Here is a 57,671-nt window from a genome sequence, read left to right as displayed (position 1 = left end):
GTCGGCACTGCGGGCGATGCTGTAGTGGCGGGCCGCCTCGGGCGCGGCGCGCGGCCCCGGGCCCTGGGCCCGGACCTGCCGCAGGGCCCGTACGAACGAGTCCGCGCCGCCCTGGACGCGCCGGGCGAACGGGGCGGCGCCCGGTGGCAGGTCGTCGACGGCCGGGCAGGAGACGTAGAGCACGGGCAGACCCGCCGCGAGGGCCTCCACGACGGCGAGCCCGAAGGCCTCCTCGGCGCAGGGCGAGGCGAGCGCGTCCATGGCTCCTATCAGGGAGGGCAGATCGGGACCCGAACCGCCTTGTGAGGCATCGGTGTTGGGGCGCTCGCCGGTGAACAGCACCCGGTCGGCGACCCCCGCGGCCTGCGCCGTACGCCGCAGCACGTTCTCCTCCGGACCGCCGCCGACCAGCAACAGCCAGACGTCGTCGGGGAGTTCGGCCAGGGATCGGACGAGCACCTCGAAGCGCTTGGTGGCCGTCAGACGTCCGACACCCCCGACGACGTACGCGCCCTGCGGCAGCCCGAGCCGCCGCCGGGTGCTCTCGCGCCGGGCCGCGTCGAAGCGGAAGCGCGCCACGTCGATGCCGTTCGGTACGACCTCGATGCGCGGCCCGGGGACGCCCCAGCGGCGCAGGCGCTCGGCGACCGTGGGCGAGACGGCGACCGTCGCGTGCCCCAGGCGCTCGCTGGCCAGGTAGAGCCCGCGGACGCCCGCGGTGAGCCGCCTGCCCTCCATCTGCGAGTCGCCCAGCGAGTGCTCGGTGGCCACGACGGCCCGTACACCCGCGAGGCGCGCGGCGATCCTGCCGTACACGCAGGCGCGGTATAGATGCGTGTGGACGACGTCGTACCGGCCGCCGCGGATCTCGCGGACGAGACGCGGCAGCGCCGACAGGTCCCGGTTGCCGTGCATGCCGAGGTGCATGACGCGTACGCCGTCCGCGGTGAGGTCCTCGGCGACCGCGCCCGGGTTGGTGAGGGTCACCACGTCGCAGTCGACCGGCAGGTGGCGGACCAGGAGGCGCAGTTGCTGCTCGGCCCCGCCCACCCCGAGACCGGTGATGACGTGCAGGGCCTTCACGGGGTCTCCTTCACCGGGGACTCCGGTGACGCGGGGGACGGCAGGGACACGGAGGCGGAGAGGGGCTCCGGAGGCGCGAGAGGAACCGGCCGACGGCGGAGCCGGTTGAGGCGGTACTTCAGCAGCAGCCGCCAGGAGGTGTCGTTCTCGCCGATGTGGACCCGGGGGAGGGCGAACGGTCCGGTCAGCGGGCCGGGGTCGATCGCGCACGCGTACTCGTAACCGGCCGCGCGCACCACGTCGGCGACCCGCTGGTCGACGGTCCCGTACGGGTAGCAGAAGCCGAGGACCTCGCGGCCCGTCAGCTCGGAGAGCAGGGCCCTGCTGCCGCCGACCTCCGCGCCGAGCAGGGCGTCGTCCGCCTTGGTGAGGTCGAGATGGGTGAGGCCGTGCGAGGCGATCTCCAGGCCCTCGGTGTCCGCGAGCCGGCGGATGCCGTCGGCGGTGAGGAGCGGCTTGCGCGGGCCCAGCGGGTCCCATTCGTTCGTGCCGCCCAGCCTGCCGGGGAGTACGAAGACGGTGGCGCCGCAGTCCCAGCGCCGCAGCACCGGAAGGGCGTTGTCGGTGAAGTCCGCGTACCCGTCGTCGAAGGTCAGCCCCACCAGGTCCTTCCCCTCGCCCCGGGCGCGGGCCGCGAGCAGCTCGGCCATGCTCACCCCGCGCAGGCCTCGGCGGCGCAGCCAGCCGAGCTGCCGGTCCAGCCGGTCGGGCGAGACCGTGATGCGGTACGGGTCGTCCGAGCAGTCGCCGACCGAGTGGTACATCGCCACCCACAGGGGTGCGGCCGGGCGCGGTTCGGTACGGGTCAGGTCGGGGGTGTCAGCGGAAACGGACATGCGGCAGCCTTCGTGTGACGGAGCGGAGGGCGGTACGGAAGGCGGGCGCGACGGCCTTGACGCCGAGCACCCGGAGCAGCAGGACGTAGACGACGGTCACGGTCAGACCGCCGGCGGCCAGGGCGAGTTCGGGGGAGTCCACGCGGCTCGCGCAGAAGGCCCCCGCGACGGCCGCGCACACGGCGGCCCGGACCGGCTTGGACAGTTCGTGGACGACCCGGCGGGTGCGGATCGGTACGCTGCGCCGCTCGCCCATGCCGGACAGCAGCAGGGCCGCGGTGACGGTGATCCCGATCGCGTTGGCGGCGGCGATCCCGCGCACCCCCCAGGCCTCGACGGTTCCCGCGCCGATCCAGGAGGTGGCGACGATGCCCGCCGCCATCGCGGCCAGCGGGTACCAGGTGGGCCGGCCGGCCGAGAAGTACGTCCGCACCAGCGCGCCCACCAGCGTGTGCCCGAGCAGTCCGACGGAGTAGACCCGCATGACGGTGGCTGTCGCCGCCGTGTCCTGGGCGGTGAACGCGCCTCGCTGGAACAGGAGGTCGATGATCTGCGGCGCGCACGCGAACACCGCGGCGGCGCCCAGCAGCACCATGCACGAGGCGACCGCCACATCGCGCTCCACCCGGGAGCGGGCCCGCTCGGTGTCGCCCTCGGCGAGCGCCTGCGCCAGCACCGGGAAGGTGACGGTGCACAGCATCAGCGAGAGCGTCATCGGGATCTGGGCCACCTTCTGCGCGTAGTTCAGATGCGAGATGGCTCCGGAGGGGAGGGTCGAGGCGAGGAAGCGCTCGATGAGGACCTGGGACTGACGGCACAGGGCGAACATCAGCACGGGCGCGATGAGGGCGAGTTCGACCGAGTGCTTCACCGAGGGGACCGGGCCGTCGGTGGCATCGGTGACTTGAGGGGCCTTGGTGGCCTTGGCGACCTCGGGGCCTTCGAGGGGCGACGGGCCCTGTGCGGCGGCTGCTTCGGCCTCCGGGGCGGACCGGCGGCGGCCGAAGAGCTGCCGGGCGAGGGAGGGGGCCTGCGCCGCCACCATCAGACAGCCGCCCAGCGCGACGCCGACGGCCGCCGACCGTACGCCCCAGCGGCCGCCGAGGACGAACATCGCCGTGATGATGCCGGTGTTGTAGGCGACGTAGATGGCCGCGGGCGCCAGGAAGCGGCGGTGCGCGCGCAGGGCCGCGCTGCAGTATCCGGCGAGCCCGAAGCTCAGGACGCAGGTCGCGGTCAGCCGCGTGCAGTCGACGGCGAGACCGGGGTCGGGCAGCCCCGGTGCGAGGGCCGCGACCAGGTAGGGCGCCCCGGCCATCAGCAGCGCCGCGACCGCCACGAAGGCCAGCGCGAGGCGCGGCAGCGTCGAGGCGACGAGCGCGCGTACGGGGTCGGCGCCGGTGCCGGTCCCGCGCGCCCGCCGGGCCACCGCCAGGCTGAACGCCGGGACCAGCACGAACGCCATCCCGTCCTCGATCAGCAGCGTCGCCGCGACCTCCGGCACCGTCCACGCCACCAGGAAGGCGTCCGTCTCGGTCCCGGCCCCGAAGAGATGCGCGAGCGCCTGGTCCCGGCCGAGACCGAGCAGGGCACCGGCGATGGAGAGAACGGCGGTGACGAGCGTGGCCTTGGCGAGGAACCCGCGGGTGAGCTGGGCGACCTCGGTGGGCGGCGCGGAGTCGGCGGGCGACGCGGTGTCGGCGGAGGGCTCGGCAGCTGCGCCGGACGCGACCCGGGCCGCGGGCAAGGCGACCGGGGTCTTGGAGACCGGGCTTTCGACGACCGCGTCCCTGCCGCGCCCGGCGGCATCGAGGGCGTGCCGCCGGACCGCGTCCGGGTCATGCCGTCCGGCCGCGAGCCCCGCGCCAGGGCGGCCCTCGACTCCTGCCGCCGGTCGCTGCTCGGCCGCGGACGCGGGGCCGCGCCTCTCGACGGTGGTCCACGGGCGGCGCCTCCCGGTCGTGCTCGCCGGGGCGTGCTTCGCGGACGGAGCCCCCTCACCGGGGTGCCCCACGGGCGTGGACGTGGGGGCCGACCCGGGTGCAGGGTTCGCACCGCGCCCCTCGACCCCAGCTTCCGTCCCCGTTCCGGAACCACGCCGGCCCTCGGCCTCCGGCTTGGAACCACGCCGGCCCTCGGCCTCCTGCCCCGAGCCACGACGGCTGTCGGCTTCCGGGCCCGAACCAAGCAGGCCCTCGGCCTCCGGCTCCGAACCAACACGGCCCCCGACCCCCGGCCCCGACCCACCACGACCCCCGGCCCGGACCACCGCGTCCTCCCCCTCCGCCCGGGAAGGCGTCACCGTCATCGGTCCCCGGCCTCCTCGGAGGCCAGCGCCCACCAGGCGCCGAGGCCGAAGAGGACCGCGGTCAGTGCGGTCGAGGGGCCGCCGATGTCGGCGTACGCGAAGTCGACGAGCTGCCAGGTCAGCAGCCCGCACGCGACCAGTGCGCAGTCGAGGCCGCGCGGCGCCTGCCGCCGTTCGTGTACGAGTCGCCGGGCGCGAATGAGCCTGCGCAGCCCGCACACCAGCAGGGCCAGCCAGCTCCCGGCCAGCGCGAGCAGCCCCAGCAGCCCCTGCTCGCTGAGGATCAGGAGGTACATGTTGTGCGGCGACAGGAGCGGCTGGCGCTTGAAGCCGGCGCCCGCGCCCTCCGTGTCGCTGCCCGACGACAGGGCGAGCGAGGCGTGCCCGTCGCGATGGTCGGGGAAGCCCTTCAGCCCGACCCCGGTCAGCGGCTGGCCGCGCCACATGTCGACCGCGGCCGCCCACATCGTGTAACGGTCCGTCACCGACTGGTCCGGCGCGTCCGCGACCTGCGTGATGCTGCTGATCCGCTCCTGGAGCATCGCGGTGCCGACCCCGAACCCGCCCACGAGAACCACCGACGCGGCCGCCACCGCCGCGAACACCTTCACCGCCCGCCGCATCCCGGCGAGGACCAGCTGGACCCCGCATGTCACGGCCGTCGCGATCCACGCCCCCCGGCTGAACGACAGAGCGAGCGGCAGCAGCAGGGCCAGCGAGCACAGCGCAGCCGCGGTCCGCTGCCGGCCCGGCCCCGCGCCGAGCGCCAGCCCGAGCGAGCACACCACGCCGAAGGACACCACGGTCGCCATCCCCATGACGTCCGCCGCCCCGAACGTGCCGACCGCCCGGATCTCCTCGCCCATGTACGAGGCCCCGGTCCCGGTCGCGTACTGATGGACCCCGATCGCCCCCTGCCACAGCGCGAGTCCGACGAGCGACCAGGCGACCAGTCGCGCGTCCCGCCGGTCGCGGATCAGCAGCATGACCGCCACGGGGACGAGCACGAAGATCTGCAGATAGCGCACCAGCCCGGTGATCCCCGCCCCCGGCGAGACCGCCCCCGCCGCGGCGAGCGCGATCCCGACGACGGGCAGGGCGAGCACGACGGCGGCGGTATGGGACAGGGGGCGCCGGCGGTCGCGTACGAGGCGGACCGCGCAGTACAGCACGACCAGTCCGGACACGGCGTCGGCGACGGTGCCGCCTCCTCCGTCGCCGCCCCCGGAGACCGGCAGCGCCATCATGGCGACGAGGGCCACCACGGGCAGCACGGGAAGGAACCGGCGCGGCGCCGACGCGGCGGTCGTGGGAGGAGGAGCGGTCAGCAGCTGGGTCACGCGGTCAGCTCCCCGTCGGGCGCACGAGCGCGGCGGCGGTGCGCAGCAGGATGCACACGTCCTGCCAGAGCGACCAGTTGTCGATGTACGCGTTGTCGAACCGGCAGCGGTCCTCGATCGAGGTGTCACCGCGCAGCCCGTGGATCTGCGCGAGCCCGGTGATCCCGGTCCGCATCCGGTGGCGGGCCGCGTAACCGGGGTACGTCTGGCTGAACTGGCCCACGAAGAACGGTCGTTCGGGGCGCGGACCGACCAGACTCATGTCGCCCCAGAAGACGTTCCACAGCTGGAGCAGCTCGTCCAGCGAGGACCGGCGCAGGAAGCGGCAGAACCAGCCCATCTCGTGCTCGTTCGCCACGCTCCACCGCGTCGCCGCCTCGTGCGCGTCGACCGGCCGGTGCGTACGGAACTTCAGCAGGGTGAACGGCCGCCCGTCCTTGCCGATCCGCTCCTGCCGGAAGACCACCCCGGGCCCGTCGACGATCCGCAGCACGACCGCGCACACCAGCAGCACCGGACTGACCATCAGCAGCAGCACCCCGGACACCAGCACGTCGAGCAGCCGCTTGCCTGCGCTTCCGTACCGCCGCCCCACCGGCAGCCGCCGGCAGGCGAACCCCGCGAGCCGGTCCGTCCTCTCGTACGCAGGGGAGTCCGCGTCCACCTCCCACACCGCGCAGCCCGACTCGCCCAGCGCCCGCAGCAGCGGCCCCTGTTCGGTGCGCGCGGCGGGGCCCACGACGAGCACGTCCTGCACGCCGTTCTGGATGAGCGCCCGCTGGACCTCCTCGCCCGTGGTGAGGACGGGCAGCCCCTCGCCGCCGGACGTCTCGTCGGAGACGACGCCCACCGGCCGCACCCCGCAGCCCGGGTGACGCAGGAAGGCGGCCGCCACGCGCTGTGCCGTCGCGGACCGGCCGACCACCAGGGCCGCGCGCGGCCGGCGCAGCAGCGCCCGGCGCCGCCGCCCGTGCACAGCGCCGCGGCCCAGGCAGCTCGCCGCCGACTGCAGCGCGCAGCCGAGGAGGAGGGTGCGGGCGGACAGCGCGTGGTCCGGGGAGTACGCCGCGAGCAGGGCCGCGAGCGCGCACCAGGCCACCGCGACCCGGCCGCAGACGGCGGGCAGTTCGTCCAGCACCGCGGGGACGGGCGCGGCGCGGTACAGCGACCCGTGGGCGTTCAGCCACAGCACCGCGAGCACCAGCGAGGCGAGCGGAAGCGGATGCGTCCAGGGCAGTACCAGGCCGCCGCCGAGCAGCGCCGCGCAGACGTCCACGGCCGGCAGCGGCAGCCGCGAGGCCCGCCGAACGAACGGCCGTCCGCCGCTGGGGAATCTGAAGCCGCCGGCGGCCTCGCGCGGCGGGATGACCGAGACGGGCGAGAATCCGTGGTCCGTCGCCCGCGGCCGGCCACCGGGGGAGGGAACGGTACTTTCCGCAGTCACGTGTGGATGGACTCCCTGCACTCGGTGGCTTCCACGCCCGTGTTCCGCCCTCTCGGCCGCGTCGACCGCGTCGGCCGGGTGCCGATCAGCTCGCGGTACACCTGGGCGACGGCCTCGGCCGTGCGCCCGATGTCGTGCGTGGTCGTTACGTACCGGCGCCCCTGATGGCCGAGCGACTCGCGCAGCAGCGGGTCGAGCAGCAACTCGGCGACGGCCGCGGCCAGTTCGTCCGGCCGGTCCGGCGGCACCAGACAGCGCGGTCCCTGGCCCGGCGGCAGACTCTCGCGCGCCCCGTCCACGTCGGTGATCACGACGGGCCGCCCGCACGCCATGGCCTCCAGCGGCGCCAGCGCCATGCCCTCCCAACGGGACGGCAGGACCACCAGATCGGCGGCCTGGTACCAGGGCACGGCATCGGTGACGGCTCCGGCGAACAGCACGGACGCGGGAGCGGCGGCCCGCAGCGCCGACGCGTCCGGCCCGTCGCCCACCAGCACGAGCCGCGCCTGAGGCGCCCGCCGGGACACCTCGCGCCAGGCGTCGAGCAGGACGTCCTGCCCCTTCTGCCGGCACAGCCGCCCGACGCAGACCACGAGGGGCGCCGCCGGATCGATCCCGTCGAGCAGCTCGATTCCGGCCCGTACGGTCCCGACCGACGCCGGGTGGAAACGCTCCGGATCGACCCCGTTGGGGATCACGGTGAACCGCCCGGCGATCCCCGACCGCCGCCCGGTCCGCCGCTCCGCCTCGCTGACGCACACCACCCGGGAGGCCCAACGCGCTCCCAGTCGCTCCCAGTTGAGGGCGAGCAGCCCGGTGATCCCGCCGGCCGCCTCGAATGACCAGGCGTGCGGCTGGAACACGGTCGGCACCCGCCCGCGCACGGCGAGCCGCGCCGCGAGTCCCGCCTTGGCGCTGTGCGCGTGCACCAGGTCGGGGTCCACCTCCCGCACGACCTGACGCAGACTCCGTACCTCCTGCGCGAGCCACGGCCCGGGCGAACGGGTCGCGTGCCAGGTCCGTACGCCGCAGCCCAGGGCCTCGGCCGCCGCGGCGAGCGAGCCGCCCGCCGGACAGGCGACGGTGACCTCGGTCCCGGCGGCCAGCTGGGCCCGTACGAGATCCGTGATCACGCGGGCCACTCCGCCGTCGACGGGCTGGGAGACGTGCAGGACCCGCGGCCGAAGGCCGGGCGGTGACAGTTGCATGCGTGCGTTCCTCGCTCACGGGGCTCACGGATGGCGCTCGGAGGGGCTCAGGGGAGGTCACTGGGGAACTCACGGGAAAGGGGAAGGTGTCAGCGCTTCGCGTCGACGGCGACGAACAGGGCCCCGGTCCAGGCCGTGTCGCGCGGGGACACCAGGCGGAAGTCCAGCCGGTCACCGCCGTGCCGCAGCCCCTTGTCGAGCTCGAAGACGTCGGAGTCGTACCCGAGCGTGTTCGGATACGCGGGTGTGCGTCCCGGGGCCGTCCGGCCGGGCTCGCTGATGGTCGAGTTCAGTACGTCGTCACGGGGGTTCACGCCGTTGGCCAGACGGGTCGTCAGGCCGCCCGCCGACAGGGTGAGTGAGCCGCCGCTCCGCCCGCGGTCACCGTCGTAGGCGACGAGTCCCGCACGCCCTTCGGCCCCCTTGGGGAACTTCATGCCGGGCAGCCGGACCGTCCGGTCGCCGCCCGCGCCCAGCGGGTCGAAGCCGTCCCACATCGCCAGGTGCCGCAGCGGCTCCGACTCCTTCTCGTACGCCACCATCAGCGTCCAGCCGCCCCACGCCCCGGCTGCCGAGTGGCCCATCGCCACGTTGACCTGCGCCACGGTGTAGGCGCCCGCGCCGCTGGAGCGCACCAGACGGGTGACGTCCGCCGAGGCCTGGAACGCGTCCGCGCCGTGCGCGACCCGGTGCCCGACGACGGTGTCCGCGAGCACCTCCTTGTACTGGCCGCCCGGTTCGGCGATCAGCACCCGCCCGTTGTCCTTGGGCGGCTTCTGCTCACCGACCCGGAGGTTGCCGCCCCAGTACAGCCGCGCGTACGAGACCCGGGCGCCGGCCGGCGGGCGGACCTCGGCGCGGCTGGAGTTGTAGGTGTTCGGGTCGTTGTCGACGTCGATGTAGAACATCTCGAAGTCGTCGTTGTCGTCGTTCGCGGCCGCCCGGCCCTCGCGTGCGGCGGGACAGGACGCCGCCGACCGCTCGACGGGCCGTCGGCAGGTGATGGACGAGTTGGCGGCCCGGACGATGCCGCCGTGCTGGAGCGCGCGGTACCGCTGGGTGAAGGCGAGACTCTCGGCCTCGGCGGCCGGCGCGGTCGAGGGTGTCGAAGCCGCCGACGCTGTAGACGTCGTCGATGTGGTTGACGTCGTGGGCATGGCAGGCGCGGCCGCCGCCGGTCCGCCCGGTGCCCAGAGCGAGGCGAGGGAAAAGGCACCCACCATTCCACGGCGCAGCAGAAGACCCAGGGAATTGCGCATGACCGGCATTGCCCTTTCGGGGGGAATTTCGGGGGAAGAGGTTCTGACCCTGCGGACGGACAGCTGCGGACATCACCTGAGTGCCGCCATGACTCCCCGTCTGTTTCAAGCGGCCTGAGGAGGAACGCAACTGTAGCCGCTATCCGTATTTATCGGTGAAACCCGTCAAGTGTGTCGTAATAATGCTGCATACACTGGTTTACGCCGTGCCGGGCGGAGGCTCCGTCGTGGGCCCGGCCTCCGCCCGGTACTTGGACCGGGACTTCACCCATTTGGTGGCACAACCCGCGCCTTTGCCGCGCGTTGATCCAGAGCCGGGCACCCCGCCCGGGTTGTTGTGTCAATCCCAAGGAGCACCTCTCCATGTCGCGTATCGCGAAGGGCCTGGTCCTTACCTCCGTTGCCGCCGCCGCCATGGCGGGCACCGGTGGCGTCGCCGCCGCCGACAGTGACGCGCACGGCTTTGCCGCCCACTCCCCGGGCGTCCTGTCGGGCAACCTGATCCAGGTCCCCGTCCACGTGCCGGTCAACGTCTGCGGCAACACCGTGAACGTCATCGCGCTGCTGAACCCGGCGTTCGGCAACGAGTGCGCCAACGACTGACGTCGCTGCGCAGCCCTTGACCGGCCGTCCTCCCGCAGGGAGGGCGGCCGGTCCGCGTTGCCCCGAATGGACGGAGAGGCGCCAACCGCCCTGGGAATGCCCGGGCATGGCGCCTCACCAGGGACAACGGACGCGGCGGCGGGCCCGGGCCGCTACGGAGCGAGGTTGTTCGGTTGCAGGAGGTGCTCACCGATTCCACGGTGAGCACAAGATCCGTACGCACCACCGAAAGGACCCCTCCATGCGTGCTCTGCCCGCACGGCGTATCGCGGCCCCCGCACTCTGCGCCACGCTTCTGCTCGGGATCGCCGGACCGGCCGCCGTGGCCGCCGACCACGACTCGACCCGCGACGCCCGTTCCATAGCGGCCCAGGCGCCGGTGCCCGGAGCGGACGCTCTGCTGGCGCAGGTCAAGAGCCTCGGCGACGTCGGCGGAGTGCTCACGCCGGTCACCGACCTGCTCAACGCCGTGCTCAAGGCCGACGGCGGCCAGCTCCCCGCCGCCGACGCGGCCAAGCTCGCCGACGCGGTGAAGGCCGCCATCGCCAAGGCCTCCGCGGCCGCCCCGGCCGCAGGCGCGTTGACCCCGCCGGTCAAGGCCGAGCGGGAGCAGGCCGCGCCGACGGCACCGGCAGCGCCGACCGCACCGCCCACTCCGACGGCACCGGCCAAGCCGGCGGTTCCGGCCATGCCCGCCGTTCCGTCGGCACCGGCCAAGCCCACGACGCCCGACGCCGCGACGTCGCCGGTCGAGCCGGCCGCCCCGGCCACCCCCACGACCCCCGCCAAGCCCGCCGCTCCGGCCACGCCGGTCACCCCCGTCACGCCGGTCGCCCCGCCGGCCGCGCTGCCGGAGGTGCCGAAGCTTCCGGCGGCCCCCGTGCTGCCGATGCCGAAGGACGCCGAGCGTGCGGTCGCCGAGGCCCCGCTCGACCTCAAGGCCGACGCCCTCAAGGCCCTGCAGGCCGCGGTCGACTCCCTGATCAAGGCCGCCACCAGCGGTGACGTCGCCGGTGTCGCGGCGGCCGCGCTGGCCGTCGTGACCGGCCTCGTCAACGTCGTCGTCGCCACGGTGCTCGGCGGCGGCCTGCCCGCGGCGAACCTGCCGGGCCTGCCCAAGCTGCCCCTGCCCACGGGCGCGCTGCCGCTGCCCACCGGCGGTCTGCTGCCGTCCTGAGCCGCGTCCCGGCCGTTGGGCCGGCCCGTCACCCGGGCCGGCCCAACGGCTGTTTTCATATGAGGGATCCCATTTGAGGATTTGACACACCCTTCAATTGGGTGGCTTCCAGAAATTTTCGGCAAACGGAGTTTCCGCCCGGAACGGGGATCGTTGGGCAGGGCGCAGTTCAGCGAAATTTCCCTCCGGTGACGCGAGTTGCCGACGAAAGGAACACGATGAAGTCCCTGAAGGCCGCCGCAGCCGTCGCCGGGTCCCTGGTCATCGCTGCTGCCGCAGCGCCCGCCTTTGCCGCCGACCTCACGCCCTCCAGTCTCAACGGCGGCCTCGACTCGGCGCTCGGCGCGCTCACCACCGAGCCGGTGGACGCCGCGGACGCCATGCCCCTGCAGTCGCAGTCGAACGCGCTCGACACGTCGAACAAGGACTCCGTGCTGAACACCGTCGACGGCGCGACGAAGGCCCTCAACTCGGCGGAGGGTCCCACGGGGCTCCTGGGCGGACTTCCCCTCCAGAAGTGACTTCGGACGTAACTCCGGGCGCGGGATCGGACGCAACTTCCGGAAGTGACGAAGGGCCGGTTCCGCATCACGCGGAACCGGCCCTTCGGTCTGTTCTCCGATTATCCGCGCCGTTCCGATTGTTCTTTCCGGCCGTTCGACACCGTCCCCCGTTCGTGTGGAGACCCGGCCGGAAATCCCCCGGGCGAGTGAGAAACGGAGCGGACGCATTCCGGCGCGTCGATACGGTTCCGCGGTGACCTCAACATCAAGCGAAACGCGTCCTTTCCGTGCCGCCGACCTCGGCACGCTCGTCGTCATGGCGTGGAGCGGCGAACACCCCGACGGCGACATGCCCTTCCTGCTGGCCTACTCGCTCGGTGACGGCGAGGGCGGCCCCGAGGGCTCCACGGCCGCCGTCGAGCAACTGCTGCACCGCAGTGGCCTGCCCATCGGCGACGAGATCGTCGACGGCACCCGGCAGCCCAGCTTCCCCGTCGGTCTCCTCGTCGAGGCCGGCCAGGCCGTCGTCACCATGGCCCACCTCAACGCCCAGTGCACCGTGCCGCCGGAGTGGCTCGCCGCGGTCGGCGAACGCGGCTACGCCTACTTCCTGTTCACCACCCGCCCCTGGCCCGAGGCCGAGCCGGGCAAGCCCGTCGCGCCGGAGGCGCTGGCCGCCTTCGCGGGCGACGAGAAGACCCTGAACAGCGCGGCGCACGCCCTCCTCCCGGCCCGCAGCCTGCGCGGCTGACGATGCGCACAGCGGGCGCCGGCCGCGCGTTCGCCCTGCTGCTGGTGATCACGGGCGCGGCCGGACTGCTGGCCTCCTGGGTCATCACCATCGACAAGTTCAAGCTGCTGGAGGACCCGGACTTCACCCCGGGCTGCAGCCTGAACCCGGTCGTCTCCTGCGGCAACATCATGAAGAGCGACCAGGCCTCCGCCTTCGGGTTCCCCAACCCGATGCTCGGTCTGGTCGCCTACGGCATCGTGATCTGCGTCGGCGCGAGCCTGCTGGCCGGTGCGGTGTTCCCGCGCTGGTACTGGCTGACGCTCGACGCGGGCACGCTGTTCGGCGTCGGATTCGTGACGTGGCTCCAGTACGAGTCGCTGTACAGCATCAACGCGCTGTGCCTGTGGTGCTGCCTTGCCTGGATCGCCACCGTCGTCATGTTCTGGTACGTCACGTCGTTCAACGTACGAAATGAATTCCTGCCCGCGCCGGGCTGGGTGAAGGGATTCCTCGCCGAATTCACGTGGGTGCCGCCGGTCCTGCATCTGGGGATCATCGGAATGCTCGTGTTGACGCGTTGGTGGGACTTCTGGACGAGCTGACAATTGCATCCACCGGGGGAATTTTGACCTGATGTCGTTCGCCGTGTCGTTACGCGTTTCGGACGCAGCTCCCGAATCCCGAAAGGCCCGTACCTGAGATGAAGTCGACCACCCGAGGAACTCTTGCCGCCGTCGTGACCTGTGTGGCGGCCGCTGTCGCGACGCCCGCCGTCGCGGCCGACGGGCTCCCGGTCGCCGTACCGCTGGACGGTGTGGAGAACTCGCTGAACATGGAGATGCCCAGGATCGGCGGCACCCTGCCGCTGCCCACGCCGGGCAACCCCGACGGGCCGCGGTACGTCGAGGGCCGGCTGCTGCCGGACCGGGCCGTCCCGCAGCTGCCGGTCACCAGCGACCTGCCGTCCCTCGACCTGCGTACGCCGGTGCCGCGCGTTCTCGGGGACACCTTCGACCACGTCGCCGCCAGTACGCCCACGTCCGACCTGCGCGCCCTGACGCCCGGTGCCTCGCTGGACGCCCCGCTGACCGCGCCGCAGGCGGACAAGCTCGGTCTTCCGGCCCCGAAGCTGCCCGAGGTCGGTCTCCTCGCGCCGGTTCTGCAGGCGGCACCGGGGGCGAACCTGGGCCTCGCGCCCGGGCTGTAGACACAACAGCCCGACCCGGCCAACAGGCCGTTCGGGCCGGACAGTTCATGGAGGAGTGCGGGTGGGAGTGGTGAACGGTACGCGGCGGGACGTCCTGAGAGGGCTGCTCGTCGCGGCCGTCGCCGCCGCCCTGACTCCGCTCGTCGCGGCCTCGCGACCGTCCCGTCCGTCGCGCGCCGAGCCGCCCGCGTCCGGCGAACCGGCCGAGTCCGAGGCCGAGTTCGACGAGATGTATCGCGGACGGTGGATCCGTGGGTTCAAGGACGCCGCAGGCGCTGAAGACGCCGCGGTCGTCGAGGACACGGACAGTGGTGTCAGGCGCGCCGGTGCCGTCGGCTCCGCGTCGGCCGGGCAGTGGCGGGTCACCGTGGACGACCGGCCGCTGCACCTCATGCGGCGGGCCGACGGCGGCTATCTGACCATGATCGACCACTACCAGTCGTATCCGACGCCGCTCGCCGCCGCCCGCGGGGCCGTCGACGAACTGGGCGGCACACTGCGGCTGCGCGCGGCCGCTGTGGAGGCGGACCCGGGGGAGGGGCACGGGCATGGCGTACACGCGTAAGAACGTGAGCGCGCTGACACGGGCCGAGCGGCGCAGGCTCGTCGGCGCGTTCCTGGAGATCAAACGCACCGGCGAGTACGACGAGTTCGTCCGCATGCACATCGACCACTACGTGTCGGACGGTGACGGCGGGCTGCGTACGGCCCATATGGCGCCCTCCTTCCTGCCCTGGCACCGGCGGTTCCTGCTGGAACTGGAGCGGGCGCTGCGGCGGGTCGACTCCGGGGTGTCCGTGCCGTACTGGGACTGGACGAAGGACCGGACGCCCGCCGCCTCGCTGTGGGGGGAGGACCTGCTCGGGGGCAACGGGCGGCGCTCCGACCGGCAGGTGACGACCGGGCCGTTCGCCTACCGGCACAAGAAGTGGGTCGTCAAGGAGTCGATGACCGACGGCGAGTACCTCATGCGCGACCTAGGCCGGCCCCACGATCCGCTGGCTCTCCCGACCGCGGACGAGCTCGCGCGGGCCCTCAAGGACCCCGTGTACGACACGGCGCCCTGGGACTCCACCTCCTCCCGCGGCTTCCGGAACAAGCTCGAAGGGTGGGGGGCCGGGCGGGGCAACGACGCCTGGCGCAACCACAATCGCGTGCACCGCTGGGTCGGCGGGCACATGCTCGGCGGGGCCTCGGTCAACGACCCCGTCTTCTGGCTGCACCACTCCTTCGTGGACTTGCTCTGGACCCGCTGGCAGAAGCGGCACAAGGGGGCCCGGTATCTGCCAGCGTCGCCGCCGGAGCTCGGGGACCGGCAGCGGGGGCGGGTGGTCGCGCGGCACGAGGAGATGCCGCCGTGGGGCATGACGCCGGACGAGTTGGAGGACTACAGCCGGATCTACCGGTACGTCTGATGCGCCGGTGGCGGGTGACGTGTGACCGCTGATGGGTTACGGGTGTTCGGTGACGCGTGACAGGTGGACAGGGAAAGCCCCCGGTGGTGTGTACCGCCGGGGGCCTTCGCGTGAGTGCGGTGACTCAGTGGCCGTAGCCCTTGGGGCCGTGTCCCTTGGGGCCGTGGTGACCCTTGGGGCCGTGGTGACCCTTCGGGCCGTCGTCGAGGTTCGCGCACTTGTTGCCGAACGTCGGGTTCAGCAGGGCGATGATGTTCACGGTGTTGCCGCAGACGTTGACCGGCACGTGGACCGGGACCTGGATGACGTTGCCCGACAGGACGCCGGGCGAGCCGACGGCCTTGCCCTCGGCGCCCGCGTCCGCCATGGCCAGACCGGCTCCACTGATCACAACGGCACCCGTGCCGAGGGCCACACCGGCCGCCTTCGCGATGCGAGACTTCACGTTCACTCCTTCGATTTCGGTGAGCGCGGCTGCTCCTACGCGACCGCACTGTCCGTTCAACGCGAGGGCCCACAGAGGGTAACGGTGCTCATCGGGGCATCATCCACCAAGATGCTTCATATGGGGTGATAAAGCATATGAGTGTCCTCCTCGTTCGGTTCCCTGTGGCGGTCCGGCCCCGGCTCGCGGAACAGGCGGCCGGGCCACCAGAACCAGCGGCCCAGGTCGAGGGCGAGGGCCGGCACCAGGACCGTACGGACGAGGAAGGTGTCCAGGAGGACGCCGATGCCGACGATGACGCCCATCTGGGCCATCGTCACCAGGGGCAGCCCGGCGAACACCGCGAAGGTGGCGGCCAGGACGACGCCCGCGGAGGTGATCACGCCTCCCGTGCTGGTCAGGCCCTCCAGGACGCCGCGGGTGTGACCGAGGCGGGCGGCCTCCTCCTTCACCCGGTGCATGAGGAAGATGTTGTAGTCGATGCCGAGGGCGACCAGGAAGACGAAGCCCATGAGCGGGATCGACCAGTCGACGCCCGCGAAGTCCAGGACGTGCTCGAAGAGCAGGTTCGAGGCGCCGAGTGCCGCGAAGTACGACAGTACGACGGTGGCCAGGAGCAGCAGCGGGGCGACGAGGGCGCGCAGCAGCCAGACGAGTACGGCGAGGACGACCAGCAGCACGACCGGGATGACCGTGGTGAGGTCGCGGTCGGCGGCCCGCTGGGTGTCCAGTGCCTCCGCGGTGGTGCCGCCCACCAGGGCGTCCTGCCGGTGCACCGCGTCGCGCAGGGCGTCGACGGTGTCCTTGGCGGCCCGGCTGTCGGGGGCGTCCTTCAGCACCACGTCCAGCGTGGCGAGCCGGCCGTCCGGCGTACGGTCTCCGGTCCCGACGCGGGCGACACCGGGCACCGACCGCGCGGACTCCCGCACCCCGGCGGCCCGGTCCGAGTCGGTGACGATCGTCGCCGGGTCCGAGGCGCCCGACGGGTAGTGGGCGGAGATCCTCTCCTGCGCGACGACCGACTCGGGCTTGTCCTGGAACATCTCGGCCTGGGTCAGGCCCAGGTTGATCCCGGCGCGCTGAGGGCAAGTACGCCCGTGACGACGACCGGCCCGGGCTGGTCCATGACCGGCTCGGGGCGCACGTGGGCCCGCACCACGGCGCAACAGGTGTCACGACCTGCCGTGGCGTTCGGGATGTGTGTCGGGGATGTCGTTCCGCTTCGGTACGGCCGGGAGTTGGCGCTCCCGGCCGTACGCGGGGTGGTTCGGTGGTTCGGTCCAGCGGTGCTTCGGCTCAGCAGTGGTGCGGTGGCAAGGCCCTTGGCGTCGCCCGTTACTCGATCTCGCGCATCATCTTCTCCATCGAGTTGACCGACAGGCGCGTCTGCGTCAGCTCGTCGAGGGTCTGCCGCTGCTCCTCGACCGTACGGCGCTGCAACTCCACGGTGTCCTCCAGGAGTTGGGCGTACTTCGAGGCCAACTCCTTGTACTGCTGCTCGCGGGCGGCCAGCATGCGGGCGCGCCAGGTGGCGGCGACCTGCCAGACGATCACGATCAGCAGGGAGAAGAGCCCGGCCGCGCCGACGGCGCCGACCAGAACCCCCAGGTCGTCGGCGCTCGCGGCGGTCGTCACCAGTTGCTCCTTCACTTGGCTTCCTCTTTCGCGGTCTTCACGGTCTTCGTGGTCCTCGCGGGCTGATCCGCCTTGTCCGCCTTATCCGCCTTGCCTGTCGTCGGCTCGGTGATCGTCGTGGCCGCCCCCGCGATGACGTGCGGCGTCAGGCGGTAGCAGAACGGGGCGACTTCGAAGTACTTCATCGCCTTGCCGTCCTCCGAGAGTTCGAGCGTGCCGACGATCAGTCCGGCTGCTTCCAGCCGTTGCAGGTGCATGTGCAGCAGCGGGCGGCCCATACCGATCTCGCGAGCCAGCGCGCTGACGTAGTTCCGGCGCTCCAGGAGGGCCGCGACGATCCGCAGGCGGTGCGGATTGCCCAGCGCGGAGAACACCTTCAGCAGCTCGTCGCCGGTTGGAGGGATCGGGGTGAGGTCGGGGTGAGATGGGGGGCATCTCAGGGTCGCGTCAGGGTTGCGTCGGGATCGGGACCGGCTCACTGGCGCGTCGGGACCCGGCTCACTGGCGTGTGCAGCGGCCCTTCGGGCTGTCGGCCGGGGGGCTGCACTGGAGGCTGTAGTCCGCCGACGCCGTGCTCAGGTAGCGGCCGACGCAGGTGGTCGACGTGGTCCTGCCGCGCTCGGCGCAGAAGCTCAGGGCGGCGCGGCCGTCGGTGAACGGGCCCGGGGCGTAGATGACCCAGAAGCCCGGGCGGAGTGAGGCGTAGTCGTCGCTGCGGACGTAGACCGCCTCGGGGACGGTCTTGCGGATGGTAGCGAGCCGTTGGTCCCGCGTGGCGGTGCCGGAGCTGACCGGTTCGGAGAACAGCTGGGCGATCCAGCGGCCTTCGGAGGCGGGCGGGGCGGTCGCCTCCTTGGACGGGGAGGCGGCCGGCTGCGAGGCCTCCTTCGACGGCGCGGGTGTCGATTCGGGCGTGGGCGTCTGCTTCGCGGACGGGGAGGTCGCGGCGCCGGACGCCGAAACGCCGCCGCCCTTGGCCTTGCTGTCGTCGCCGTCCGAGTCGCGCAGGTTCAGGACGAGCGCGGTCGCGGCCGTCGCGAGGGCGGCCACGACGACGGCGACGGTGGCGATGAGGGCCGGGCGCCCCCTGCGCCCCCGCGGAGGCACGTTCTGGACGCGCGTCGGATGTTCGCCGACCGGCTCGGCGGGAACGGGACCGCCGGGAACCGTGCTGCCGGGCCCGGAGCTGCCGGAAACCGTGCTGCCGGGCCCGGAGCCGCCGGGAATCGTGCTGCCGGGCCCGGGCCTGCCGGGAACCGTGCCGCCGGACGCGGGCGGTACGGACACGACGTGCGTCGGAGCCGTCGTAGGGCCGGGCGGCAGCGGGGCCGTCGCCGTCGGGAGCGCCCAGTCCGGAGTCGTACCCGACTCGACCTGCGCCAGCATCGCGTCCAGCCGCGCCGCGTCGGGGCGGGCCGCCGGATCCCGTACGAGCAGGGCCTGGAGCACGGGCGAGAGCGGGCCGGAGCGCACCGGCGGCGGCACGGCCTCGTCGAGGACGGCGGCGAGGGTGCCCAGGGTGGTGCCGCGGCGCAGCGGGCTGATGCCCTCCACGCAGACGTACAGGACGAGCCCCAGGGACCAGAGGTCGGACGCCGGGTCGTCGTCGTTGCCGCGGATCCGCTCGGGGGCGATGTACTCGGGGGAGCCGATGAGTTCGCCGGTGGCCGTCAGTGCGGTCGACCCCTGGAGCGCCGCGATGCCGAAGTCGGTGAGCACGGCGGAGCCGTCGGCGCGCAGCAGGATGTTGGCGGGTTTGACGTCCCGGTGCTGGATGCCCGCCGCGACCGCCGCGCGCAGGGCGGCGAGCACCTGACGGCCGATACGGGCGGCCTCCGACGGGGTCAACGGGCCGTCGGCCAGCCGCTCCTGGAGCGAGACGCCGTCCACCAGTTCCATGACGAGCCAGGGGTGCGGGTCGTCGTCGATGATGTGGTGGATCATCACCACGTTCGGATGGCTGATCCGGGCGAGCGCCCGCGCCTCGCGCAGCACCCGCTCACGGACGGAGGCGGAGGCCGCCGCGTCGTGCCGTACGGCCTTGAGGGCGACCTCCCGGTGCAGCACGCTGTCGCGGGCCCGCCACACCGTCCCCATACCGCCGCTGCCGAGCCGCGCGAGCAGCTCGAACCGCCCGTCGACCATGTCCCCCGATGCGTTCATGGCGGACAGATTAGTGGGGCTCGCCCGGCCCTCAGGACGTCGGGTGCGTACGTCCGAAGCAGCGCTCCAGTTCGTTCAGCTCGTAGAACGCGCTGCCCTTGGACACCGGGCGGCAGCCCTTCCTGAACGCGGTCTCCTTCTCGTTGTAGAGCATGCGTACGAGATAGGTGTGACCCTTGCGGAACACGTCCCACTGGATGTTCGCGGCCATCGGCGCCACGGACGCGCCACGCCAGGGGTTGTCGGCGTAGGTGTACGGGCGCTGGGCGGTCACGTCGAGCAGCGCCCGCACCCGGGGCCCGAACTCCTTGCCCGCCCCGGTCAGCTGCCCCTCGCTCGCCGCCTGGTCCCACAGCTTGAGGATGAGGTCCCCGTCCTCGCCGTCGGTCGCGGCACGCGACCCGTGCCGGGAGACGTTCTCCGTGAACACCGGCTCGAATCCCCGGGGCGCGGCCTGGTACGTCCGCGGGTTCTGCCCGGGCTCGTACGACGCCTTCGTTCCGTAGCTGTCGCTGTGCCCGCCGGTCGAGTTGCCGGTCGAACCGCCGACCGAACCGCCGACCGAACCGCCGGTCGAACGGCCGGTGGAGTGGCTTGCGGCGTGGGCGGGCAGCGCGCCGGAGAGGAGGGCGCACAGGGCGAGGGCGAGGGCGGGAGTGACGCCGGGAGCAAGACCGGGGGAGAGGCGTCTCATGGGTCGTCGCTTCATGGGTGGGCCGTCGTTTCGTCGGGTGGGAGAGGCCGTGTCCGCAGTTGTGGCCTCTGGGTGGGGATCGAACGATCCGCCGCATCGTTTCCGCCGTGGGCCAACACCTGGTGACCGAGGTGTGGCTGGATTCCGACCGCTGGTCCATGGGGGAACCATGGGCTGGTCAAGGGCGGGTGTGCCGGTTCTCGACGGCGTCGTGACCGGCCGAGCGGTGTCGTACAGCGCCGAGCAGTGGCGTGATACCGGGGTCATTTTCGGACATTTTTCGGACCCCGAACGGTGAATGGCGCCCGGTTCGGGCGTCCCTGAGGCACTCGCAGCGCTCGAAGCGGGCCGGGAGGAGTCGGGGAATGTCGTGCGTGTGTCCGCTGCGGCTGCCCGCGGAGAGACGCTCCGACCAGCAAAAAAGCCCTCCCGGAGGGGAGGGCGGGGAGAGGCGCCCCCGGCAGGACTCGAACCTGCGGCCAAGCGCTTAGAAGGCGCCTGCTCTATCCACTGAGCTACGGGGGCCGGGTGTGGTGGCCTGTGGTGCTGGTGCCCGGGTGTGGGCGGGTCCGTGACCTTGCCGGGGACAAGGATAGAGCGCCCGGGTCCCTGTCCTTGGTGCTTCGCCTCCGTGGCTCGATGTGGAGGTTCAGTGAAGCGGTCCTGATAATCGCAGGCAGGTGCGAATCGTGCATCGCTTTTGGCGTCTCACGCCCCGGGTGTTGTGCACTCGTTATGCCTGCGCCCCATGCGTCCCTTCCGCCTCGTATGTCCGATCGGCGCGCAGACATGCTCATATGCTTCAGAAAGCCTCCAAAATTGGGCATTCTTCGCATGTGGTGACCTTGGACGTACGGCCTCAGCTGCTCGACGCACTTTCCGCCCTGCGCGACCGTGTCGCCGCCGCACGCTTCCCGCTGCCCCTGGCGGGGGCTCCACGCGCGCGTGCCAACCGCGACGAACTGCTCGCGCAACTCGACGACTATCTCGTGCCCCGGTTGAGAGAACCCGAAGCACCCTTGCTCGCCGTGATCGGAGGATCGACAGGGGCGGGCAAGTCCACACTGGTCAACTCCCTTGTGGGGCGGCGGGTCAGCGAAGCCGGGGTACTGCGGCCCACGACCCGCACTCCGGTGCTCGTGTGCCACCCGGAGGACCATCACTGGTTCAGCGGTATGCGCGTACTGCCCGACCTCACGCGCGTGTGGGTGCCCCAACAGGACGCCCTGGACGATCCGCTGCTGCCGGGTGAGGACGACGGGCGCGTGCTGCGCATCGAGACCGCCGACACCCTCCCGCGCGGGCTCGCCCTCCTCGACGCGCCCGACATCGACTCCCTCGTGGCCGACAACAGGGTGCTCGCCGCCGAACTGATCTGCGCGGCCGACATCTGGGTGATGGTCACCACGGCCGCCCGGTACGCGGATGCGGTGCCGTGGCATCTGCTCCGTACCGCGAAGGAACACGACGCGACGCTCGTCACGGTCCTCGACCGGGTGCCCCACCAGGTCGTCTCGGAGGTGTCGCGGCAGTACGGCGCGCTCCTCGCCAAGGCGGGACTCGGCGACGTACCCCGTTTCACCGTGCCCGAGTTGCCCGAGTCGGCATGGGGTGGGGGGCTGCTTCCGGCCACCGCGGTGGCGCCCCTGCTCGCCTGGCTCACCGAACAGGTGGAGGATCCCGGCGCCCGGCAGCAGGCGATGGCACGCACGGCGTACGGGGTGCTCGACTCGCTGAAGACGCGGATGCCCGAGCTGGCTGGTGCGGCGGCCGCGCAGTACGCCGCCGCCCTGCGGCTCACCGCGGCCGTCGACGGGGCGTACGACAGCGAGCACGCGCGCGTACGGGGCCGTTTGCAGGCCGGGGCCGTGCTCGCCGGGGACGCGCTCAAGCGGTGGCGCAGCTATCCGCTGGACTGCACCGCCGGCGAACTGCTCGACGCGCTCGCCGAGAGCCTGGCCGCGCTGCTGCTGTGCGCGGTCACCGCCGCCGACGAGCGCATCGACGAGGCCTGGCGCCGCGAACCCGGTGCGGCCGCGCCGGGGCTGACGGACCGTGATCCGACGCTGGAGAGCGCCGAGCACCGCATCGGGATGGCCGTGCGGCGCTGGCGGCGGATCCTCGAGGAGTACGCCGAGGAGGAGGTGCGTGCTCTTGAGAAGAGCGTCGCGCCCGACCCCGAGGTGGTGGCGGCGCTGGTCGCCACCGCGCTCCTGGGCGGCCGACGGGCGCGGTCCGCGGGCGAAGGGCTCGCCGAGCGGATCGGGGCCCACGGCGCCCTGCGGCTGCGCGACAAGGGCGGGCGGCTGCTCAGCGACTACCTCGACAAGACCCTGCACACCGAACGGGAGCGGCGGCTCGCGCCGCTCGACGCACTCGACGTACACCCCGAACCCCAGGCCGAACTCATCGCCGCGCTGTCTGTACTGCAGAAGGAGAGGTGATCGTGGTGACCGCCGTCACGGACCACACGGATCACGCCGATCACCCCGGAGACGACGAAGGGCGCGAGGGCAGCGGCAGTGGGCACGCGCGCGTGGAGGACGATTTCGTGACCGACCACAAGGACGCCCGCAAGAAGGACTTCGGCAAGAAGGACTTCGGCAAGGAGGATCCCGGCAAGAAGGACGCCGGCAAGAAGGACGCCGTCAAGGGAGGTGTTCGTTCGGAGAGCCGCATGTTCGGGCTCTTGCGCGTGGAGATCGGCGACGAACCCGAGAAGCCCCCTTCCAGGGGCGACATGGACGGCTCCGACGGTACTGATGGCAAGGGCCGCGTGGACGGCATGGCAGGCGACACCGCGGACTCCGGCGTCGCCTGGGACGACGGGCTGATCGCGCGGCGTGTGTCCGCCACGGCGGAGGGACAGGCCAGGCCCGTGAAGGAGGCAGTCGTGGACAGCAGGCCGCCCGTGGTGACCCCTCTCGCGTACGACGGGTCGCTTCGGTCCCGTCTCGACGCGCTGCGTGAACTGGTGGGGCTCTCCCGCACCCGGCTCGACAGCAGGACGCTCGCCGAGGCGGGACAGGTCCTGGACGAGGCCACGGCGCGTCGCAGGCTCTCCGGGCAGCACACCGTCGTCGCCATCGCGGGCGCCACCGGGAGCGGCAAGTCGCAGCTCTTCAACGCGCTCGCCGGAGTGGCCATTTCGGAGACCGGGGTCCGCAGGCCGACCACCGCCGCGCCCATCGCGTGCAGCTGGAGCGACGGCGCGGCGAGCCTCATCGACCGGCTCGGCATCCCCGGACGGCTGCGGCGGCGACCGCTGCAGAGCGCGGAGGCCGAGGCGCAGTTGCGCGGGCTCGTCCTGGTGGACCTGCCCGACCACGACTCCGCGGCGGTCCAGCACCGCGAACAGGTGGACCGCATCCTGGCGCTCGTAGACGCCGTCATCTGGGTCGTCGACCCGGAGAAGTACGCCGACGCCGTGCTGCACGAGCGCTATCTGCGCCCCATGGCCGGACACGCGGAGGTCACCTTCGTAGTCCTCAACCAGATCGACCGGCTGCCCGGGGAGGCCGCCGACCAGGTCCTCGACGACCTGCGGCGGCTGCTCGACGAGGACGGGATCGCACTCGGCGAGTACGGCGAGCCGGGCGCGACCGTCCTCTCCCTGTCCGCGCTCACCGGGGACGGCGTCCCGGAACTGCGCGAGGTACTCGGTCACTTCGTGGCCGAGCGGGGAGCCGCGGCGCGCCGGATCTCCGCCGATGTGGACGCGGCAGCGGCCCGTCTGTGGCCGGTCTACGCGAACCGGCGGCAGGCCGGGCTCACCGAGGAGGCGCGCGACGAGTTCGCCGACCGGCTGGCGGACGCGGTCGGCGCCACGGCGGCCGGCGAGGCGGCCGAGCGGGCGTGGCGCCGCAACGCCAACCGCGCGTGCGGCACGCCCTGGCTGCGACTGTGGCGCTGGTACCAGGACCGGCGCGAACCACCGACCGGGCGCCTGGCCGTACGGACCCACGCCGACGAGGAGGCCACGGCACGGCAGCGCGTCGAGCAGGCGGTCCGTACGGTCGCCGAGCAGGCGGCCGGCGGACTGCCCGCACCCTGGGCACAGGCGGTGCGCGAGGCGGCCGTACGAGGGTCCCAGGGGTTGTGTGAGGCGCTCGACGAGTTGGCCGTACGAGCCGGTGCGCCGGTCGGACGGCCGCCGAGGCCCGGCTGGTGGCCGGTCGCCGTACTGGCCCAGGCGGCCATGACGATCCTCCAGGCCATCGGCGGGCTCTGGCTGCTGGGGCAGGTCGTCGGCTTCATGTCACCGAATCTCGGGGTGCCCGTGCTGCTGATGGTGATCGGCATCGTGGGCGGACCGGGCGTCGAGTGGGCCTGCCGGCTGGCGGCGCGCGGGCCGGCGCGGCGGTACGGGCTGGAGGCGGAACGGCGGTTGCGGGAGGCGGCGTCGGGGTGCGGCCGGGCCCGGGTTCTCGATCCGCTGGCGGCGGAGCTGCTGCGGTACCGGGAGGTGCGGGAGCAGTACCTGCGGGTCACGGGGGTTGGCGTCTAGGGCCTGGCCGACAGTTCGCGTCGCGGGGCTGGCGGCACCTCCCGGCCGGAGGCTGGAGGAGGGAACGGTCGGACAGGCCCCGGATGGAGTGAAGTTCTCGTTCGGGTGGCGGAGTTGTCCACAACCGGGCGGTGGCCCACAGCGCTCAGCGGGCTCGGGCCGGCGGAGGCAGTCTGGAACCGCGGCGATCACGACGCGATCACATCGCGGTCGCCGCACCGGACGCAGCCGTACGGGACGGGCCCGTGGGCGTGGACAGGGGAAGGCATCCGCGATGAACGAGACGACAGTGTGCGTGGTGGGGAACGTGGCGACGCAGCCGGTGTTCCGGGAGACGGCGACGGGCGCGTCGGCGAGGTTCCGGCTGGCGGTGACGCAGCGGTACTGGGACCGGGAGAAGAACGCCTGGACGGACGGGCACACCAACTTCTTCACGGTGTGGGCCAATCGGGCGCTCGCGACGAACGTTCAGGCGTCCGTCTCGGTGGGCGAGCCGCTCGTGGTGCGGGGGAGGCTGAAGGTCCGCTCCGAGCTGCGCGACGGGCAGTCGTGGACGGGCGCGGACATCGAGGCCACGGCGATCGGCCACGATCTGGCGCGCGGCACCGCGGCGTTCCGGCGGGCCCACAAGGGCGAGACGCCGTCGGAGACACCGGCCAGGCCGGAGCCCAACTGGGAGACGGAGCCGAGGGCTCAGGCGGCCGAGACCGCTCAACAGCAACAGCAACAGCAACAGGGGCAACAGAAGCAACAGCGTCAGGAACCTGCTCTGGTGACGTGACATCAGGTACATACCAGGCACACACCTGGTATTGGATTCATCGTCCGACCGAAGTGCGGCTTATCGGCGAATGTGTTCCGAACGGTCCCCATGGATTTGTCGATAAGCCCAGCTCACGCCTCATCCTGGCGATAACGATTCCGAGTCGGATCGCTTGTCCGATGTCATGACCGGGGAGAGAGGTGCGCCCCGTCCTTAGGATGCCGGGCATAGCTCTCGGGGCTTCTGATTCTGCTGGTGGGACCGTAACCCCCCACGTCAACGGGTCCTGCTCGAAGGGGAATTCTGTGCTTTCTTCGTTCTCTGCGTCGTCCGTGCGCGGGCGGGGCGCCGCCCGGTTCGCCGCGGTGGCGCTGGTGTCAGGACTCGCTGCCGTGAGCGTTCTGACGGCCGCGAGCACGGCCGCCGCCGACGAACTCCCCCTGAGCCGGGGCGGCGCGACCGCCACCATAGGTGAGCTGAAGACGTCCGGAACCGCCGTCATCCACGAGAACGGCGAGGACAAGCAGGTGCCCGCGGGGCTGTTCGAGATGTCCGTCGACAACGGCGGCACCCTGCAGACCTACTGCGTCGACCTCCACAACCCGACCCAGATGGACGCCAAGTACCAGGAGACGCCCTGGAGCGGCACGTCGCTGAACGGCAACCCCGACGCGGGCAGGATCCGCTGGATCCTGCAGAACTCCTACCCGCAGGTGAACGACCTCGCCGCGCTGGCCGCCAAGGCGGGTGCGAGCGGTCTCACCGAGCAGGACGCGGCGGCCGGCACACAGGTGGCGATCTGGCGGTACTCGGACGGTGCCGACGTGGACGCCGTCGACCCGCAGGCGGAGAAGCTCGCCGACTATCTGCAGCACAACGCGCGCAACCTCGCGGAGCCCGAGGCCTCGCTCACCCTGGATCCGCCCGCGGTCTCCGGTCACGCCGGTGAGCTGCTCGGCCCGGTCACCGTGCACACCAACGCGGGCAGTGTGACGGTCACGCCGCCCGCCGACGCGACCAGCGGAGTGCTGGTCGTCGACAAGGACGGCAAGGAGATCACGTCCGCGGCCGACGGCGGCGAACTGTTCTTCGACGTCCCCGAGGACACCGCGGACGGTTCGGCCGCGCTGACGGTGCAGGCCTCGACCACCGTGCCGGTCGGCCGGGCCTTCGCCTCCGAGACCAGGAGCCAGACCCAGATCCTCGCCGGCTCCAGCGAGTCGACGGTCTCCGCGACGGCCACCGCGAACTGGGCGAAGACCGGCGCGATACCCGCGCTGTCGGCCGAGAAGAACTGCGCCAAGGGCGGCGTGGACATCACGGCGGCCAACGAGGGCGACGAGGCGTTCACCTTCGAGCTGATGGGCGCCGAGCACACCATCGCGGCAGGCGCGTCACAGACCGTGACGATCCCGCTGCAGGAGGACCAGGCGTACGACTTCACGATCAAGGGGCCGAACGGCTACGAGAAGCGGTTCAAGGGCGTACTCGACTGCCGGACGCAGAGCAGCACCGCCGGCGAGACGCCCCAGACGCTGAACGCCCCCAGCCCGGCCACGGTCGGCGGCACCTCCGCCACCACGGTCGACCTCGCCGAGACCGGCGCCTCCAGCTCCACCCCGGTGATAGCCGGGATCGCGATCGGCCTGGTCGTGATCGGCGGCGCGGCCGTGCTCTTCGTCCGCAAGAAGAAGACCCCCGAGCAGGACTGAAGCAACGAAGAAGACGGCACAGCCCGTGGCGACGGATCGCGACGGTAAGTGACGGTCCGGTTACGGGAGTGGCCGGGTGGCGTCCGGTCACTGGCCCCCGGCCAAACGGGTTTCCTTCGAGGGGTGGCGGTACGGCAAGATGGGGTGTATCTGCCCACTGCCGATTTCAAGCGTCCGGACGGTTTCTCTTGGCTGAGTTCATTTACACCATGCGCAAGACGCGCAAGGCGCACGGCGACAAGGTGATTCTTGATGACGTCACCCTGAACTTCCTGCCAGGCGCGAAGATCGGCGTGGTCGGTCCGAACGGTGCCGGTAAGTCCACCGTTCTCAAGATCATGGCGGGCCTTGAGCAGCCGTCCAACGGTGACGCGTTCCTGTCGCCCGGTTTCAGCGTCGGCATCCTCATGCAGGAGCCGAAGCTGGACGAGTCCAAGACGGTCCTGGAGAACGTCCAGGACGGAGCCGCCGAGCTCATGGGCAAGCTCAAGCGCTTCAACGAGGTCGCCGAGCTCATGGCGACCGACTACTCGGACGCGCTGATGGACGAGATGGGCAAGCTCCAGGAGGACCTGGACCACGCCAACGCCTGGGATCTCGACGCGCAGCTGGAGCAGGCCATGGACGCGCTGGGCTGCCCGCCCGGCGACTGGCCGGTCACCAACCTCTCCGGTGGTGAGAAGCGCCGCGTCGCGCTCTGCAAGCTGCTGATCGAGGCTCCGGACCTGCTCCTCCTCGACGAGCCCACCAACCATCTCGACGCCGAGTCGGTGAACTGGCTGGAGCAGCACCTCTCGAAGTACGCGGGCGCCGTCGTCGCCGTCACTCACGACCGGTACTTCCTGAACAACGTCGCCGAGTGGATCCTCGAACTGGACCGCGGCCGCGCGATTCCCTACGAGGGCAACTACTCCACGTACCTCGACAAGAAGTCCACCCGCCTCAAGGTCGAGGGCCGCAAGGACGAGAAGCGCCAGAAGCGGCTCAAGGAAGAGCTGGAGTGGGTCCGGTCCAACGCCAAGGGCCGTCAGACCAAGTCCAAGGCGCGCCTCGCCCGTTACGAGGAGATGGCAGCCGAGGCCGACAAGATGCGGAAGCTGGACTTCGAGGAGATCCAGATCCCGCCGGGCCCGCGTCTGGGGTCCATCGTCGTCGAGGTCCAGAACCTTTCCAAGGCGTTCGGCGACAAGGTCCTCATCGACGACCTGAGCTTCACGCTGCCGCGCAACGGGATCGTCGGGGTCATCGGTCCCAACGGTGCCGGCAAGACCACCCTCTTCAAGATGATCCAGGGCCTTGAGACCCCGGACTCCGGTGCGATCAAGGTCGGCGAGACCGTCAAGATCAGTTACGTCGACCAGACCCGCGCCAACATCGACCCCAAGAAGTCGCTGTGGGCCGTCGTCTCCGACGAGCTCGACTACATCAACGTCGGTCAGGTCGAGATGCCGTCGCGGGCCTATGTGTCCGCCTTCGGCTTCAAGGGCCCGGACCAGCAGAAGCCCGCCGGTGTCCTCTCCGGTGGTGAGCGCAACCGTCTGAACCTGGCGCTCACCCTCAAGGAGGGCGGCAACCTGCTGCTCCTCGACGAGCCCACGAACGACCTAGACGTCGAGACCCTGTCGTCGCTCGAGAACGCGCTCCTCGAGTTCCCAGGCGCGGCCGTGGTCATCTCCCACGACCGGTGGTTCCTGGACCGGGTCGCTACGCACATCCTCGCCTACGAGGGTGAGTCGAGGTGGTACTGGTTCGAGGGCAACTTCGAGTCCTACGAGAAGAACAAGGTCGAGCGGCTCGGACCGGACGCCGCGCGTCCGCACCGCGCCACCTACAAGAAGCTGACCCGGGGCTGATCTCTTGCGGCACATCTACCGCTGCCCGCTGCGCTGGGCGGACATGGACGCGTACGGCCACATCAACAACGTGGTCTTCCTCCGCTATCTGGAGGAGGCGCGTATCGACTTCCTGTTCCGCCCGGACAAGGATTTCCAGCAGGGGTCCGTGGTGGCACGCCATGAGATCGACTACAAGCAGCAGTTGGTCCACCGGCACCAGCCGGTGGACATCGAGCTGTGGGTCACGCAGATAAGGGCGGCGTCGTTCACCGTCGCCTACGAGGTCAAGGACCCGGACCAGGTGTACGTCCGGGCCCGGACGGTCATAGTGCCGTTCGACTTCGAGGCGCAGCGACCGCGCCGTCTCACCGCCGAGGAGCGGGAGTTCCTCGCGGAGTACGCGGACGACGAGGACGATCCTGCGGGGGCCGTCGCGGCATGACGGCCCTGCACCTCGCAGACGAGGGGGAGGCGGCGGACCTCGCCGCCTTCCTGGCCCGGCTGATCCACTACGACCGGGCGGCCGCGGTGCGGCTGCAGGCGTCGGGGACGACCCTCGCGGTGTTCGGCCGGCCACCGTCGTTCGAGGTGCTCGCGATCCGTACGGCACGCCTCGACAAGCCGTACGAGAACGGTCTGGATCTCTCGCTCGACGTGACGGTCTCGGCCGGTGAACTCCTGGAGTCGCTCAACGAGTCGGCGGCCACCGCGGCCGTGCCCGCCGCCGTCACCGGCCCGCCCTGGGCCGGGGTGCTGCCGCCCCGCGGGGGCTGGCGGTCCGAACCGGGGCTGCCCGGGCCCGACGCGGTGCGGACCATGGTGGCCGGGGCGGTCGCCGAATTCCGTTCACGCATCGACGAGTTGGCACCCGAGGGGCGTACGCGGACCGCGCTCGACCGGATCGGGCGGGAGATCTGGTCCCGGCCGGTCGGCGACACCGAACTCCCCGTGCGGGCCGCGCACGCGGCCCAGTCGCTGGGGTTCCTGCGGCCCGCGCGCCCGGCCGCGACCACGAACGCGACGGCGACCACGAAATCACCCTCACCCGTGCCCGACCAGGCCGTGCTGCGGCTGCTCTCGTCGGGCGCGTGGCTCAGGCTGCGTACGCCGTACGGGTCGATCGCCGTACGCAGGGCGGGACTTGGGGCGCTGGACGTCAGCGTCCGCTGAGCGTCCTTGGGTCTCCAGCCAGGACCGGCGGCATCCTCAGGGCCGGCGGCGGCGAGTGGCGGCCGGGGCCAACTGCCTGCCGGGGCCAACTGCCGGCCGAGTGTCCTCGTCAGCCGTGCTCGCTGTCGTCCGGCCATACGCCGATGTGGTCCGGTTCCAGTTCCAGGGCGACGCGGTCGCGCATGCCGAGGGACTCGGTGTACTCGGCGGGGAGTTGCAGCCGGCCCGCGCGGTCGAGCATCGCGTACTCACGGGCCACCACCGTCTCGTGGCCGGTCGTGGCGTCGACCTCGGTGCGGCGCAGGACCTCCGTGGAGGTGCGGCCGTCGCGGATGGCGACCGTGCGCCGGACCTCGCCGGCGACCGCCTGGTCGTGCGTGACGATGACGACGGTGGTGCCGAGGTGCTCGTTCGCGGTGCGGAAGGCGGCGAAGATCTGCTCGGCGGTGTGCGAGTCGAGTTCACCGGTGGGCTCGTCGGCGAGGAGCACGGCGGGGGCGTTGGCCAGGGCCACGGCGATGGCCACGCGCTGCTGCTGACCGCCGGACATCTGGAACGGGCGGCGGGCCCGGCAGTCGGCGACGCCCAGCAACTCCAGGAGTTCCAGGGCGCGTTCGGACTGGGCGCGACGGCTCTTACGGGCACCGGTGAGCTGCATCGGCAGGGTGACGTTCTGGGCGGCCGTCAGATAGGGCAGGAGGTTGCGGGCCGTCTGCTGCCAGACGAAGCCGACGGTGTCGCGGCGGTAGCGGAGCCGGTCCTTCGCGTTCATGGTCAGCAGGTCGTGGCCCGAGACCCGGGCGGCGCCCGCGGTGGGGGTGTCCAGGCCGGCCAGGATGTTCATCAGGGTCGACTTGCCGCTGCCCGACGCACCCACCAGCGCCATCAACTCGCCCTCCCGGACGAGGAGATCGAGTCCCTGGAGCGCCTGGACCTCGACGCCGTCCGCGGAGAAGATCCGGACCAGCCGGTCGCAGGTGATCAGGGCGTCGTGCCCGTAGGCGGGCCGGTCGCGCCGGGCGGCGGCCCGTTCGGCCAGGTCGGCGAAGCTGGGGCCGGTGGGCTCGGTGGTGGTCATCGGGCGACTCCCGTGGTGATCGTCGTGGAGGGCACGTCTCCGCCGGTGCCAGGTGCTGTGGACAGCACGTTTCTGCCGAGGCCGGTTGTCATGGAGGGCACGTTCCTGCCGAGGCCGGTTGTCATGGACGGCATGTCTCTGCCGAGGCCCGTTGCCGCGGTGGGCAAACCTGCGCCGCTGTCGGCCTTCGTGGCGGGCATGTCTGCGCCGGCCCCGGTTGTCGTGGACGACACGTGTCCGCCCCTGCCGGCCGTCCTGATGGGCATGTCTCCGCCACCGTCGGCCGCCCTGATCGGCACATGCCCGCCGTTGCCGTAAGTCATCGGCTGTCCCCCGCCCTCAGCTCCCGCACCGACCCTCGCCGGCCCGTCCACCACGCCTGGCCCGCCGCGATTCCGGTGGCCAGGAGGAGGACGGTCAGGGCGGGCAGGAAGAGGGACGCCGGATCCGTGTGCAGTGCGGCGGTGCCGGTCGGGGGCGCGCCGCCGGGGGTGGCGAGGGCGATGGAGGTGAGGTCGATGCCCGGGGCCAGGAGACGGACCGCCGCCCAGCCGGTCAGGACGCCGCCCGCCGCCGCGAGGAGGGCCTGCGGCAGTGCCTCCAGTACGAGCAGTCGGCGTCCCTGGCCCCGGGTGAGGCCCATCGTGCGCAGCCGGGCCAGCAGGGCGGCACGCTCGGGCGCGGCGCGCACCAGGGCGAGCAGCAGCGCGAGTACGGCGTATCCGGAACCCGCCGCCACCGCGGCCGCGTAGACGCTTTCCGCGCCGGACTGGAGAGGGGAGTCGACGTACCGTGCGCGCTCCTCCGCACGCAGCCGTACGTCGGCACGGGCGGTGGCGCCCGCATCGGCGCCCGTACCGGCGGCGACGGCCTTGCGAAGGGCGGCCCCGCTCATCTGGTCGCCCGTCACAAGGAGCGTGGTGGGGCGCGCGGCGACGGTGCCGAGGCCGGCCCGGTCCACGATGAGGAAGTCCGTGCCCGGCAGAGCCGGGGTCAGGTCACGTACGAGGGTGATGCGGACGGTGACGTCGCTGCCGTCCGCCAGCCGCAGCGAGAAGGGGTGGGTGCCGTAGCGGTCGGCGACGGCGGAGGAGGCGAGGGCGGGAATCGGGGCCTTCGCCGAGCCGCCGTCGTCGGCCTTCGCCGAACCGCCCTCGCCGGCTTTCGCCGAGCCGTCGTCGTCGGCCTTCGCGGAGCCCTCGGCGCCGGACTTCGACGTGCCGTCGTTGCCGGACTTCGACGTGCCGTCGGCCGGTGAAGCCTTCAACTCGCCCGCTGGGAACGCCCCGAGAGCTGTCCGTCCCGCCAGCCGCGCGTACCCCTCGGGGTCCACCCCGGCCAGGGGCACCGATTCCACGCCTGCCCCCGGCTTGGCCTCGTACGCGATGCTCAGGGGCGTGACCTCCTGCACCCCGAGTGCCGAGCGGACCCGCTCCGGCAGGGTGGCGGGCAGGGCGCCCTCCGCCTCGACGCGGGCGTCCGCGCCGAGGTTGAGCACGGCCGCCCGGTCCCGCGCGTCCGCGACGCCCGCGAGGACCGAACCCCCGAACGCGGCGGTGGTGAGCGCCGTCAGCAGGGCGAGCAGCGGGAGCACTGTGGAGACGGAGGTACGGCCCGCGCGGGCCAGCGAGAGATGGCCGATCGCGCCGCGCAGCCGGCCGGCGGGGCGGGCCAGCCAGCGCAGCGGCAGCGGATAGAGCCGGACCAGGACGAGCGCGGCGATGACACCGATCAACACCGGGGCCATCGCGACGAGTTGGTCGCCGGAGCTGCCCAGGTCGCCGGAGGCGCCGGAGCCGAGCGCCTCGTCGGAGGTGCCCGACGTCCCCCGACTGCGCAGTGCGAGCACCGCCGCCGACGCCAGCACGAGCAGCGTGAGTTCGGCGATGGTGCGCCGCCGAGAGGGCCGTACGGACGCGAGGTCCTCGCGGGCACCGTGCACCCCTACGACCCGGTGGGCGGCCAGGGCGCGCACCGGCAGCGCGGCGCAGGCGAGGAGGGTGACCGCGAGGGCGGCCCCGACGGCGTACGACGCGCGGCCGTACGGGACGACGAGCAGCGCGCCCGCGAGGCCGAGCGCGCCCGCGGGCAGCGCGGCCACCGCCGTCTCGGTGAGCAGTCGCCTGGTGAGCCCGCGCAGCGAGGCGCCACGGGCGCGCAGGAGGGCGAGTTCGGTGCGGCGGCGGTCGGCGGTGAGGCGGCCCGCCATCAGAAGGACGACGACCGCGACCGCACCTGTGCCGAAGGCGGCGACGGAGACCAGGGGCCGGACGCCGGAACGGAGTTCGGCGTAGGAGGCGAGCACCTCGTCGAGGTCGGTGCTCACACCGGTGTCCGCGTCCGTGGACGCGCGGACCTTCACCAGACCCGGGCCCGATTCCAGCGACGCGACCGCGCTGCCCAGCCGGGACAGGTCGTGCGCGGTGAGCGCGGCGGGGTCCGGGGTGAGCAGCCAGTAGCGCGCGGGTTCGCCCGGGGTGCCGAGGAGCACCGGGGCCGCGTCAGGGGACAGCAGCAGGGCGCCCAGCCAGTAGGTCTCCGGCTCACCGCCCTGCGTGGGCGGCCGGATCAGGGACGGGGTGCGCAGCAGGGGCTGCGTGGTCCAGTACGCGCCCTCGGGGTCGTGCGGGACGACGATGCCGGTGATGCGCACAGCGAGCGGGGCACGCTCCACGCCGGGCACGTGGATCACCGAACCCACCTTGATGTTGAGCCGCTTGGCGGTCTCCGTGGTGACCGCGGCCTCCACCTCCCGGGTCGCGGCGGACACCGTGCCCCCGGCGCGCGGGAGGCGGCCCGCGCTCGGCCTGGAGTGCTCGGCGAGTCCGCTCTGCGCGGCGAGCGACATCTGCGCGGGCAGCCCGCTCGGCATCGGCAGCCAGGTCTCCGCCGCTTCGAGGTTGTTGACGTTGCGGACGCCGTACGTCGACTGCGCGGCGTCGACGGCGAGCGGCCGCTCGATCGTGTTCAGCACCCGCTCGTACGCCTTGCGCATGCTGTCCGGGCGCAGGGCCGTCTCGCGCTCCGGCTGCGGGATGTAGTTGCCGGGCTGCGGGGCGGACACCTGCAGGGAGGTCCTGGGCGCCGTCGCGTCCACGACGGCCCGGCGCAGGCCCGCGTCCTCGTACCGTTCGACGGCACGGGGGAAGGCCGCGGCCAGACAGGCGGTCGCCATCACCAGGAGCGCGAGGGCGACCGCGGCGCCGGGGGCCGTGCGCAGTCGGGTACGGATCCAGGGGGCGACGGAGTGGTCCCGCCGCCGGAAGTCTGGAAGTCCGTCGGAGCCGGATCGCCGGAAGCCTGGAAGCCCGTCGGAGCCGGGCCGCCGAAAGCCCGGACGCCTGCCCGAACCGGACCGCTGGAAGCCCGGACGCTCGTCGGAGCCGGGCCGTCGGATGCCCGGACGTCCGGCGGAGCCGGAATCACGCCCCATCTCACTCACCGTCCTGCCCGTTGAGCGGCTTCATCGACCGCAGCGAAGGAGCGGTGTCCTCCCGCCGCAGCGCCAGCACCGCGGTGACGGCCAGCGGCGCGACCACCACGGCGGCCAGCAGGAACGCGACCTGCCCGAGCGGCAGTTCCACCAGTACCTCCGGGACCGGCCGGCTCGCCCCGGACGTCAGCACGATCAACGGAATCACCGCCCGCGTCAGAACCGCCCCCAGTGCCACCCCCACCAGTGCCAGCGCCATCAGCACGCCCTGCTCGGCGGCGACCAGCCGGGCGAGCTGACGCCGTGGCGCCCCCAGCGCGCGCAACAGCGCGAACTCACCGCTGCGCGCCTGCAACGACCCCGCCGTGCTCACGGCGAAGCCGACCGCCGCCAGCGCCGCCGCGACCACGGACGCCGCCGCGAACGCCGCCTCGGGACCCGCCCCGAAGGGGTCGTCCCGCAACTGCTCGGCGACCTCGTCGCGCACGACCACCTGCGACGGCTCCACATCGGGCCGCTCGCGCAACTCCGCGGCCACCCGCGCCGCGGCCCCCGGCTCGGTCCGCAGCCACCACTCACCGGGCGAGATGCTCTCCCCGTACCGCTGCTCCAACACCCGGTTCACGGACCGGAGATCGACCAGCAGCGCCCCGCCGGACGGGTCCCCGCCACCGGCGTCCTGTGTGGTCGGCAGTGACCGTACGTGCCCCACGATCCGCACCGGTACGGCCGAGCCGTCGAAGGTCACGTCCACCCGTTGCCCCGTACGCGCGCCCGCGGCCTTCAGATAGCCGTCCGTGGCGACCGCCGCGACCTCGGGCACGGCGGGCCGGTCCACCCGCAGCCGGATCGTCAACGACGAGACCTCCCAGGCGTAGTCGCTGGGTACGTACCCGGTGCCGTAGCCGACCGTCAGAGGCTTCCGGGACTTCACGGTCGCCGCCGACGGGCTTGTGTCCGCCTCGGGATCCGCCGTGCTGCTGTTGCTGCGGGACTTCGCGAGCCAGGACGCGGGCTGTTCGAGACGTTGCTCCGAGCCGTCGGCTCCCGTGGCCGTCAACTCCTCGACGGACAGCAGATGGCGCTCGGCGCGACCCGTCGGCTGGAGCATGTCCAACTGCAGCCCGGTCAGCGCCAGCGGCTCGGCGGCCCGGCCGGCCGGGGCCCCGGCCGCCTTCGCCAGATCCAGGGCGAGCCGGTGGGCCCGTCCGTCGGCGGGCAGTTCACCGACGGGAACGCGGTACGGGGTGCCGTACCGGTCCTCCAGCGTCACCGCCACGTCCGCCGACACCTCGGAGCGGAACGCCGCCGGGTCCGAACCGGAGTCCGAGCCCGCCGGGTCCGACCCCGCGGCGTCCGAATCCGAGCTGGAACCCGACCCCTCGGTGTCCGAGTCCGAAGCGTCCGAACCCTTCTTCACCGGCGCGGCCTCCGCCCGGATCCGCAGCATCAGCCCCAGACGCGTACTCCCCTTCGGCAGCACCGCGCCGGGCGACGCGGCCCCCTTCGGCCCGAGCCCGGCCAGCATCCGCCCCACCGGCTCCTGGGCCAGATCACCGCGCATCAGCAAACCGTCCTCGCCCCCGGAGTCCGCCGTGTCCAGCGCCAGCACCGTCGCCGTCCGGTTCCCGGACAGCGGCAGCGTCGTACGCACCGCGGGAGCCGTGCCGCTCACGCCGTCGACCGCCGAGTAGATCCCGGCCTGGCCCAGTCCGCTCTCGCCCGCACCCGTCACACGTACGGACGTGCCGGCCCGGAAGTCCGCCTGGTCGTCCTGCGAGCCGTCCCACGAAGCGCCCTGGCCGATGGCGAGCATGCCCATGGCGATGGCGAGGACGAGCAGCAGGACGGGCCCGGCGCCACGCATCGGACGGCGGCTGAACTGCCAGCCCGCGAGCGCGGTCGGCAGCCCCCGGCCGCTCGCCGCGCGCCGCTCCGCGAGCCGGGCGACGGGAGGCAGCAGACGCAGGGTGAGTACGGTTCCGGCGAGCAGGGCGAGCGCGGGCGCGGAGACGAGGAGCGGGTCGATACCGAGCGTGCCCGAACGGTCGTCCGTGACGGCACCGGAGTTCTGCCGGCTCAACTGCCAGTACGCGACGGCCGCGATCACCAGCAGCCCCACATCCGCACCGGCCCGTACCGGCGCGGGCAGTGCCCGGGCCCGGCCGCCTCCCGAACCCCCGGTCAGCGCGGGCACGGTCACCGCCAGCGCGCAGCCGAGGGCCACCCCGGCCGCCACCACCCACACACCGCCGGCCGTCACCGAGGTGTCCAGCCGCAGCCCGATCCGCGACAGCGCACCCTGCCCGGCCAGCAGCCGCGTCAAGGGCCCGGCGAGCAGCGGCGCGCACACCGCGGCCGGGATCGCCAGCAGCAGTGCCTCCAGCGCGGCGAGCTGTGCCACCCGCCCGCGCGTGGCGCCACGCGCCCGCAACAGCCGTGTCTCACCGGCCCGTTCGACACTCAGCAGCCTGGCCACGAGCAGCAGCGCGTACCCGGCGAGCAGCGAGAGCTGGAGCGCCACGATCAGCAGGGTCGAACGGGAGACCAGCAACGACCGTTCGACCCGGTCCAGTTCCTCCGGCAACGATGTCGTGACCGCCGTGGTGCCGTGCAGCGCGGGGGACTTGAGCAGCGAACGGGGCCCGGAGCGAGCCGCGTCCCGCAGGGTGTCGATCCGCCCGGTCGTCAGCGTGGAGAAGTCGGCGGACGCCAGCCAGCCGGTCTGCCCGGCGCTCACGGTCACGCCCGTCCGGTCCGTCTGGCCGGTCACGCCCGTCCGGTCCGTCTGGCCGGTCTCGTCGGTCCGGGCCGTCTGTCCGCTGTCCGTCGCCGCCGCGAGGACCGCCGGATCGGCGAGCAGCGGCCCGTACGTCGTGAAGTCCAGTCGGCTGACGCCGCGTCCGCGCAGGTCCTCCAACTGCCAGTAGGGGGAGGTGACGCGCGCCGGCCGGTAGACCCCGGTCACCTGGATCCGCACCTTGGGCCCGCCGAACCGGTCGACGAGCGTCAGCCGTGCACCCGCCTTCAGCGCGAGGTCCCGCGCGGCCGCCTCGGGAAGGGCCACCTCGATCTCGCTGCTGTCCCCCGGGGCACCGGGCATGCGGCCCGAGACCATCCGTACCTGGGTCCGCTCGAGCGCCGCGAAGTGTGTGAGGTCAGGATCGCCCGAGCGTTCGGCGGCGGGCTGCAGCGACCTCGGCAGCGCGTACGGCCCCGACCGCGTCAGCGTCCGCAGCGTCACCGGCAGGCCGTCGAAGGTGCGCCGCGCGCCCTCCCGTACGGCCTTGTCGGCGGCGGTGCGTTCTTGCGGGGGCACGTCGGCCTTGACGATCAGCGTCGTGGCCGCCGCGCTCTCCTCGCGCCCGGCACCCCGTGAGGTGTCGAGGAGCGAGTGGCGCAGGGCGGCGTCACCGATCGCGCCGGAGTACGCGGTGAGGGTCGCGAGGACCGCCGTGGTGAGCACGACGGTCAGCAGCGCGGCGGCCAGCAGCAGTCGATGTGCCCGCACGCGCGAAAAAACGAACCCCGTCACCCGGCCCCCCGCCGTATCCCGGAATCCCCGTCACTCCGGATCTTCGGCGATGTTGTCAGAGGTGACGGCCCCGGGGTAAGCGCTTGAGAGCCGACTTTGACCGGATCGTGACCGGAATCCGGCGACGGGTGACCGGAATGCGCGCGTCAACCGGAGGTGGTGACAGATTCCGCCCGATGGCGTCCGGCCCGACGTTGCTCGGCTCGGCGGTGCTCGGCTTGCTCGGCTCGGCGGTGCTCGCTTCTCCGTGCTCGGCCTTCCGCGCTCGGCCCGCTGCGCTCAGCCCTCCGTGTTCACCATCGACGCCGCCGCGTACGTCAGGTAGTTCCACAGTGTGTGCTCGTGCTCCTCGGAGAGGCCGAGCTCGTCGACGGCGACCCGCATGTGCTTCAGCCAGGCGTCGTGCGCCGCGCGGTCGACGGCGAACGGGGCGTGCCGCATCCGCAGCCGAGGGTGACCGCGGTTCTCGCTGTACGTGGTCGGGCCGCCCCAGTACTGGATCAGGAACAGGGTGAAGCGCTCCTCGGCCGGGCCCAGGTCCTCCTCGGGATACATGGGCCGCAGCAGCGGGTCCTCGGCGACACCCTCGTAGAACCGGTGCACCAGGCGACGGAAGGTCTCCTCGCCGCCGACCTGCTCGTAGAAGGTCTGCTCCTGAAGCGTGCCGCGCGGAATCTCTTTCACGTCAGTTGGCCCTCACAAAGGTCGCTCCGGTCAGCCCCTGGTCGTCTCGGCCGGGGGTCCGGGGGTCGTCCCCCGGCAAATGCAGCACGCTGTCCATGGTCTCAGACGGGGTGACCGAGGACTCAAGGCTTAGGACCACCCGAATCGAAGGGCCGGTTCCGGATCATCGACGGGCCGGTTCCGGATCGTTGAAGGGCCGATGAAGGGCCGGTTCCGGATCGGTCGTCCCCGGCGCTCGCCTCCCGGGCCGTCCGGCAGCACAGTGGAGGTATGGGCGCGCACGCCATCGACCCCGGTCTCGACGACCTCGCCGCCACGGCGCGGGCGGCGCTGGTGCGCGAGATCGAGGCGAGCGGGGCCTGGGCCACCGACCCGGTCTGGCGGGAGGCCTTCGAGAGCGTCCCGCGCCACCTCTTCGTGCCGTACTACTACGTCGGCGCGCTCGGCGGCGGCTACGAGCGCCGGTGGGGCGAGGACCCCAGCCCGCGCAGGCGCGAGAGCTGGGTGCGCGGCGCGTACGCGGACGCCCCGCTGGCCACCCGGGTGCGCGACGGCGAGCTGCTGTCGTCCAGCAGCCAGCCGTCCCTGATGGCGAAGATGCTGGCCGAGCTGGCGGTACGGGACGGCGACGCGGTCCTGGAGATCGGCGCGGGCACCGGCTACAACGCGGCCCTGCTCTCGCACCGGCTGGGCGACGGGCAGGTCACCACGGTCGACCTGGACCCGGAGATCACCGAGTCCGCCCGGCGGCACCTGGCCCTCGCCGGTCACCACCCCACCGTCGTCACCGGCGACGGGGCGCGCGGCTGTCCGGAGCGCGCCCCCTTCGACCGGATCATCGCGACCTGCACGCTCAGCACGATCCCGCGCGCCTGGCTGGCCCAGTGCGCCCCGGGCGCCCGGATCCTCGCGCCGTTCGCCACCGGCCTCATCGCGCTGCGGGTGCGCGACTCCGAGTACGCCGAGGGCCGGTTCCTGCACACGCCCGCCTACTTCGTGCCCCTGCGCGGCGGCCCGCCCGGGCCGGAACTCCCGGACGTCGACCTGTCGGGGCTGCCGCGCCGGACCAGGAGCCACGAGCTGTTCCGCTTCCTGCTGACCCTGACGGCGGACAGCCTCGACCCGCACGAGGCGTACGGGATCTGGGAGCGCGAGGAGCAGCCGCCCCGGCAGCGGTACGGGATCACGGTCGGCGGCGGCCGCGCGTGGGCATGGCTGGACGACCCCGAGGGGCCGTACACCTGGCCGCTGCCGTGACCCTGCCTCCCGGTGCCTCCCGGTGCCTCCCGGTGCCTTTCGGTACCGGGCCCTGCCTGGCCTGTCCTCGGCCGTCCTCGCCTAGCCCCGTCGGATCGTGATCGTCGTCCATGCGCCCACGTGCACCCGGTCACCGTCCTGCAGCGGTACGGGGACGAAGGGCTGGATGGGCTCCTCGGCGCCGTTGACCGTGGTGCCGTTCGTGGAGTTCTGGTCGACGACCGCCCAGCTGCCGTCGGGCTGCTGGACGAGCACCGCGTGCTGGTGCGAGACTCCCGGGTCCTCCGGCGGCACCGCCAGGTCGATGTCCGGGGACTCGCCCGTGGAGTGACGGCGGCGGCCGATGGTGATCTGGTTGCCGGTGAGCGGACGCTGCTGCTCGGGGGAGTACGCGGGCAGGTTCAGCCCCGCGGCCTCCGGTCCCGAGCGCTGCATCATCGCCATGAAGTACTCACGGTCGGGTCCGATCGTGATGCTCCACGACAGCGGCTGCTGTTGGTAGCCGGGGGGCGCCTGCGTCGAGCCGGGCTGCGGGTAGCCGTAGCCACCGCCCGGGCCGGGAGGCCCGCCGGGGCCACCGGGACCGCCGGGCGTACCGGTCGATGGGGGCGGGAGCACCCAGTCGTCCTCACCGCCGCCGAAGGACTGCCCACCGGGACCGCCGGGACCGCCAGGACCACCGGGTCCGCCGGGAGCCTGAGGACGCCCGGTCTCCTGCGGGTACGCGGGCGGAGCGGGCGGGCCGGACTGCTGGTACCCCTGCGGAGCACCGGGGCCGCCGGGACCACCAGGACCGCCGGGCCCGTTCGGCCCGCCGAGGCCGTTCGGGCCCCCGGGGCCACCAGGCCCGCCCTGTCCGCCAGGACCGTTGGGTGCACCGGGAGGTCCGCCAGGACCGCCGAAGCCACCAGGCATCCCGGGCCCCGTGCCGCCAGGCCCGGGCGGCGGCGGTACCGGTCGTGACGGATCACCCGGGAAGCCCGAGGGGTTCTCGCCGTACGGTGGGATCGGCTCGGCGGGCCGGTTCATCTGCGAGGGCCGGGAGCCCTGGTAGTCGTACCCGCCGGGGCCGCCACCGGGCTGTCCGGGCGGCTGCTGCTGGAAGCGCAGCGCCGGGTTCTGTCCACCGGGACCACCAGGACCGGGACCGGGACCGGCGCCGGGCCCCGGAGGGCGCGGCGCGGCCGGGGTGTACGAGGTGGCGGTGTTCGTCAGGAAGTTCCACCGGCACTCCTCGCAGAACGGCGCCCCGCCCTCACGCGGGGTACGGCACTGCGGGCAGAGCTCGGCCGAGGGCGCGTCGGGCACCGCGGAGAGGTGCGGGCGGCCGCCCTGGCCGGGCGGCGGGGGCGAACCGGGCGGCGGATAGCCGTAGCCGGCCGCCGGGGGCGGCGGTGGAGGTGGCGGGGGCACGGCACCGGCCATGCGGTGACCGCAGACCTCGCACCAGTCGTCGGAACCCGACTGGTGTCCGTTCGGGCAGGTCGGCATGTCGGCGCTTCCCCCTCTCCTGTTCCGGCCCGAGAGGGCCGCAAATCGTGCAAACCGCTTGCGTACTGCTGGTTACTGCCTGCTTGTTGCCGCACTCGCTGCCGAGTGCGTACCGCTCTACTTCTTTACACGAACAGTCTTTGTGGACCGTGTCTCGAGAGTCATCTCGTCGGCCTCCGCGACCTTCGCCTTCAATCGCACAGTACCTGCCGCGGCGTCGACCACGTCCACCACCTTCGAAAGCAGTTTCGCCGTATCCGCGTTTCCGGAGGCGCTGGCGAGCTGAACGGCACGTCCCAGCTTGGCCGTTGCCCCGTCGACATCTCCCGCTTTGCGGGCATCCAGGCCCTGTTGGATGACTTGCGCCAGTTCGGCCTGACCCGTGTAGTGCGCGACCTGCGGGTTGATCGAGGTGGACGCCGCCATGTCGTCGGTCCACACGGCCCGTACGAGACCCTGGGCGCCCAGCGTCTGGGCGGTGCCGTCGCCCTGCGGGATCACCAGGGAGACACGGGCGGCCAGCATCTCCTGGCCGAGGTCGGCCTCGGGGACCTCGACGCACACGTGGTAGTCGCGGGACTCGTCCCCCCAGGAGCCGGTGGGGTAGTCCCCGGCACGCGGCCCCGCCTCCGTGCGGCGGTCGGTCAGCTCCTCGACGGTGGGCGCGACCTGCTTGACGAACCTGATCGACGTGCCGACCGGGGTCCACAGCCGCAGCGCCACGTCCGCGACCTCCTTGCCCATGGCCGTCTCCATCATCTGCGTGAAGTCGGCGGACAGGCCCGCCGGGTCGGCGACGATGTCGGAGGTGCCGAGCAGCGCGGACGCGATCCCGGTGACCTCCTTGACCTCCCAGTCCGTGCCGACGCCCCGCGCGTCCGCGGTGAACCGGCCCGCGCAGGCCTCCAGCGCGGCCTTGAGGTCCTCGGGCGACTCGTGTTCGTTGCGGCCGTCGGTGAGCACGATGCCGTGCCGGATGGCGACGTCCGCCGAGGACAGCAGCCGGTCGGCCAGCCGCAGCCAGGTGCCGATCGCCGTGCCGCCGCCCGCGCTCAGCTTGCGCAGCGCCTGCTTGGCCTGGTCGCGGGTCTGCGCGTCGGCGACGGCGAGCCGGCCGCCGCCCGGGTAGACCTCCTTGGCGACGTGCGTCCCGCCGATCACCGCGAAGTGCACCCCGTCGCGCACCGCGTCGATCGCGGCGGCCGTCGCGTCCCGGGCGCCCCGCATCTTCGTCGGCGGGTAGTCCATGGACCCCGAACAGTCGACCATGATCGCCACGGCCGCGTCCGGGCCCTCTCCCGGTGTGTAGAGGTGGGGTGCCGCCACGGCACTGCCCACGGTGCCGCCGCCGGTCGAGGTCACCGTGACGATCGCGTTGACCTCGCGGCCGCCCTCCGGCAGGTACTCGTTCTGGTAGACGTCCACCGAGAACTGCGGCACGTTCGACTTCGAGAAATTGGCCATGCCTTCTCTGCTCCCCCTCAGGACTCCCACGAGGTGTGGGTGATGTCGGTGGGCGGACCGGTCCCCTCCGGTCCTGGCCCCTCCGAGGCCGATGCCGTTTCGTACCGCTTCGGCCTCAGGCCGATCCTGCCCCCTGCGGCGGGGCGGGGAACGGCACGACGGCCACTGTTACGTTGTCGTGGCCCCCGCCGTCCAGCGCGTGGCCCACCAGGACCTGGGCGCTGTGCAGCGGCCGGTCCGCGGCGTCGGGCGGGATGACCTCGGCCATTTCCTCCGCCGCCTCCGCGTAGTTCCACAGTCCGTCGGTGCACACCACCACTACACCCGGCCGGTCCGGCTTGAAGGAAGCGGTGTGCGGCTCCAGTTCGTACGCGTCCGCCCCGAGCCAGCCCGTGATGGCGTGGGCGCGCTCGTCCGCGTACGCCTCGGCCTCGCTCATCAGGCCCGCGGCGACCATCTGGGCGGCCCAGGAGTCGTCCTCGGTGAGCCGGGCCGGGGGTGACGACCGGTCCACGGGCACCCAGTAGGCGCGGCTGTCGCCGACCCAGCCGACGATCAGCAGGCTGGGGGTGACGACGGAGCCGACGATGGTGCAGGCGGGCGCGTTCACGTGCGGCTGGTGCTCGTGGGCCGGAGCGCTGCGGTCCGCCAGGGAGTTGACGGCCTCCGAGGCCGCGAGGATCGCGTCGTGCATCGCCTGCTGCGGGTGCGTGCCGCGCGGCAGGGCCGCCAGGAGGGACTCGTTGGCCGCGCGGGAGGCGGCCAGGGAGGCCTCGTCGGGGCGGGTCGCCGAGGAGACGCCGTCGCACACGATCGCGACGACCGCGGGCGAGCCGTCGGACAGCGCGGTCGAGGACACGGTGAACGCGTCCTCGTTGCGGTGGTGGCGCAGACCCCGGTCGCTGACCGCGGCCACCGCGCCCAGCTCCTGCTCCATGTGGTCGCGCTCTCGCGGCTGTGCGTGCCCGCAGTTCTCGCAGTAGCCGTCCCGGTCCACCTGGCCCGCGCGGCAGGCCACACAGACCTTCAGGCCGGCGGGGGGCGTCGGGAGGTCGGCCGTCCGCGGATCGGCGGGCGGCACCTCGGGAGGCAGCGGCGCGGCGAGCGGGTACTCGTCCGGTTCCGCGGACGCGTGCGCGGCGGACCGGTCGGCGGACTGCGGCGGCTGCGCGGGGCCCGGCAACGGCGGTGCCGCGGGGGGCGGCGGTGGTGCGGCCGGGGACGACGGCGGCTGCGCCGGCCGGTCGAACCGTACGCCCGGGCTGTCGGAGCCGCCCGACTCGCGGCCGTCGATGTCCGTCGGCAGGACCACGGGCGCGGGTGTGTCCGAGGTGTCCACCTCGGGGGCGACCGGCCAGTCCACGGACGCCGCGGCCGAAGGGGGCCGGGGCGCCGCGCCGTTGACGGCGACCGTGGGGTTGTCGTCCGGTGCTGCGGGTACGGCCGACAGGTCGTACCCGCACGCACCGCAGAAACGGTCCCCCGACTCCAGCGGCTCCTCGCAGCTGGGGCAGGCGGCCAGTTGAGGCATCTGCGACATCAATTACACCCACGTCCGGGGGCGGTAGCGGTTGGCGCGCTCCACCAGATCGATCCTCTCCTCGCCACGCTGGGCGAGCCGGGCCAGTGTCCGGTACGAGCGCTCCAGACCGAAGCGCAGGCCCCGCTCGTCCAGGTCGTTGCCGAGCAGTACGGTCCGCGTCCCAGTGCTCGGCGGGGCGGAACCCTGGCTACCGGAGAGTACCCAGTCCAGGGCGCAACCAAGGACCTCTGTGGACAACTGCTCGCGGCGCACCGCGTCCAGACCGTACCCGTCCAGCGCCTCGACCTGGGCCGCGGCCGAGGTCAGGTCGTCAAGGAACGGGGCGTCGGGAACTCCCGCCCCGGACAGCCCGGGACCGGGAACTCCCGTGCCGGGTACGCCCGCGGCGGGCACCGCCGTACCGGACGTACCCAGGGCCGGCGGGCCCGGTGTGCCCGGTGGAGGCGGCGCGGTCTCGGCCAGCCGCCGGCGCAGCCGTGCCCGGACCGCGGCGACCCGGGCCGCCGTGTAGTGGATCGACGCCTCCGGAACCGACTCCAGTGTCCGTACGGAGCCACGGCGGTCGCCCGCCGCCAGCTGGACGCGGGCCAGGCCGAACGCGGTGCTCACATAGCTGGGGTCGGTGGTCCATACCAGGCGGTAGTACTCGGCGGCGTTGTCCAGCTGCCCGAGGACCTCCGCGCACACGCCGAGGGCCAGCTTGGGCGCGGGCTCGCCGGGGAACGCGTCGTAGATCGCGTCGAAGGACACCGCCGCGATCTCGTGGTCGCCGGTCGCGAGCGCCGCCACGCCCCGGTACCAGACCACCCGCCAGTCGTCGGGATGGTCCGCCTCCAGGGCTTCGAGCGTCCTGGTCGCCTGGTCGAGCTCGCCCATCTCCAGGCGTGCCCGCAGCTCGCGCAGCCGCAGCTCCAGGGATCCGGCGGGCGCCGCCTGCAGCGCGGTGATCAGCTCGGCCGGTGCGGATGTCATCAGCCCGGCCAGGAAGCCCGCGTTGGGGTCGCCCGGGTCCACCCGCGGCACCGGCAGCGCCAGGGCCGCGGCGGCGGTGTTCAGCGGCTTGAGGAGGGAGGCCCGAGCGGTCGCGGAGGCCGGCGGGAGAAACGGCGTGCCGTTCGCCCCTGCGGTCCCGCTCGCCGCCCCCGCCCCGTTCGTGCCGTTCGTTCCGCTCGTGCCGGCCGTCAGCGCGGGCGCGCCCTTCTTGCCCCGTACGGGCTCGACCCGCATGCCCAGTCGGGACACGTCGCCGGCCAGTGAGCCGAACAACTCCGTGTCCGTGACCTTCAGTTCGGGTCCGAACAGGGTGGACAGCGAGGGCCGGGCGCGTCCCGTCTGCACGGAGACGACCTCGCGCAGCACACCCGTGAGCTGCTCGGCCATCTCCTGCGCGGAGGCGAACCGGCGGGCCGGGTCCGGGTCGGTGGCGCGCACGAGGAGCCGGTAGAAGGACTCGTACGTGCGGAAGACCTCGATGTTGTCGGGGTCGGGCAGGGAGTCCACGAAGACGTTCGTGTAGCCCTGGAAGTCGAAGGTCAGGACCGCCAGCGTGCGGGCGACCGTGTAGAGGTCCGAGGCGACCGACGGGCCGACGTCGGCGACCTCCGGCGCCTGGTAGCCGACCGTGCCGTAGATGGCCGACTCGTCGTCGTCCATCCTGCGCACCGCGCCCATGTCGATCAGCTTGAGCTGGTCCTCGGTCTGTATCGCGTTGTCGACCTTGAAGTCGCAGTACAGGAGGTTGCGGCTGTGCAGATGACCGAGGGCCTCAAGCGCCTCGATGCCGTACGCGCAGGCCTGCTCCACCGGCAGCGGGTCGCGCTTGCCGGTCGCCGTGCGGCGGCCGTTGGCGATCTCCTTGAGGGACTTGCCGCCCACGTACTCCATGACGATGTACCCGTCCAGCGAACCCGTCCGCTGGTCGAGGTGCTCCACGAAGTTGTAGATCCGCACGATGTTGGAGTGCTCGATCTCGGCGAGGAAGCGGCGCTCGGAGATCGCCGCCGCCATCGCGTCCTGGTCGCCCGTGTCGAGGAGGCCCTTGAGGACCACCCAGCGATCGGACACCGCACGGTCGACGGCGAGATAGACCCAGCCGAGCCCGCCGTGCGCCAGGCAGCCCACGACCTCGTACTGGCCGTGCACGATGTCGCCGGTCTGCAGCTTCGGCACGAACGAGTACGGGTGGCCGCACTTGGTGCAGAAACCCTCCGTACGGCCGGACCGCTCGCCGCGCGAACGCCCCACCGGCGCACCGCAGTCGGAGCGCGAGCAGAACCGCTTGCGCTCGGGGACCTCGGGGTTCTCCTGGATCATCACGCGCGGGTCGGGCCGCGGCACGTCCGGAACCTGCACCAGACCGACGCCGAGCCGGCCGCGCCCGGAGGACCCCGCGGTCGAGCCGGAGCTGCGCACCGACACCGAACGGCCCGTCGTCCGGCCCGACACCGAGCGCGAGAGACGGCCCGACACCGAGCGCCGCGACTGCGACGACCGGGACGAGGCGCGTGAGGAGGCGCGGGAGCTGGAGCGCGAACTGGCGCTGCCCGAACCCCGCGAACCGCTCCTGCCGCCACCGGTGATCCCGGTCGGCGGTGAGCCCACCATGCCGGTCGACGAGACGACCGGGGCCAGACCGCAGGTGTCGCAGTACAGCTCGCCGCCGCCCACGTCCTCGTACGACCCCGAGCAGCCGGGCCGCTGACACGGTTGCTGCGGACTCTGCCCACTCGCTTCGGTGTTGACGTTCTGCTGACTCACGATTCCCCCCTCCGGTCCTGTGGTCCGCCGTGCCCGGGGACCCTGGGCACCAGCACTTCGGCGGCCGCGTGCTGGTAGCGCAGCACCGCCTGTTCCGCCACACGCAGGTCGCAGGGCGCGCTCCACAGCATGCGGCGCGCCGCGTCGTACCGCTCCACCAGCAGCGGGTCCTCGGCGAAGCCGTGCCGGGCGACCTTCGCCTTGTACGCGTCGAGACGGCCGCGCAGCTCGGCGCGGACCGCGAGCGGCGCGGTGACCGCGGTCAACGACTCGCGGGCGCGCAGCAGTTCGTCGTCGGCCTTCGCCTCCAGGGACTCCAGGAGCGGCGAGAGGCGGTGCCACTGGGCGTGCCTGCGGTACTCGGCGGCCGTCGCCAGCTGTTCCTGCAGCGCGGTCGGCGGGCCGCTCACCGCGGGCACCTCGGACGCGGCGATCTTCGCGAGGACCTCGCCGCGGGCACTTCGCGCCTCGGCGAGCGTGCGGTCCGCGCGGCTCAGCACGTCCCGCAGCCGCACCAGCCGCGCCTCCGCGTCCTGCCGCACGGTGAGTACCGCGTCGATCTCGCGGCGCACCTCTTCCAGGGCGCGCGCCTCGCGGTCGTAGCGCGTGGTGTCGGGGCGGCCGCCGCCCGGTGCCGAACTGCCCTGCGCGGGCAGCCAGAAGTCCAGCGGATCGGACACCACCCGCTCGCGCAGCGTGGTCAGGGTGCGTGTGATCCGCTCCAGGTCGTCGCCCGAGGGGTGCTCACCGGGCCGCACGCCCACGGAGTGCGCGAGCTGGCGGGTGCGCTGCAACTCCGCGGCCAGTAAATCGATCCGGGCGGGCAGCGCCGACCACACGGCGTCGGCCGTCACGACCATGTCCAGCGAGGTCGCGTACAACTCGTTCATGCGCTCCACGAGTTCGGCGAGCGAGAAGCGCTCGCTGAGCTTGCCCGTGCCTGCCATCGTGGGCGCGGCGGCCGTGGCGGACGCGCTGCCGGCGACCGTGACGCTCTCGCCGCGCAGCAGCTCCGTCAGCTCCACGAGGTCGTCGCGGTTCGACCAGCGTCTGCGCGAGCGGATCTCCCGCGCGGAACGCAACGCGTCGGCGTACGCGTCGAAGTACGCCCACAGCAGGGAGATCGACGCCTCGGCGGCCCCCCAGCGCTCCTTGGTCGTACCAGTGAGCTCGGCGCCTTCGAGGAGTCTGCGGCCCGCGTGGTCCTGCAGGGCGAGGAGCGAGGTCTCGATGGCCTCGTGCTCCGCGCCGAGCCGCGCCAGCGCACGGTCCACCTCGTCCCGGTCCATCACCGGCCCGGAGGGTCCCGTGTCGCCCATCGATCACCCCTCGCTTCGTGAAGAACTATTTGTGAAGAGCTGTTCGTGAGGAACTACTGGAACATTCCCGCTACTTGTACTGGACCGGGGGCGGACCGTCGCTCTTGCCGAGCGTCCCGGCGAGCCAGGTGTTGTACGACTTCTGCCAGTCGGCCTTGCGGTAGTCCACCAGGATCTGGTTGACCCGGCGTATCAGATCGGTTGCGTCCTTCTTCATCGCCACGCCGTAGTACTCGTCCGTGAACGGCTCGCCCTTGAGCTGGACCGTCGGGTCCTGCGCGGCCTGGCTCGCGGCGAGCGCGCCGTCGGTCACCACGGCGTCGACCTCACCGAGCTGCAGCCGCACCAGGCAGTCGAGTTGGTTCGGCACGACGGTGCCGATGTCGGCGGACTTGGGGATGACGCTCCCCAGGTCCGCTTTCAGTTTGTCGAGGGCGATCGAGCCCGACGCCGAGCAGATCCGCTTGTCCGCGAGCGAGTCGTTGTATCCCGTGACCGTCGACTTCTTCGGGGCGAGCACCTGCTGGCCGGTCTCGAAGTAGGGGGAGGAGAACGCCACGAGCTTCAGCCGGTCGCAGTTGATCGTCATGGTGCGCACCACCATGTCGACCTTCCCGTCCTGGATCGCCGGGATGCGCTCGATGGTCGGGATGGCCTTGAAGCGGACGTTGTTCTCCTTCTTGCCGACGATCTCGTCCGCGATCGCCTGCGCCAGGTCGATGTCGAAGCCCTCCAACTTGGCGGACGCCGACGTGCTGTTCGGGTCGCGGTAGCCGAAGCGATAGCTGTTCTGGTCGACGCCGACCGTCAGAAAGCCCTTCTCCTTGATCCGCTGGACGTTGACGCCGTCCTGGGGGCCGGAGTCCGGGGCCAGGCTCTGGTTCTGGGGGGCCGGGCACTTCTCGGCCTTGGCCTGCGAGCCCTGGGCCACACCCTGGCCGTCGGCGTCCGTGCCGCCGTCCTCGCGGCTCTGGGTCACCGGCAGCAGCAGCGCGAACACCGCCGCGAGGGCGCAGACGACCGCCATCGCACCCACCCCGCCCCAGCCCCTCAGACTGGTCCGCAAACGCCGTGCGTTCATCGTCATGCCCCCTCTCACCGGTACTCCGACAGCCTGCGCCCGATGCCGAGCACCGCGCCGGCCGCGGCCAGCACCGCGAGGACCGCGGCGCCCACCACCAGGCCGTTCATCGCGCCCCGGCCGTCTCCGGCGGCCTGCTTGAACTCGGTCTCCTCGTGCTTGATCGCCGTGGCCAGGGCCGTGTCGACGTTCTCGAAGCACTCGCCCGTCGGCTTCTTGTCGTTGGAGCCGATCACCCGGTCCAGTGCGCCCTGGTAGTTGCCCAGGTTGTCTTCCGCGCGGGCTTCTACGTGCCGTTCCTTCCAGACCTTCATGTTCGCCGTCGCGGCCTTGACCGGCTTCATGCCCGCGCTGTCGTCTGCGAGGCCCTCGGCGGCGGCCAGCTTCGTGGTGAGGGCCTTCATCTGCTTCTCGTAGTCGTCGTCGAAGACGTCCACTGTCTTCTCGTTCGTGCCCGTGCCCACGGTCTTGGTCTCCGCGCCGCGGGAGACCAGTGTGAGGTTCTCGTTGCCCCGGGCCTTGAGCGAGGCGATCCGGGCGTCGTTCAGCGTGTTCAGCGAGCGGACCGCGTTGTCGTACGAGTCGTTGAGGCCGGCGCGGGCGACGCTGTGGCCGACGACCAGCCACAGCAGGACGACCGTGGAGGCGGCCGTGGCGGCGACCAGGCCGTGGTTCAGCACACGGTTCGTACGGCGGTAGTTGCGGTGCTGGGCCCAGGCGAGGCCGCCGATGGCGAGGACACCGGCGCCGATCGCGATCCACGGGTAGGGCGTCGCGTCGTCGTAGTCGGCGCGCAGACGCTGGTTCTCCACCGTGTAGAGACGCTCGGCGTCGTCGAGCATCACCTGCATCTTCGAGTTCGCGTACCGGAGGTAGGCGCCGCCGAGGGGGAAGCCCTGGCGGTTGTTGGCCCGGGCGCGCTCCACCAGGCCCTTGTACTCGGGCAGCATCCTGTTCAGCTTGGTGATGGTCTTCTCGGAGGCGGAGCCGGGTTCCGAGTTGGCCGCCGCGGTGACCAGCTTCTCCGACGCGCTGTTGATGTCCTTCTCGTAGAGGTCGCGGGACTCCTTCGTCTCCTGGCCGCCCGCGAGGAAGCCGCTGGACGCGGCCGTGTTGGCGTCGGCGAGGGAGCGGTAGATCTCCGCCGCGTCGGCGCTCAGCGGCTGGCTGCTGTGCAGCACGTCGTCCGCGGCGGCCGAACGACCCGTCATCTCCCAGGCGGTGACCGCCCCGAACGCGACGACGAGGAGGGCGAGCACCGCGCCGATGATGCGCAGCCGCCCGGGCTCGGTGGTCGCCGCGGCCCGCAGCTGGTCGACGCCCTCCGCCCACGCCGTACGGCGGGGAGGCCCGGTGTCGGGCATGGTTGAGCGGACCTGCGGCCCGGGCGGCGGCGCCTGCGGAGGCACCGCGGGCATCGTGGGTGCGGGCGCCCCCGGTGGCGCCGCACCGCCCTTCTGCTGATATGTCACTCGACCTCCCCCATGGTCATAGGCCGGTCACCTCCTCCCGGGCGCCAGGAAGCGCGGGAAGAGGTGCACGGCCGCAAGTATCGCCGCCGGGACTGACATCCGCACAGGCCTTGCCGCGATCTTGTTCCGATTGCAGCAAGGCCTTGTCCGGATCGCAGCACGGCGAAGATCCCGTACCACCCCTGCCCATGAATACGCCAACCCGAACTGTTCGGTTCCCGGCGCGCTCAGACCTTCTCGTAGAACTCCCGCACGCGGGCGTGCGCCAGGGCCGGGGCCCCCTCGTGGTCGAGTCCGAGGAGGGCTGATCCGAGGACCGGCCGGGCGGTGACGACGCGGGGTACGGCCTTGGGGGCGCGCTCGGCCAGCAGTTCCCTTATCCGGTCGTCGAGTTGGAGGTGGCGGGCGGCCAGGACGCCCCCGCCGAGCAGGACCGGGGTCTCCTCGTCGAGCAGGTCGAGACGGGTCAGGGCGACGACCGACATGGACGTGACCTCGTCCGCGAGCCGGTCGACGAGCGCGCGGGCGACCGGATCGCCGTCCGTCGCCGTGGCGAACAGGACCGGCGTCAGCTCGTGGCGCCGCGCGTGCTCGATGTGTTCCAGGTGCAGGGCCTCGATCAGCGCGTACATGGAGTCGAGGCCGAAGTGCGCGGGCAGGGTGCGGGCCAGCGCGGTCGGACCGCCCCGCCCGTCCTCGGCCCGCGCCCCGTGCCACAGGGCCTCCTCGGCCAGGCCCCAGCCCCCGCCCCAGTCACCGGAGATACGGCCCAGGGCGGGGAAGCGGGCGACCCGGCCGTCGGGCCGCATGCCCACGCAGTTGATGCCCGCGCCGCACACCACGGCCACCCCGCGCGGCTCCTCCACACCGGCCCGCAGGATCGCGAAGGTGTCGTTGCGGACCTCCAGGGTCGTGCCCCACGCGCGCGCGTGCAGCGCGGCGGCCAACTGCTCCTCCTCCACGGGCAGATCGGCGTTGGCCAGACATGCCGAGACATGGTTCACGGAGTCGACGCCCGCCGCGGCGAAGGCCCGGCCGACGGCGTCCGCTACCGTGTCGACCGCCTTCCGGATGCCGACGACGGGCGGCCGGAACCCGCCGGCGCGTGCCGTGGCGAGCACGCTCCCGTCGTCCGCCACGACCGCGACGTCGGTCTTGCTGTTGCCCGCGTCGACGGCGAGGACCGTTGCGGTCACGCCCACGCGAGGTGCTCCCGGTTGTGCGCGATCAGCCGGTCGGTGAGGCCCTCGGCGTACGCGTACTGGCCCACCAGGGGATGGGCGAGCAGCGCCCGGAACACCCGCTCGCGTCCCCCGCGCAGCGCGGCCTCCAGGGCCAGGTCCTCGTACGCGGTGACGTTCGCCATCAGCCCCGCGTACAGCGGGTCCACCGGGGCCACCGGCAGCGGGGTCGCCCCAGCGTGCCCGACCGAGGCCTGCACCTCGATCACGGCGTCGTCGGGCAGGAACGGCAGCGTTCCGCGGTTGTACGTGTTCACCACCTGGTACGTACTCCCGCCCCCGCCGAGCAGCGACGCGGCGAGGTCCACGGCCGCCTCGGAGTAGTACGCCCCGCCCCTCTTGGCGAGCAGCTCCGGCTTCTCGTCCAGCTCCGGGTCGCCGTACATCTTCAGCAACTCCCGCTCCATCTCCGCCACTTCCGCGGCCCGCGACGGCTTCGTACCCAGTTCCCGTACGACCTCGTCGTGCGCGTAGAAGTAGCGCAGGTAGTAGGACGGGACGACGCCCAGCCGGTCGAGGATGTCGCGCGGCAGGCGCAGGGTGTCGGCGAGGGAGTCGCCGTGCTCGGCGAGCAGCTTGGGCAGGACGTTCTCGCCCTCGGGGCCGCCGAGGCGCACACCGGTCTCCCAGGTGAGGTGGTTGAGGCCCACATGGTCCAGATGCACATCGGTGGGGGCGACACCGAGCATTCCGGCGAACCTCCGCTGGAATCCGATCGCCACGTTGCACAGTCCGACCGCCTTGTGACCGGCCTGGAGCAGGGCGCGGGTCACGATGCCGACGGGGTTGGTGAAGTCGATGAGCCACGCGTCCGGGTTGGCACGCCGTACGCGCTCGGCGATGTCGAGCACCACCGGGACCGTACGCAGCGCCTTGGCGAGACCGCCCGCGCCGGTCGTCTCCTGGCCGACGCAGCCGCACTCCAGCGGCCAGGTCTCGTCCTCGTTGCGGGCGGCCTGTCCGCCGACGCGGAGCTGGAGCAGCACCGCGTCGGCGCCCTCGACACCCGCGTCGAGATCGTCGGTCGTGGTGACGCGCCCGGGGTGTCCCTGCTTGGCGAAGATGCGCCGGGCCAGACCGCCGACGAGTTCGAGACGGTCGAGGGCGGGGTCGACGAGCACCAGCTCCTCTATGGGCAGGGTGTCCCTCAGCCTCGCGAACCCGTCGATGAGTTCAGGGGTGTAGGTGGAGCCCCCGCCCACTACTGCGAGTTTCATGTCAGCCCTTCACTCCGGTGAGCGTGACGCCCTCGACGAACGCCTTCTGCGCGAAGAAGAACACGAGGATCACGGGGGCCATGACCAGGACGGTCGCGGCCATCGTCAGATTCCAGTCGGTGTGGTGGGCGCCCTTGAAGGACTCCAGGCCGTAGCTCAGGGTCCAGGCGCCGGGATTCTCGGACGCGTAGATCTGCGGTCCGAAGTAGTCGTTCCAGGCGTAGAAGAACTGGAAGAGCGCGACGGCGGCGATGCCGGGCTTGGCCATCGGCAGGACGACCTTCAGCAGGGTCCTGAAGTCCCCGCAGCCGTCGACCTTCGCCGCGTCGATGTACTCGTTCGGGATCGTCATCAGGAACTGCCGCAGCAGGAAGATCGAGAACGCGTCCCCGAACGCCATCGGGATGATCAGCGGCCACAGGGTGCCCGACAGATCCAGCTGCTTCGCCCAGAACAGGTACATCGGGATGATGATGACCTGCGGCGGCAGCATCATCATGGAGATGACCAGCATCAACGACAGGTTCCGGCCACGGAAGCGGAACTTGGCGAGCGCGTACGCCACCGGAATGCTGGACACCACCGTCAGGACGGTGCCGGCACCCGCGTACAGAAGGGTGTTCTTCCACCAGGTGAGGAAGCCGGGCGTGTCGAAGACCTTCGTGTAGTTGCCCCACTCCCAGGTGTCCGGGATCAGGTCCCTGGTGAGGGTCTGGTTGTCGCTCATCAGGGAGGTGAGGACGACGAACACGAAGGGCAGCACGAAGAACAGCGCGGCCGCGACGCCGAGCGCGTGCACGGCGATCCATTCGAGGAGGGCCTTGCGGCGGGCGGTCCGCTCGGCGGGTGTGACCGGCGGCGCCCCCAACTCCACGGGCTTGTCGAGTACTTGGGTCATGGGTCAGTCACCTGCCTGGATGAGACCGCCCCGGCGCCGCATCAGGAACGCGGTGAACACCATGGACAGGGCGAACAGCACCAGCGCGACCACGCACGCGGAGCCGTAGTCGAAGCGCTGGAAGCCGAGGTTGTAGACGAGCTGCGGCAGGGTGAGCGTCGACTTGTCGGGGTATCCCGGTTCGAACTGCTGGCCCGAGCCGCCGATGATCCCGGAGGCGACCTTCCCCGCGACGAGTGGCTGTGTGTAGTACTGCATCGTCTGGATCACGCCGGTGACCACCGCGAACATGACGATCGGTGAGATGTTCGGCAGCGTCACGAACCGGAACCGGTGCCAGGCGGACGCGCCGTCCAGCTCGGCGGCCTCGTACTGCTCCTTCGGTACGTCGAGCAGCGCGGCCATGAAGATGACCATCAGGTCGCCGACGCCCCAGAGGGCCAGCATGGTGAGGGCGGGCTTGGACCACGCGGCGTCCGTGAACCAGCCGGGCGTCGGCAGGCCGAGGTCGCCGAGGACCGAGTTGACCGGCCCGGTGCCCGGGTTGAGCAGGAAGACGAAGGCCAGCGTCGCCGCGACGGGCGGCGCCAGGTAGGGCAGGTAGAAGAGGGTGCGGAACACACCCGTGCCCGTCTTGATCTTCGTGATCAACAGGCCGATGCCCAGGCCGAAGGCGACCCGCAGGGTGACCATGACGACCACCAGCCACAGGGTGTTGCGCAGCGCCGGCCAGAACATGGGGTAGTCGTTGAAGACGTAGTTCCAGTTCTCCAGCCCCCGGAAGACGGGGACGCCGAAGCCGTCGTACTTCATGAAGGAGAAGTACACGGTCGAGAGCAGCGGATACGCGAAGAAGACGCTGAAGCCGATCAGCCACGGCGACATGAAGGCGGCCGTGCGAAGCGCCGACCGGCGGCGCTTCGCACGCAGAGTGAGCGTGGACATCGGTGCTACTTCGCCTGCTCGATGTCACGGTCGATCTGGTCGGCCGTCTTCTTCAGGCCGGCCTTCAGATCCTTCGCCTTGCCGGACTCGTACTGGTAGCCGAAGTCCTGGAGGGTCGTCTGGTACGTCGAGCCGTTGACGGACGCCGGCGGGGTGTTGGAGTGCGGGTTCTGCGCGATGTCCAGGAACGTCTTGAAACCGGGGTCGACGGTCAGGTCGGGCGACTTCAGCGCGGCGAACGTGGACGGCACGTTGTGGATGGCGTTGGCGAAGGCGACGACGGCCGCGGTGTCGGTCGTCATGTACTTCACCAGCTCCCAGGCCGCGTTCTGCTTCTTGCTCTGCGGCGCGATCCCCATGATCGTGCCGGAGAGGAAGCCCTTGCCGTACTCGGCGACCTCGTCGTCGGCGACGGGCATGGGAGCGGTGCCGATGTCGAACTTCACGCCCGCGTCCTTGGCCATCCCGAGCCGCCACTCGCCGTCGAGCTGCATGGCCACCTGGCCGGTCTGGAAGGGGTGCTTGGCGCCCCATTCGTCGCCGAACGTGTTGCGGTACTTCTCCAGCTTCTGGAAGCCGCCGAGGCTGTCGACGAGCTTCTTCTGGTACGTGAACATCTCGGCGAAGGCCGGGTCCTCGGCGATGCTGGACTTGCCGTCCTTGTCGAAGTAGGCGTGGTCCCACTGCGACATGTAGTGGTCCACGACCGTCTCGTAGCCGTGGTAGTTCGGCATGAAGCCGAGCTGCTCGTACGAGTCGCCCTTGGACTTCGTCAGCTTCTTGGCGACCTCGGCGAACTCGGACCACGTCTTCGGCGGCGCCTTGATGCCGGCCTTCTCGAACGCGTCCTTGTTGTAGTAGAGGCCGTACGCGTCTCCCAGCAGCGGCATCGCGCAGCGCGTGCCCTCGAACTGGGTGTACTCCAGCATCGGCTTCGGAATGATCTTGTCGAGGTCGAGCTTCGACTTCTCGATGAACGGCTTGAGGTCGGCGAAGGCGCCGGACGAACAGAACTTGCCGATGTTGGACGTGGTGAACGACGACACCACGTCCGGACCCTTGGAACCACCCGCGCGCAGCGCCTGGTTGAGCTTGTCGTCGTTGATGTTGCCGACGACCTTCACCTTGATGTTGGGGTGCTCCTTCTCGAAGCGGTCGATGTTCGCCTGGATGGCCTTGACCTCGGCGGGAGCACTCCAGCCGTGCCAGAACGTGATCGTGGTCGACGCGTTCGGATCGTCCGTGGCGCCGGTGTCCGACTGGCCGGTACAGGCGGTGGTGAGAAGGGTTATCGAGGCGGCGGCGAGCACCGCTTTCCTGGGCATTCTGGGCATGGCGAAGTCTCCCTGGGGCGGGACGGGGTGGTGTGGGACGGGTTGTGTACGGAGATGTGCGGGGGGAGGCGTGCGGGGTCCGGCTCAGCGCGAGGTGTCGAAGGCCTCGTCGCGGGTGGCCGCGAGCGCGCTCTCCAACGCGCCGCGCAGCACGGGCTGTTCGTCGACGTCGCCGACCACGAGGCGCGGCCGGGATGCGGCCAGCTCCTCCAGCTCGGCCTGCACCAGGGCGCGCAGCGGTTCGCCGCCCCTGGTGAGCGAGGCCCCGCTGAGGACGACGAGTTCGGGGTCGAGGACGGAGACCAGCGAGGCCAGACCGGTGGCGAGCCCCGTCGCGTACGTCTCCAGGAGCTGCCGGTGGGCTCCCGCGTTGATGTCCGCCGCCTGCTCGACGAGCGCGGCGGCGACTTCGGCGTACGGCCCGGTCGGCAGGGGTTGGATGCCGAGTTCGCGGGCGAGTTTCGGGATGGCCTGGGAGCCGGCCAGCTCCTGGTAGCCACCGCTGTTGGCCTTGGTGACGTGCCGCACGAGCGGCGCGCCGGGTACGGGGAGGAAGCCGACCTCGCCGGCGCCGCCGGTCCAGCCGCGGTGCAGGCGTCCGCCGAGGACGAGCGCGGCACCGAGACCGCCCTCGTTCCACAGCAGGACGAAGTCCTCGTGGCCCCGGGCCGCACCGAGCCACTGCTCGGCTATGGCGACGAGGTTGACGTCGTTCTCGTACTCGACGGGCATCGGCAGTGCGGCCGCGAGCTCGTCGAGCAGGGCGGGGGAGTGCCACCCGGGGAGGTGGGAGGCGTAGCGCAGCCGTCCCGTGTTGGGGTCGAAGGCGCCGGGGGTGCCGATGACGAGCCGCTGGACGTCGGCCCGGACCAGCCCTGCCGC

General features: G+C 72.1%; 45 protein-coding genes, 1 tRNA gene and 1 pseudogene (2 of these 47 only partly in view). 16 read left to right on the top strand and 31 right to left on the bottom strand.

Going from position 1 to position 57,671, the window contains the following annotated elements; translation table 11 throughout:
- The 7 genes from ACZ5VQ_RS44450 to ACZ5VQ_RS44420 form a co-directional block, all read right to left on the bottom strand.
- Nucleotides 1–1,083: the 5' portion of a glycosyltransferase gene (locus ACZ5VQ_RS44450; protein ID WP_469109980.1), read on the bottom strand. The gene continues 51 nt to the left of window position 1, outside the view; only the first 1,083 of its 1,134 coding nucleotides appear in the window; its start codon is at nt 1,081–1,083; its stop codon lies off the left edge, out of view.
- Nucleotides 1,080–1,919 (bottom strand): polysaccharide deacetylase family protein, encoded by an 840-nt coding sequence (locus ACZ5VQ_RS44445; RefSeq protein WP_469109979.1) that lies wholly within the window; start codon nt 1,917–1,919, stop codon nt 1,080–1,082. Before ACZ5VQ_RS44445 ends, ACZ5VQ_RS44450 begins: the two co-directional genes overlap by 4 nt.
- Nucleotides 1,903–3,666, bottom strand: a complete 1,764-nt coding sequence (locus ACZ5VQ_RS44440; RefSeq protein WP_469109993.1) for a lipid II flippase MurJ — start codon at nt 3,664–3,666, stop codon at nt 1,903–1,905. Before ACZ5VQ_RS44440 ends, ACZ5VQ_RS44445 begins: the two co-directional genes overlap by 17 nt.
- A gap of 557 nt (nt 3,667–4,223) precedes the next feature.
- On the bottom strand, nt 4,224–5,567 hold the full coding sequence (locus tag ACZ5VQ_RS44435) for an O-antigen ligase family protein (RefSeq protein WP_469109978.1): 1,344 nt from the start codon (nt 5,565–5,567) through the stop codon (nt 4,224–4,226).
- A gap of 4 nt (nt 5,568–5,571) precedes the next feature.
- Nucleotides 5,572–7,011, bottom strand: coding sequence for an exopolysaccharide biosynthesis polyprenyl glycosylphosphotransferase (locus tag ACZ5VQ_RS44430; RefSeq protein ID WP_469109977.1), 1,440 nt, complete (start codon nt 7,009–7,011; stop codon nt 5,572–5,574).
- Entirely contained in the window at nt 7,008–8,219 is a 1,212-nt protein-coding gene (locus ACZ5VQ_RS44425; RefSeq protein WP_469109976.1) for a glycosyltransferase, read from the bottom strand. Before ACZ5VQ_RS44425 ends, ACZ5VQ_RS44430 begins: the two co-directional genes overlap by 4 nt.
- Before the next feature lie 89 nt (nt 8,220–8,308).
- Nucleotides 8,309–9,478: a DUF3344 domain-containing protein gene (locus tag ACZ5VQ_RS44420; RefSeq protein WP_469109975.1), complete on the bottom strand. Its 1,170-nt coding sequence runs from the start codon at nt 9,476–9,478 to the stop codon at nt 8,309–8,311.
- Nucleotides 9,479–9,841: 363 nt separating this feature from the next.
- Here ACZ5VQ_RS44420 and ACZ5VQ_RS44415 point away from each other — a divergent pair, with 363 nt between their 5' ends.
- From ACZ5VQ_RS44415 to ACZ5VQ_RS44380, 8 genes are all read left to right on the top strand, one after another.
- On the top strand, nt 9,842–10,081 hold the full coding sequence (locus ACZ5VQ_RS44415; RefSeq protein WP_200398086.1) for a chaplin: 240 nt from the start codon (nt 9,842–9,844) through the stop codon (nt 10,079–10,081).
- 241 nt (nt 10,082–10,322) lie between these two features.
- On the top strand, nt 10,323–11,258 hold the full coding sequence (locus ACZ5VQ_RS44410; protein ID WP_469109974.1) for a hypothetical protein: 936 nt from the start codon (nt 10,323–10,325) through the stop codon (nt 11,256–11,258).
- A gap of 218 nt (nt 11,259–11,476) precedes the next feature.
- The gene (locus tag ACZ5VQ_RS44405; protein ID WP_469109973.1) at nt 11,477–11,779 is read left to right on the top strand and encodes a hypothetical protein; all 303 of its coding nucleotides are present in this window, start codon (nt 11,477–11,479) and stop codon (nt 11,777–11,779) included.
- A gap of 235 nt (nt 11,780–12,014) precedes the next feature.
- Nucleotides 12,015–12,512, top strand: a complete 498-nt coding sequence (locus ACZ5VQ_RS44400) for a DUF5949 family protein (RefSeq protein ID WP_362079698.1) — start codon at nt 12,015–12,017, stop codon at nt 12,510–12,512.
- Between the two features lie 2 nt (nt 12,513–12,514).
- Entirely contained in the window at nt 12,515–13,096 is a 582-nt protein-coding gene (locus tag ACZ5VQ_RS44395) for a vitamin K epoxide reductase family protein (RefSeq protein ID WP_469109972.1), read from the top strand.
- Between the two features lie 98 nt (nt 13,097–13,194).
- Nucleotides 13,195–13,701, top strand: a complete 507-nt coding sequence (locus ACZ5VQ_RS44390) for a hypothetical protein (protein WP_362079692.1) — start codon at nt 13,195–13,197, stop codon at nt 13,699–13,701.
- Nucleotides 13,702–13,762: 61 nt separating this feature from the next.
- Nucleotides 13,763–14,266 (top strand): tyrosinase family oxidase copper chaperone, encoded by a 504-nt coding sequence (locus tag ACZ5VQ_RS44385; RefSeq protein ID WP_469109971.1) that lies wholly within the window; start codon nt 13,763–13,765, stop codon nt 14,264–14,266.
- Nucleotides 14,250–15,116: a tyrosinase family protein gene (locus tag ACZ5VQ_RS44380; RefSeq protein WP_469109970.1), complete on the top strand. Its 867-nt coding sequence runs from the start codon at nt 14,250–14,252 to the stop codon at nt 15,114–15,116. The genes ACZ5VQ_RS44385 and ACZ5VQ_RS44380 overlap by 17 nt, the downstream gene beginning before the upstream one ends.
- Before the next feature lie 124 nt (nt 15,117–15,240).
- On the opposite strand, the gene ACZ5VQ_RS44375 is transcribed toward ACZ5VQ_RS44380, so the two are convergent.
- The 7 genes and pseudogenes from ACZ5VQ_RS44375 to ACZ5VQ_RS44345 all read right to left on the bottom strand — a co-directional run bounded on the left by ACZ5VQ_RS44375 (nt 15,241) and on the right by ACZ5VQ_RS44345 (nt 20,578).
- On the bottom strand, nt 15,241–15,561 hold the full coding sequence (locus ACZ5VQ_RS44375; RefSeq protein ID WP_469109969.1) for a chaplin: 321 nt from the start codon (nt 15,559–15,561) through the stop codon (nt 15,241–15,243).
- 116 nt (nt 15,562–15,677) lie between these two features.
- Nucleotides 15,678–16,663, bottom strand: a pseudogene (locus ACZ5VQ_RS44370) (MMPL family transporter); the annotation flags it as partial.
- A gap of 233 nt (nt 16,664–16,896) precedes the next feature.
- On the bottom strand, nt 16,897–17,211 hold the full coding sequence (locus ACZ5VQ_RS44365; RefSeq protein WP_469109968.1) for a hypothetical protein: 315 nt from the start codon (nt 17,209–17,211) through the stop codon (nt 16,897–16,899).
- Nucleotides 17,208–17,600, bottom strand: coding sequence for an ArsR/SmtB family transcription factor (locus tag ACZ5VQ_RS44360; protein ID WP_469109992.1), 393 nt, complete (start codon nt 17,598–17,600; stop codon nt 17,208–17,210). Before ACZ5VQ_RS44360 ends, ACZ5VQ_RS44365 begins: the two co-directional genes overlap by 4 nt.
- A 94-nt stretch (nt 17,601–17,694) precedes the next feature.
- Nucleotides 17,695–19,359 (bottom strand): serine/threonine-protein kinase, encoded by a 1,665-nt coding sequence (locus ACZ5VQ_RS44355; protein WP_469109967.1) that lies wholly within the window; start codon nt 19,357–19,359, stop codon nt 17,695–17,697.
- 31 nt (nt 19,360–19,390) lie between these two features.
- Entirely contained in the window at nt 19,391–20,053 is a 663-nt protein-coding gene (locus ACZ5VQ_RS44350; protein ID WP_469109966.1) for a hypothetical protein, read from the bottom strand.
- A 452-nt stretch (nt 20,054–20,505) separates the two neighbouring features.
- A tRNA-Arg gene (locus ACZ5VQ_RS44345) sits at nt 20,506–20,578 on the bottom strand.
- Between the two features lie 311 nt (nt 20,579–20,889).
- Here ACZ5VQ_RS44345 and ACZ5VQ_RS44340 point away from each other — a divergent pair.
- The 7 genes from ACZ5VQ_RS44340 to ACZ5VQ_RS44310 all read left to right on the top strand — a co-directional run bounded on the left by ACZ5VQ_RS44340 (nt 20,890) and on the right by ACZ5VQ_RS44310 (nt 30,040).
- Entirely contained in the window at nt 20,890–22,497 is a 1,608-nt protein-coding gene (locus ACZ5VQ_RS44340) for a dynamin family protein (RefSeq protein ID WP_362079666.1), read from the top strand.
- Nucleotides 22,498–22,502: 5 nt separating this feature from the next.
- Nucleotides 22,503–24,560, top strand: a complete 2,058-nt coding sequence (locus ACZ5VQ_RS44335; protein ID WP_469109991.1) for a GTPase — start codon at nt 22,503–22,505, stop codon at nt 24,558–24,560.
- 274 nt (nt 24,561–24,834) lie between these two features.
- A complete protein-coding gene (locus ACZ5VQ_RS44330) occupies nt 24,835–25,341 on the top strand; it encodes a single-stranded DNA-binding protein (RefSeq protein WP_469109965.1) in 507 nt (168 codons plus the stop codon).
- A gap of 287 nt (nt 25,342–25,628) precedes the next feature.
- Nucleotides 25,629–27,035 (top strand): Cys-Gln thioester bond-forming surface protein, encoded by a 1,407-nt coding sequence (locus ACZ5VQ_RS44325; protein WP_469109964.1) that lies wholly within the window; start codon nt 25,629–25,631, stop codon nt 27,033–27,035.
- Between the two features lie 188 nt (nt 27,036–27,223).
- Entirely contained in the window at nt 27,224–28,888 is a 1,665-nt protein-coding gene (gene ettA, locus ACZ5VQ_RS44320; protein ID WP_469109963.1) for an energy-dependent translational throttle protein EttA, read from the top strand.
- 4 nt (nt 28,889–28,892) lie between these two features.
- Complete coding sequence (locus ACZ5VQ_RS44315) at nt 28,893–29,312, top strand: acyl-CoA thioesterase (RefSeq protein ID WP_307524284.1); 420 nt, start codon at nt 28,893–28,895, stop codon at nt 29,310–29,312.
- Nucleotides 29,309–30,040 carry a DUF8010 domain-containing protein gene (locus tag ACZ5VQ_RS44310; protein WP_469109962.1) on the top strand — a complete coding sequence of 244 codons (732 nt, stop codon included), beginning with the start codon at nt 29,309–29,311 and terminating at the stop codon, nt 30,038–30,040. The genes ACZ5VQ_RS44315 and ACZ5VQ_RS44310 overlap by 4 nt, the downstream gene beginning before the upstream one ends.
- Before the next feature lie 109 nt (nt 30,041–30,149).
- Here ACZ5VQ_RS44310 and ACZ5VQ_RS44305 read toward each other — a convergent pair whose 3' ends face one another.
- The 4 genes from ACZ5VQ_RS44305 to ACZ5VQ_RS44290 all read right to left on the bottom strand — a co-directional run bounded on the left by ACZ5VQ_RS44305 (nt 30,150) and on the right by ACZ5VQ_RS44290 (nt 38,770).
- Nucleotides 30,150–31,118, bottom strand: a complete 969-nt coding sequence (locus tag ACZ5VQ_RS44305) for an ABC transporter ATP-binding protein (RefSeq protein ID WP_469109961.1) — start codon at nt 31,116–31,118, stop codon at nt 30,150–30,152.
- Between the two features lie 319 nt (nt 31,119–31,437).
- Entirely contained in the window at nt 31,438–34,551 is a 3,114-nt protein-coding gene (locus tag ACZ5VQ_RS44300; RefSeq protein WP_469109960.1) for an FtsX-like permease family protein, read from the bottom strand.
- A 1-nt stretch (nt 34,552) separates the two neighbouring features.
- Complete coding sequence (locus tag ACZ5VQ_RS44295; protein WP_469109959.1) at nt 34,553–38,062, bottom strand: FtsX-like permease family protein; 3,510 nt, start codon at nt 38,060–38,062, stop codon at nt 34,553–34,555.
- Between the two features lie 303 nt (nt 38,063–38,365).
- Entirely contained in the window at nt 38,366–38,770 is a 405-nt protein-coding gene (locus ACZ5VQ_RS44290) for a globin (protein WP_055611684.1), read from the bottom strand.
- A gap of 270 nt (nt 38,771–39,040) precedes the next feature.
- On the opposite strand from ACZ5VQ_RS44290, the gene ACZ5VQ_RS44285 reads away from it, so the two are divergent.
- Nucleotides 39,041–40,027 carry a methyltransferase domain-containing protein gene (locus ACZ5VQ_RS44285; RefSeq protein ID WP_469109958.1) on the top strand — a complete coding sequence of 329 codons (987 nt, stop codon included), beginning with the start codon at nt 39,041–39,043 and terminating at the stop codon, nt 40,025–40,027.
- 81 nt (nt 40,028–40,108) lie between these two features.
- Here ACZ5VQ_RS44285 and ACZ5VQ_RS44280 read toward each other — a convergent pair whose 3' ends face one another.
- From ACZ5VQ_RS44280 to ACZ5VQ_RS44220, 13 genes are all read right to left on the bottom strand, one after another.
- Nucleotides 40,109–41,518: an FHA domain-containing protein gene (locus tag ACZ5VQ_RS44280; protein WP_469109957.1), complete on the bottom strand. Its 1,410-nt coding sequence runs from the start codon at nt 41,516–41,518 to the stop codon at nt 40,109–40,111.
- A 117-nt stretch (nt 41,519–41,635) separates the two neighbouring features.
- Nucleotides 41,636–42,982, bottom strand: coding sequence for a vWA domain-containing protein (locus tag ACZ5VQ_RS44275; protein WP_200398111.1), 1,347 nt, complete (start codon nt 42,980–42,982; stop codon nt 41,636–41,638).
- A 115-nt stretch (nt 42,983–43,097) separates the two neighbouring features.
- The gene (locus ACZ5VQ_RS44270) at nt 43,098–44,525 is read right to left on the bottom strand and encodes a PP2C family serine/threonine-protein phosphatase (RefSeq protein WP_469109956.1); all 1,428 of its coding nucleotides are present in this window, start codon (nt 44,523–44,525) and stop codon (nt 43,098–43,100) included.
- Nucleotides 44,526–47,282, bottom strand: coding sequence for a serine/threonine-protein kinase (locus tag ACZ5VQ_RS44265; protein WP_469109955.1), 2,757 nt, complete (start codon nt 47,280–47,282; stop codon nt 44,526–44,528). It abuts the gene before it with no gap.
- On the bottom strand, nt 47,279–48,601 hold the full coding sequence (locus tag ACZ5VQ_RS44260; RefSeq protein ID WP_469109954.1) for a hypothetical protein: 1,323 nt from the start codon (nt 48,599–48,601) through the stop codon (nt 47,279–47,281). Before ACZ5VQ_RS44260 ends, ACZ5VQ_RS44265 begins: the two co-directional genes overlap by 4 nt.
- A gap of 70 nt (nt 48,602–48,671) precedes the next feature.
- Complete coding sequence (locus tag ACZ5VQ_RS44255) at nt 48,672–49,682, bottom strand: glutamate ABC transporter substrate-binding protein (RefSeq protein ID WP_469109953.1); 1,011 nt, start codon at nt 49,680–49,682, stop codon at nt 48,672–48,674.
- A gap of 14 nt (nt 49,683–49,696) precedes the next feature.
- Nucleotides 49,697–51,100 carry a hypothetical protein gene (locus ACZ5VQ_RS44250; RefSeq protein ID WP_469109990.1) on the bottom strand — a complete coding sequence of 468 codons (1,404 nt, stop codon included), beginning with the start codon at nt 51,098–51,100 and terminating at the stop codon, nt 49,697–49,699.
- 281 nt (nt 51,101–51,381) lie between these two features.
- Nucleotides 51,382–52,356 carry an N-acetylglucosamine kinase gene (locus ACZ5VQ_RS44245; protein ID WP_469109952.1) on the bottom strand — a complete coding sequence of 325 codons (975 nt, stop codon included), beginning with the start codon at nt 52,354–52,356 and terminating at the stop codon, nt 51,382–51,384.
- The gene (locus tag ACZ5VQ_RS44240; RefSeq protein ID WP_469109951.1) at nt 52,347–53,612 is read right to left on the bottom strand and encodes a 6-phospho-beta-glucosidase; all 1,266 of its coding nucleotides are present in this window, start codon (nt 53,610–53,612) and stop codon (nt 52,347–52,349) included. The genes ACZ5VQ_RS44245 and ACZ5VQ_RS44240 overlap by 10 nt, the downstream gene beginning before the upstream one ends.
- Nucleotide 53,613: 1 nt before the next feature.
- A complete protein-coding gene (locus tag ACZ5VQ_RS44235) occupies nt 53,614–54,510 on the bottom strand; it encodes a carbohydrate ABC transporter permease (protein ID WP_200398118.1) in 897 nt (298 codons plus the stop codon).
- Nucleotides 54,511–54,513: 3 nt separating this feature from the next.
- Nucleotides 54,514–55,455, bottom strand: coding sequence for a carbohydrate ABC transporter permease (locus ACZ5VQ_RS44230; RefSeq protein ID WP_362299919.1), 942 nt, complete (start codon nt 55,453–55,455; stop codon nt 54,514–54,516).
- A gap of 5 nt (nt 55,456–55,460) precedes the next feature.
- Complete coding sequence (locus ACZ5VQ_RS44225) at nt 55,461–56,789, bottom strand: ABC transporter substrate-binding protein (RefSeq protein ID WP_469109950.1); 1,329 nt, start codon at nt 56,787–56,789, stop codon at nt 55,461–55,463.
- An 84-nt stretch (nt 56,790–56,873) separates the two neighbouring features.
- Nucleotides 56,874–57,671 carry the 3' portion of an ROK family transcriptional regulator gene (locus ACZ5VQ_RS44220; protein ID WP_469109949.1) on the bottom strand. 414 nt of this gene lie beyond the right edge of the window, so the window shows 798 of its 1,212 coding nt (coding positions 415–1,212); its start codon lies off the right edge, out of view; its stop codon occupies nt 56,874–56,876.

It is taken from the genome of Streptomyces sp. NPDC033178 (assembly GCF_055577685.1).
Note: the sequence above shows the minus strand (reverse complement) of the source record. Positions and strands in the feature narration are given on the sequence as shown.

Coding starts and splice junctions, on each gene's coding strand:
- ACZ5VQ_RS44415 (WP_200398086.1), top strand. CDS start 9,842: ATGTCGCGTATCGCGAAGGGCCTGGTCCTTACCTCCGTTGCCGCCGCC.
- ACZ5VQ_RS44380 (WP_469109970.1), top strand. CDS start 14,250: ATGGCGTACACGCGTAAGAACGTGAGCGCGCTGACACGGGCCGAGCGG.
- ACZ5VQ_RS44395 (WP_469109972.1), top strand. CDS start 12,515: ATGCGCACAGCGGGCGCCGGCCGCGCGTTCGCCCTGCTGCTGGTGATC.
- ACZ5VQ_RS44410 (WP_469109974.1), top strand. CDS start 10,323: ATGCGTGCTCTGCCCGCACGGCGTATCGCGGCCCCCGCACTCTGCGCC.
- ACZ5VQ_RS44390 (WP_362079692.1), top strand. CDS start 13,195: ATGAAGTCGACCACCCGAGGAACTCTTGCCGCCGTCGTGACCTGTGTG.
- ACZ5VQ_RS44230 (WP_362299919.1), bottom strand. CDS start 55,455: ATGTCCACGCTCACTCTGCGTGCGAAGCGCCGCCGGTCGGCGCTTCGC.
- ACZ5VQ_RS44445 (WP_469109979.1), bottom strand. CDS start 1,919: ATGTCCGTTTCCGCTGACACCCCCGACCTGACCCGTACCGAACCGCGC.
- ACZ5VQ_RS44255 (WP_469109953.1), bottom strand. CDS start 49,682: ATGAACGCACGGCGTTTGCGGACCAGTCTGAGGGGCTGGGGCGGGGTG.
- ACZ5VQ_RS44330 (WP_469109965.1), top strand. CDS start 24,835: ATGAACGAGACGACAGTGTGCGTGGTGGGGAACGTGGCGACGCAGCCG.
- ACZ5VQ_RS44405 (WP_469109973.1), top strand. CDS start 11,477: ATGAAGTCCCTGAAGGCCGCCGCAGCCGTCGCCGGGTCCCTGGTCATC.
- ACZ5VQ_RS44280 (WP_469109957.1), bottom strand. CDS start 41,518: ATGCCGACCTGCCCGAACGGACACCAGTCGGGTTCCGACGACTGGTGC.
- ACZ5VQ_RS44355 (WP_469109967.1), bottom strand. CDS start 19,359: ATGAACGCATCGGGGGACATGGTCGACGGGCGGTTCGAGCTGCTCGCG.
- ACZ5VQ_RS44235 (WP_200398118.1), bottom strand. CDS start 54,510: ATGACCCAAGTACTCGACAAGCCCGTGGAGTTGGGGGCGCCGCCGGTC.
- ACZ5VQ_RS44310 (WP_469109962.1), top strand. CDS start 29,309: ATGACGGCCCTGCACCTCGCAGACGAGGGGGAGGCGGCGGACCTCGCC.
- ACZ5VQ_RS44420 (WP_469109975.1), bottom strand. CDS start 9,478: ATGCGCAATTCCCTGGGTCTTCTGCTGCGCCGTGGAATGGTGGGTGCC.
- ACZ5VQ_RS44305 (WP_469109961.1), bottom strand. CDS start 31,118: ATGACCACCACCGAGCCCACCGGCCCCAGCTTCGCCGACCTGGCCGAA.
- ACZ5VQ_RS44300 (WP_469109960.1), bottom strand. CDS start 34,551: ATGGGGCGTGATTCCGGCTCCGCCGGACGTCCGGGCATCCGACGGCCC.
- ACZ5VQ_RS44285 (WP_469109958.1), top strand. CDS start 39,041: ATGGGCGCGCACGCCATCGACCCCGGTCTCGACGACCTCGCCGCCACG.
- ACZ5VQ_RS44250 (WP_469109990.1), bottom strand. CDS start 51,100: ATGCCCGCGGTGCCTCCGCAGGCGCCGCCGCCCGGGCCGCAGGTCCGC.
- ACZ5VQ_RS44425 (WP_469109976.1), bottom strand. CDS start 8,219: ATGCAACTGTCACCGCCCGGCCTTCGGCCGCGGGTCCTGCACGTCTCC.
- ACZ5VQ_RS44225 (WP_469109950.1), bottom strand. CDS start 56,789: ATGCCCAGAATGCCCAGGAAAGCGGTGCTCGCCGCCGCCTCGATAACC.
- ACZ5VQ_RS44275 (WP_200398111.1), bottom strand. CDS start 42,982: ATGGCCAATTTCTCGAAGTCGAACGTGCCGCAGTTCTCGGTGGACGTC.
- ACZ5VQ_RS44350 (WP_469109966.1), bottom strand. CDS start 20,053: ATGAGACGCCTCTCCCCCGGTCTTGCTCCCGGCGTCACTCCCGCCCTC.
- ACZ5VQ_RS44240 (WP_469109951.1), bottom strand. CDS start 53,612: ATGAAACTCGCAGTAGTGGGCGGGGGCTCCACCTACACCCCTGAACTC.
- ACZ5VQ_RS44260 (WP_469109954.1), bottom strand. CDS start 48,601: ATGGGCGACACGGGACCCTCCGGGCCGGTGATGGACCGGGACGAGGTG.